The organism is Paenibacillus sp. IITD108, assembly GCF_036541265.1.
Classification (GTDB): domain Bacteria; phylum Bacillota; class Bacilli; order Paenibacillales; family Paenibacillaceae; genus Pristimantibacillus.
Genome location: NZ_JAZHCT010000031.1, coordinates 1 through 57671 on the forward strand (window position 1 = coordinate 1; position 57671 = coordinate 57671).

Genomic DNA, 57671 nt, shown 5'->3' on the forward strand with positions numbered 1-57671 from the left:
GGGATGAATAGGGCATTTCACTCGTTGTTCAGTTTTCAAAGAACAAATGGTACGCTTGGAACCAAGTAAAACTCGGTTGTTTCAGCGTGTGCACCGCGTTGTCTCAGCGGCGACTTTTATAATATATCACAGGCGCCTAATATAATGCAAGTGTTTTTTTAAAAAGATTTCTATACTATTTTTTCCTGCTTCTTTCTGCAGCTGTTTGATTCGAAACAATGCGCCCGTATGATTTATTTACCCCGTTCATTCGCCTCTGAAACAGCTGTCTCGCAATCCAGGCAAACAAAAAGCAAATACAAGCAATTATGAAGTCTTGTATCTGCTTTAATTGATGCACAGCATTATAATTCAACGGCTTGTCTAATCCCTTATGCTTCAGCTTAATATACTTTTGCCGCTTTATATTTACTGCTATCCTTTATCATCGAAGCCTTTTTGTTTACTTTCAACAAGCTAGCATCCACTGTAGTATCAATAATGACCCACTTCCCATTCAAATACACTTCATTCCAAGCATGATACACTTTCACATAGCTGCTCTCCCCCATTACAAGCTTCGTCGGAATCTGCTGACTGCGCAGCATCGCCGCAAATAACGAGGCATAACCATAGCAAATATCCTTTTTCAATTTAAGCGTACGGTCAATATCTGGAAGATAATCGTTGGACACATCAGCTGCAAGTTTGCTGTCATACTTAATTGTTTTATATACGAAATTATAGATAGCCCTAACCTTCTCCTCATTTGTATTCATATTTTTAGTTAATTCCTTAGCTTTAATGACTGCAGCACTCTCGCTTGTCCAATAAATATTTTGAATAGAATTTAAAAAGACAGCATTGCTGGATTTTAGTTTCAATGTTACTTCCTTATTGGCAACTCTTTTATAACTGTTGCCCGACACATGCTCAAGCACATAAACAATATACTTTCCATTACCCATCTGCAGTGGAAAGCTTTCCTTTTTTTTGCTGCCAGACAACGTATAAGTGTACCGGTCATTCCCTTTAACAATCATCAGCTTCGTTTTTATATTTTTCTGTACGGGATAAGAAATAAAAATGATACCTTGAGACAACTGCGAGCTATCCAGCCACTTCGATACCTGCGCCTCTACCCCTGCACCTCCAATTAATACGGCCAGCAAGCTCATCGTTACAAGCAGCATTACCCACTTGATCATCCGCATGAACAAACTCTCCTTTCGTTAGCTAGGCTGCCATCTATGGAAATAGTGAAGGCCCTTTAGCTTTGCGTCCCAATCTTTCGACTGGTTTGCCATTATTGGTCAAGCCTGGTACTACATCTTATTAAAAAAAGCTTGTTTTGCTATAAGCTCATCCCAATTCCAATGGATGCCTAAACCTATTTTCATACTTAATAAAACAAAAATAAACGGCTCCGCCGTCCTTTGGACAGGCGCGTTTACCGATGAATGATAAGAACAAGTTTATAGAAAAAACTTATAAGTTCTTATAACTCAAAAAAGAGCCTGGCAATATGCCAAGCTCGAGCTTGTTAAAAAGTATAAAATGAAGAAAAGACAAGTACTCATAGGAGCTAACTAAGTACATTTTGTCAGACTGTTGAAAAAGCTATACAGCGGCTTAATAGTCTACAAAACGGACCTAGAGCGGAACTCGAGATGCTTTCATTTTTTAACGAAGCCTGAATACGTTATTCCGCATATAATGCCCCTTTTGAAATTCTAATGCATAACAGAGACGCTATCTGTGAACAAATGGTCATTTTGGCAGCGTTTTATACGCAATAAGCACGCTACGATTCGTTACATTTTCAAAACAAGCTTTTTCGGTGTAATAACGCTACTAGGGGGACAGTCGATTAATTGTAGATAAGCAATCGAAAGGGGTGCCACTGCGATCAAGATTGGATTCCGACCGCTGTTGTAGTCCAATTTTTTTGATGAAATAACCCCTGTAAAGGATAAAATTGGCCTACAAAGGCGGACGCTACCGCTTCTCCATTCCCATTCTTGCTCTCCGTTTCCCCTTTCTTTTTGCTTGTCAATTTCAACAGTAAGGAGCTTGGCAATAAGCCAAGCTCCTTCTCTGTCGATGCATATAGTTGCATTTCTTCCTTTATTCTGCTCCGCGGTTATCTCTCATATGAGGGAATAACAACACATCGCGGATAGACGGCGCATCCGTCAGCAGCATGACCAGTCGATCGACTCCAATGCCTAAACCACCTGTTGGCGGCATGCCATACTCAAGCGCTTGAATGAAATCATCATCCATATCATGCGCTTCATCGTTACCGTGCTCACGCTCAAGCAATTGAGCTTCAAAGCGTTGACGCTGATCAATAGGATCGTTCAACTCCGTAAATGCATTAGCATGCTCGCGTGCAACAATAAATAACTCAAAACGGTCTGTAAAACGAGGATCCTCTGCATTTTTCTTCGCAAGCGGCGAAATTTCTACAGGATGACCTGTTACAAACGTCGGCTGAATTAAAGTATGCTCTGCATGGGTTTCAAAGAAAGCGTTCAGAATATGGCCAAATGTCATATGCGGCTCAACTGGAACCTTGTGATCCCTTGCCAGCTGATGTGCTTCTTCGTCGCTCATATGCACACTAAAGTCTACGCCTGTCACTTCCTTAACCAGGTCTACCATAGATACTCGTCTCCACTGAGGAGTGAGATCAATCTCCTGTCCTTGGTATTGAATTTTCATCGTACCATGAACCTCTTGTGCAATATGAGCAATTAAATTCTCCGTCAGGTTCATAATATCCTTGTAATCAGCGTAAGCTTCGTACAGCTCAATCATCGTGAACTCTGGATTATGGCGGGTAGAAATCCCTTCATTCCGGTATACCCGACCGATTTCATACACCTTTTCTAATCCGCCTACGATTAGACGCTTCAGATGAAGCTCGATCGCGATACGCATGAACAGCTGCATATCGAGCGCATTATGATGCGTTATAAATGGACGTGCCGCAGCACCGCCTGCTATAGCATGCAGCGTCGGAGTTTCTACTTCCAAGTAGCCGAGTGAATCCAAATAACGTCTCATTGATTGAATAATACGAGAACGGGTAATAAATGTTTTTTGAACATCCGGATTTACAATCAAATCAACGTAGCGCTGACGATAGCGCAGCTCTACATCCTTTAACCCGTGATGCTTGTCCGGCAATGGAAGAAGCGACTTCGTCAATACGTCGAGGTCTAGTGCTTTGACTGATACCTCGCCGGTATTTGTTTTGAAAACAACGCCGTGCACGCCGACTATGTCTCCGATATCAAGCATGTCGAACGCATCGAATTTATTTTCCGCTACTGTATCCTTGCGCACATAGATTTGAATGCGTCCGCTCAAATCCTGAATATGAGCAAAGCTCGCCTTACCCATGCCGCGCTTTTGCATAATCCGGCCTGCAATACTTACTTTAACAGCTTGCTCTGCCAGTTCCTCTTTGCCTACTGACTCGTATTCCCGCACGATTTGCTCCGCATTATGAGTTCGCTCAAATCGGCCGCCGAACGGATCAACACCTAACGCTCTAAGCTCGTCCAGTTTGTCTCTGCGAATCTGAAGCAGCTCGCTTAGCTCTTGTTCATTGTTATCATGTTCCACTACATTCATCTCCTTGACACTTCCGGCATCGCCATTGAAGCACGATCACTCGTTCTTTTTGGGGAGATGCCGTTTCTTCGAAATTATAAGAGCTTTGTAAACTTTCTACCCAACGCTCTTATAATTGTAGCACAAACGGCTTATGCCGCCTTGTAGGGCGGCAGGAGCTCGCTCAGCGGTTATATGCTCGCCAGGATTTCTGTCAGCTCACATTGTCAAAAAGCTTCCTTGTAAGGAAGCTTTTTATAATCGCCATTAGCATACCTTATTTTTTAATATCAATAATCTTATACTGAATAATACCAGCAGGCACATTCACTTCAACTATGGTATCCTTCTTCTTGCCCAGGATTGCCTTGCCAACCGGACTTTCATTGGAAATTCTGTTTTTCAGCGGATCGGACTCAGCTGTTCCGACTATAGCATATTCCATCGTATCGCCAAATTCCAAATCCTCTACGGTAACGATAGAGCCAATGCTCACTGTATCAATATCAATCTCGTCATTGTTAATAATGCGAGCATTGCGGAGCATCTTCTCTAGTGTAATAATACGGCCTTCGATGAAAGCCTGCTCGTTCTTAGCGTCCTCATACTCTGAGTTTTCACTGATGTCGCCATAACCAATTGCTATTTTGATACGCTCGGCCACTTCACGACGTTTGACCGATTTTAAATTTTCCAACTCTTCTTCCAGTTTTTTTAATCCGTCCTGAGTCAGAATGATTTGCTTATCGTTCATCTTTCCGATTCTCCTGTCGTGTGAACTTTTTTCATACTTTGTATGAATTCACTATTACTTAATATATTGCCTTTAAATTGGCATCATACCTGCGAGCAGTAAATCTGCTCTCATGTTGTTTGTTGATTATATTGCACGATTATATGGCAAGTGCCCCCCATATGTCAATCTAAGCCAACACAACTATTGAAACCGTTTCATTCAGGTGTGACAAATCGAACACACTTGAAAGCGGCTATTGTCGACGGGTGTCGAATAACCGCTTTTTTTGACTTTTTATTTATGTTGAAGGCGATTTTGTATAAGCGCTCAGGCTGCTATTTTAAAATACAGGAAACGTCAAAGCCATTCTCCTTAATTAACTGCAGCTGCACTTTGCTCCTCGGCCTCTTCCAAAGAACGAATATAGTCTTCCAAAATTGCTACCAAGCGATCGCGGCCAGTCTCCTCCATAATGACATCCTTTACACGAGCGCCGCCAGACAACCCTTTCAAATACCATGCCAAATGCTTGCGCATCTCACGTACCGCAATATGTTCATTACGAAGTGCAATCAAACGGTCCAAATGGAGAATGGCAACCTTCATCTTCTCGCGCGGTGTTGGATCGTCAAGCAATTCGCCAGTGCCTAAATACTGAATGGTACGATACAGCATCCACGGATTGCCAAGCGCTCCGCGGCCAATCATTACACCATCACAGCCTGTATGCTCGAGCAGGCGCTTCGCATCCTCAGGTGAGAATACATCGCCGTTGCCAATCACCGGGATAGAAACTGCTTCCTTGACGTCTCTAATAATATCCCAGTTTGCTTTGCCTGTATAAAGCTGCTCTCTGGTCCGGCCATGCACGCTGACAGCCTTGCCACCGGCACGCTCAACAGCCTGGGCATTCTGAACAGCATAAATATGCTGATCATCCCAGCCGATGCGCATTTTAACGGTAACTGGCTTTTCAACAGCATCCACTACAGCGGATACCATCTCATAAATTTTGTTCGGATCAAGCAGCCATCTCGCACCTGCATCGCATTTAGTCACCTTAGGAACGGGGCAGCCCATATTGATATCAATAATGTCTGCATTCGTTTGCTTGTCTACGACTTTTGCAGCCTCAACAAGCGATTCGCGGTCTCCGCCGAATATTTGCAAGCTAAGCGGCTTCTCGCGCTCGTCTACATACAGCATTTCCATCGTGCGCTTGTTTCCATGCAAGATAGCCTTGTCACTTACCATCTCGGCACATACAAGACCCGTTCCGAATTCTTTTGCAATTAAACGAAAAGCTGGGTTGCACACGCCGGCCATCGGCGCAAGCACTACTCTATTCTTCATTTCGATGTCACCGATTTTCAGCATGTCGCTCCTACTCCTCCTTAATCGACATTAATTCTTCGTAACTAATTCCTAATGTTTTGGCAATATGATTAAGCAGCTTTGGATCGTTTTTACGCGTTCCGCGCTCTAGCGAGCCTAGAACGGCTACTGAGACACCAAGCTCCTTTGCTAATTCCAATTGGGTATAGCCTTTTAGCTTGCGAAATGCCCGGACTCGCTGTGCCAATTGATGGTTTTCCATAAAGTGATGCCTTCCTTTCCTGACTGAAGCGCCGCTTGAGACAAAGATGCAACCTGCTCTTGCAGCAGATGCGAATCTGCGATCACATCATGCAGCGGTACAAGAACAAACGGCCTATCCATCATACGAGGATGCGGCAGCATCAATTCTTCTTGGTCCATTATGACATTATCATACAGGAGCAAGTCGAGGTCAATGGTTCTTGGTCCCCAGCGCTGCTTCCTTATTCTTCCCAGCTGCAGCTCCAGCTTTAACAAGCTTCTAAGCAGCAAGATGGGAGACAGGCAGGTGGAAACTGAAATAACCATATTCAAAAAAGCCGGCTGATCCACATAACCGACCGGATCGGTTTCATACATATGAGACACTTTCAACACTTGTATACCTTCATGTGCATGAATCATTTCTATAGCCTGCTGGAGTAATCCAGCGCGATCACCGATATTGGAACCAAGGGCGATATACGCCTCTTGAATTGTTTGCTCAGCCGGGTAATCCATGTCAAGACTCATTGCCGCTCCGCCTTCTGCTTCTATTAAGTTCAATTGTGACTCCGTCAAAAAACACCTCAAAAGGCGGATTTGGTTTTGTCACTCGAACGGTTACTTCATGTACCATAGTATAAACTTCAAGCACGCGGGATGCAACGCTGCTGGCCAGCGCCTCAATCAGTTTAAATGGAGGTCCCTCAACAACGGCTTTTATATGCTTGTACACCTCTGCATAGTTTACAGTAGCTTCCAGATCATCGCTTTGGCCCGCACGCTCCAAATCCAGCCTCATCTCTAAATCTATGATATAATGCTGGCCAAGCTTGTTTTCCTCCGGATAAACGCCATGATACCCATAAAAGCGCATACCCTTCATTTGCATGTTATCCATCATTTCTTCTCCCTTCTATCTGCGCAAACGAGGCGCTTCCGTTTCTCCAGTCCAATCATGATTTTTGACAGTCTGCCAGCTACGGCTTAACTGTGCCATACAGCATCGCATCTGTCATTGTAACGGCACGCTTTACCGCGCCAACATCATGAACCCTAACAAGCTGACAGCCTTGGGCCGCGCCAAGCACTACCGTCGCACAAGTGCCTTCAACAACCTCGCTGGCCGGCAGCGCTAACGTATTTTGAATAAATCTTTTACGGGAAGTGCCCAGCAGTACAGGGTAGCCCAGCTCGACTATCTTATAAAGATGGCGCATAACTTCCAAATTATCTTCATAGGTTTTTGCAAAGCCAATGCCAGGGTCCAGCCAGATGTTATTCTCTTCTATACCCGCTTGACGTGCCAAATCCACACTTTCTTGCAAATCGGCAAGCAGATCGGGCATTAAAGCGTTGTAATTCCGTTCTTTCCGGTTATGTGAAATGATAATCGGGCAATTGTATTGCGCTGCTGCCTTGGCCATGTCAGGGTCATGTTTTAAGCCCCAAATATCATTTATAATATGAGCGCCTGCCTTCAATGCCGCTCTTGCCGTTTCAGCCTTATAAGTATCTATAGATAACGGAATATGCGGCAGCTCCTCGCGCAAAGCAACAACCACCGGGATGATTCTGCTTATCTCTTCCTCGGCGCTGACAAATGCCGCTCCTGGACGCGTTGACTCACCGCCGATATCAAGCAAATCGGCGCCTGCCTGAACCATTTGACAGGCATGCTTAACCGCTTCCTCAACCGCTAAATATCGCCCGCCATCCGAGAAAGAATCCGGTGTCGCATTCAATATCCCCATAACTAGCGTCCGTTTGCCGATCTCAAGCCCAGCTCCCTTATCCCACTTATAGCTTCGATATATCGGCTTTGCGTTGCTTATAGAAAACATTAATACCATACCTCCTTATCCTGTGCCGCACAGTAATTTTCAGCTAGCACCGACACACATTTTGCGATTATCCAATAATGTTTTTCTTCGTATCAGCCTGATAGGCTTCTTGAAGCTGCTTTGTTATATAGCCTGTACAACCTTCACTTACTTTAAAGCTTTGCCCGGCTGTATCTGTCAGTAAAGTAACGGGAACTATTTCTTGAATCGAGTTCGTCATAAAAACCTCGTCAGCTTCAATAAGCTCTTGCCAAGAAAACATGCCTTCTGCGCAATTCAATCCAGCCTCGCCGGCCAGCTCAAGCACCCGCCCGCGCGTAATGCCAGGCAAAATGCCGGTTGCAATGGAAGGTGTGCAGAGCGCCCTATTCTTTACAAAAAACAGATTGCTGACAATTCCTTCAGCCAAATATCCCGCTTCCGTCAGCATAAGACCTTCTACTCCATTGACGTGTACCGGTTTGGGCGGAAGATGAGCATCTTGGCGCTTCAGCCCTTCAAGCTCACGCTTGGCTATTATATTATTCATGTAATGAAGGGATTTAAAACGAATGGAGCCTTCCGGCGTATTCCTTTTAGTCGCTAACAAACGCAGCTCGCGGCCTTCGGTATGAGCAGCACCGCTGCTTGTGCCAGGTAATGATTTAACTAGCAACAAAACAGTAGGCTGCTTATAATCATCAACAGGAAGGCCCAGCTCCCCTTCGCCGGCACTTACCGTAAGACGCACATAGCCGTCTTGCAGTTGATTGGCCATGAGCAATTGATGAACCCAGGCTTCCACTTCATGCCCTGACATCGTAAAAGGAATGCCGAGCTGCTGGCATCCGCTGTTCATCCTTCGCAAATGACAGTTTAACAAGTAAGGCTTGCCGCCGTAGGTTCGAAAGGTCTCAAATAAGCCTATACCGTACAAAAAGCCGTGATCATAAACCGAGATCACAGCTTCACGCGCATCAACGACCGTTCCATTAAGGCCAACCTTCATCGAACAGCTTCCTTCTGGGCAATAAAATTGCGAAGCAGAGTCAGTCCATTTTCCGAAATGATTGACTCCGGATGGAATTGGACACCCTCTATTCTATATTCCTTATGTCGAAGCCCCATTATTTCCCCTTCAGTCGTCTCCGCGCTTATTTCCAAACAATCAGGAAGCGTTTCTCTGCGAACGATCAAGGAGTGATAGCGAGTTGCTGTAAATGGAGAAGGGATAGAATCAAATATACTTTTTCCGTCATGCAGAATTGGAGATGTTTTACCATGCATCAAGCGCTCTGCCCGTACAACCTCAGCTCCAAACGCTTGGCCGATCGACTGATGTCCCAGGCAAACGCCAAATATCGGAATAATGCCTTTAAACCTCTCAATCAATGCCAAGCTGATGCCCGCCTCATTAGGCGAACAAGGTCCCGGCGATATAAGGATATGATCAGGAGCCAGCTGCTCAATGCCTGCCAAGTCAATTTCATCATTGCGCTTTACGATAATATCCTCGCCCAGCTCTCCCAAATATTGCACCAAATTGTACGTAAAAGAATCATAATTATCAATTACAAGTATCATTGTAATTTCTCCCTTCGACTATTCTGCCTGCGGCAGCTGCGCTATACTCTACTCTGCTACACTGTTATGCAATTTCTTGAACTGCTCGCTATATTGAATAGCTTTCCATAATGCTTTTGCTTTGCTTAAAGATTCATAGTATTCGCGCTCCGGATCGGAATCAATTACGATCCCGGCACCAGCTTGTATATGGGCATTGCTGCCCTGCAGCACCATTGTGCGAATAATAATATTAAATTCCATATCGCCGTTGTAGTCAATCCAGCCCATAGAGCCAGTATAAGGACCGCGCCGTACAGGCTCCAGCTCTTCTATAATTTCCATCGTTCTTATTTTGGGAGCGCCTGTAATAGTTCCTCCTGGAAATTTGGCTGCGATGACATCAAAGGCATCCTTCCCTTCGGCAAGCCTTCCTTCAACCTGAGAAACCAGATGCATTACATGCGAATAACGCTCTATAACCATCAGTTCTTTAACGTGGACACTGCCATAAGCCGATATTCGCCCCAGGTCATTACGCTCCAGATCAACCAGCATAACATGCTCGGCATTTTCCTTTTCATTGCCTGCGAGCTCCTCAGCAAGCCGTGCATCCTCTTCCTCACTCCGTCCTCTGCGGCGAGTGCCAGCAATGGGGCGGGCAGCTAATCGGCCGTCTACAAGCTCAACAAGCAGCTCTGGCGAGCCGGATACAAGCTGGAACTCCGGACAACGCAAAAAACCCATATAAGGAGAGGGATTCACTAAACGCAGCCATTCATAAAGCTCCTCAGGCGATACCTTTATTGGTTTGCTTTGACGCAAGGACAAATTAACCTGGAACACATCGCCTTGACCAATATAGCGTTGAATTGCCCGTACCGCATCTTCATAGCTTGCTTTTGCAAAAGGCGTGCTCATGCCTGTCAATTGATCATGCTCCTCATGCATCGATTGCTCATCGATAAGAGCCATACGCTGCTGACGGCGTTCCTGGGCCAGAGACTGTTCAGCATGGAACTGTTCGACCCAATATTGCGCCATATTTTCTACAGTATGGAACGCCTTATCATAGATGCTGTGCAATTCCTGTTCATCCGCATCGTCATCAACATAGCTTTGATAAATGCAGTATACCTTTTGCTGTTCATGATCAATTGCCCATATCTGGTTCATGCGCATAAACAAATAATCCGGCACAGCCAAATCATCCTGCGCGATGACCGGCAGCTTCTCAATCGTGCGAGCTACATCATAGCCCCAAAAGCCCATACAGCCCCCGGACCACTTCGGGCCGCCGGGCAGCCTTGGTGAACGATAAGGCCTTAACCAGGCTCTAACAACATCGAGCGGCTTTCCCTCCCAGCGTTTTTCATCCTTTTTATGGCTGTTCAGCTCTAATGAAGTTGCAGATAATCCTTTGCCTTGAATAACGCTTGAAGGCTGAAGGCCTAGATACGTATAGCGTCCTGTTTTGCCGCTCTCCAGAACAAATGCATATGGCGAGGCATCGCGCCAAATTTCCTCCCATGAGGATACATTTCGCGCGCCGTCCAGCTCCAACGGTATTTCCTTGCATAGCGGAAACATCGTATACTTTTTCTCTGTACTTTCATTCCGCCACTCTTTCCACTGCTCTAAGCTCGTCAACATGACTTGATATCCCCCGATCAACAGCACTATTTCGCCTAGTATACAAAATAAATGCATCACCGTAAATGAATCCATGTTTAAACCGTTCATTGTAATTGACTCTGCCATTATACCGCGCGCCAGCCAATATGAAAATGCCCTCCATTCTCACGAATGGAAGGCTGGCAATCCTATACTTATACTTTTTATTATTTTAATAACAGCTGCTGCAATTAGTTTTCAAAGTTAAACAAAGGCGTGCTCAGGTAGCGTTCCCCGTTGCTCGGAACAATAGCAACTACACGTTTGCCTTTGCCCAGCTTCTTAGCTACCTGTAATGCAGCATAAATAGCTGCGCCCGAAGAAATTCCGCATAGAATGCCTTCTTCTTTCGCTGCACGGCGTGCATATTCAAATGCGTCTTCGTTATCGATCGTAATAACTTCATCGTAAATATCACGATTCAATATTTCAGGAATAAAGTTTGCACCGATTCCTTGAATTTTATGCGGGCCAGGCGATCCGCCAGACAATATTGGTGAAGCAGCAGGCTCAACTGCAATTATTTTGATATCAGGGAAGTGTTTCTTAAGAACCTCTCCAGTACCAGAAATTGTCCCTCCAGTACCGATGCCTGCCACAAAAGCGTCAAGCTTGCCATCGTGGGCTTGAATTGCTTCCACGATTTCAGGTCCTGTCGTTTCACGGTGAACTTTAACATTCGCTTGGTTTTTAAATTGCTGCGGCAAGAAGTAGGACGGATTTTCCTTTACCAGCTCCTCAGCCTTGCGAACCGCACCATTCATCCCTTCGGATCCAGGGGTAAGGACAAGCTCAGCACCATAAGCGCGCAGCAAATTGCGGCGTTCAATACTCATAGTCTCAGGCATAACGAGAATCGCTCTATAGCCCTTGGCAGCTGCAACCAGCGCAAGCCCGATCCCTGTATTTCCGCTAGTAGGCTCAATAATAGTATCTCCCGGCTTGATCAGCCCTTCCTGTTCAGCAACTTCAATCATACTAATTGCAATACGATCCTTTACGCTCGCTCCAGGATTTTGATATTCAAGCTTAACATAAATTTCAGCGCTGTCTTCCGGTACTAAACGATTAAGGCGTACCAATGGTGTATCTCCGATAAGATCAGTAACACTCTGCACAAGTCTAGCCATAATAGTGATTTCCTCCTTATTCCCACTTGAATAGTCGGTTTTGGTTAATACCATATTATCAATGTCACAGTTCTGTTGTCAATAGCTTATTGCGCTTAAACTTCCCAATTTTTCCAATGCTTTAAGCTTTATTTAACAACCAGAGCATCGTATTTTTGCAAAAGCTCATCTTCTATTTTATTTTGCGGCTTAGATCGCTGCAGCGCAAGCTGTCTGCGTGCCTCCGCCTGCTGCTTGGACCTTGGCATTTCATCTGTAACGGTACGCCCCAGCAGCTGTACAATAACATAACCGTCATCTGTTTCCAATGGACCTACTATTTCGGAAGGATTAAGCTTGCTAGCCTCTTGCAGCATCTTTTTATTATAAAATGGGTCCGTTGCATCGATCAGCCCCAGATCCCCGCCATATTCAGCTGTAAAATGATCGTTGGAATATTGCACAGCGAGCTCGGCAAATGATTCTCCACTCTCCAGCATGCTCATCAGATCATTTGATTTCTCCAATGTCTCAGTTACTATCCAGCGCAAATGCAGCTGCTGAGTAGGCTGAAACAGCTCCGGATGGTCATCAATATATTTAGTGACCTCGGCGCTGCTTACATCTACCATAGCTATCGTAATTTTCTCGAGAAGAAGCCTATATTTGGCATCGTTGAACAGATGCTGCCTGGACATGCCAAGCTGCTCCTTCATGACAGAATAAAATTGCTGCTCATTATCATATCCTGCCATCCATCTCGCAATTTCTTCCTCAACTTCTGCTGCAGTAACCTCAATTCCGAGCGAGACAGCTTCCATATCCAGCGCTTTACGAACCATAAGCGTCCGCAAGGCAGCATCCCCATACTGTTCATATAAATCATCAATTAGTTGCTCATATAAAATATTCTCGCCGCCAACGGACGCGATAATCTTCTGCTTCTCTTCTCCAGTATCTTCTATCTTGTCCTGAGGTACAGGTTCTATTTGCTCTCCTGAATCGGTCGGCTGAACAGGCCACAGCTTGACAATTACAAATCCTGTGAGTGCGATCATACAAATAGCTTGTACGATCACTACAACTTTCAGCAACTCGAATTTCTTCATTACACCTGCGCCTCCGGTTATTGTATCGGCTTCGGTTTGGCCTGATCGAGCAAATTCTCAAGCTGATTTCGATCTAATTTGTAAGCCGTATTGCAGAACTGGCAAACGACCTCCGCTTTTCCGTCCTCTTCAATAATTTGCTGCATTTCGCTTTCGCCTAGGCTGATTAATGTTTGCTCCACTCTTTCTAAGGAGCACAAGCACTTAAAGGTAATATCCATCGTGTCATGAATAACCAGATCATCACCCACAATCCAGCGCAGCAAGCTTTCCGGCGTCTCTCCCTGATCTAGTAAAGCCGTTACTGGAGGCAGTGTGCCGATTGCATTTTCGAGACGGGTTATTTCCTCATCGGTCAAGCCGGGAAGCAGCTGCACGATAAAGCCTCCTGAATGGATGACAGAGTTGTCTGTATCAACTAATACACCGAGCCCTACAGCTGACGGCGTTTGCTCAGACACTGCAAAATAATAAGTAAAATCCTCGCCCAGCTCGCCTGAAATAATCGGAATGCTTCCTTTGTATGGCTCCTTCATGCCCAAATCTTTAATGACATGTATATGTCCCGTGCGGCCTACAGCTCCAGCGACATCAAGCTTCCCTTTGTCATTACTGGCCAGCTGCACATGAGGATGCGATACATATCCGCGCACTTCGCCATCAGCGTTGGCATCAACCACGATTTGACCGATAGGACCGTCGCCCTTAACTTGAATAGTCAGCTTCTCTTGTCCTTTAAGCATAGCGCCCATAATGGCGCCTGCCGTCAAAGTGCGTCCGAACGCTGCGGTAGCTGTAGGATAAGTATCATGCTGCTGACGCAAAAGCTCAACCAGCTTCGTCGTACGTGCCGCAAACACGCGGATTTTGCCATCCCATGCCGTGCCGCGCACAAGAATATCATTCAACTGCTCTGTCATTCCTATCCCTCCCGATTGCGTTCATATATGATACGAAGACCTTCCAACGTCAAAAGAGGGTCTACTAGCGAAATTGTTTCTGATTCTCCGGCAATAAGCTCAGCCATGCCGCCTGTAGCAACAACGCGCGGAGTTACTTTAAATTCTGCTTTTATGCGATTAACTATACCATCAACCTGCCCTGCATAGCCATATATAATACCTGCTTGCATCGATGTGACTGGATTGCGGCCTATTACACTCTTCGGCTTGACAAGCTCGATACGGGGAAGCTTAGCAGCGCGCTGGTATAGCGCCTCTGTAGATATGCCGATGCCCGGAACAATAGCTCCGCCCAAATAATCTCCACTTGCATCGATGAAATCGAATGTTGTTGCTGTTCCGAAATCTATAACGATAAGAGGCGCCCCATACTTCACAATGCCTGCTACCGAAGTTACAATACGGTCTGCTCCGACCTCGCGCGGGTTTTCATATCGGATGTTTAGACCCGTCTTTACGCCTGGACCGACAATCATCGGCGGCATGCCCAAATATTTGTGGCATAGGCGCTCAAGAGTCGGCATTAATGGCGGCACAACTGAGGAAATAATAACACCCTCCAGCTGTTTCAAATCAACGCCGGCATACTGAAATAAATTATGAATGGTCATGCCGTATTCATCTACAGTTGCTGAACGATTCGTGCTGAGCCGCCAGTGCTGCAATAATTCTTTACCATTGTATATTCCTACAACGATATTCGTATTGCCTACATCAAGAACCAGAATCATCTAGCGGCTCCACCTTTCTTCTCGTTTAGATCCAAGCTAATATCAAGCGATTGGAAAGAATACGTTAAATTTCCTACCGATATAACATCGACGCCGCTTTGTGCAATAGCATAAATCGTCGACAGCGTTACGCCGCCCGATGCTTCTACGATAATATGAGGCGCCTTTTGTTTAATATAAGCAACTGCTTCCTTCATATTCTCAGGGCTCATATTGTCCAGCATAATAATGTCAGCGCCGCATGCTGCCGCTTCTTCTACTTGCTCCATGGACTCCGCTTCCACTTCAATCTTCATCGTATGCGGAATTTGCCGGCGGGCAGCTTGAACAGCAGCTGTAATGCCGCCTGCTCCTTTAATATGATTATCCTTAATCATAACCGCATCATACAGTCCAAAGCGATGGTTAGCGCCGCCGCCTACTCGGACAGCATATTTCTCCAAGCTGCGATGGCCCGGCGTCGTTTTTCTAGTATCCACCAGCCTTACAGGGAGGCCTTGCAGCTCATTCACATAAGCTCTTGTTTTGGTTGCAATGCCGGACAGTCTCTGCATAAGGTTCAAGGCAAGCCGCTCGCCTGTCAGCAGGCTGTGTGTGCTGCCTTCCACTTCTGCGATAATAGTCCCCTTGGCAACCTCCATACCATCCTGAACGAACGGTTGGAATTTCAAGCTGTCATCAACCATTTCAAAAACGAGCTGGGCGATTGAAACGCCTGCTATAATGCCGGCTTCCTTGGCATGGATGACAGCCTTGGATTGCGAGCCTGCCGGGATTGTTGATTGCGTCGTAATATCTCCGCTGCCAACATCTTCCGCCAGCCAGCAGCGAATTTGATTGCGAAGCTCCGTATTATAACCATTAGTCAGTGTATTAAACATATTCAATTCGCTCCTCGGTCATCCCATGCTCGCGATGCAGCACCGAATGTTTTCTCCAGCGCACATCATCCCGATTCGGAAAATCCTCTCGATAATGGGCGCCTCTGCTTTCCTCTCTATGCAATGCCGATTGGGCAGTTAGCAGCGCGCAGGTCAACAGATTAGCAAACTCATATTCCTCACGTTCCGATAACAAGGAATAAAAAATAGGCAGCTGACGCTTCAGCTCTTCGATTCCTTTTTCCAGCCCTTGCTTGCTGCGCATTAATCCAACATATCTGACCATCACCTTCTGCAGCTTTAGTCTACGTTCTACCACCGGTTGCATGGACGGACTTGTTCGATTTAAGGAAATCGTGCTGCGCGACGCTGAAGTGAGAGCAGGAAGCTCATTTATGCGCTTTACAATTCTTCTGCCAAACACAATCGCTTCTGATAACGAATTGCTGGCAAGCCGGTTGGCGCCATGAACACCGGTCGATGATACTTCCCCGCAAGCAAATAGTCGCTTAATATTAGTTTCGCCATTAAGATCGGTTTTCACCCCGCCCATCATATAATGCATGGCAGGTGCTACAGGTATCCAATCCGACGTTAAATCCAAGCCGTACTTTAAGCAATACTCATAAATAGTTGGAAAACGGTGCTTGATCATCGCTTCCGATTCATGTGTAATATCCAAATAAACAAATGTCGATTTGGTAAGCTCCATTTCGGTTACGATCGCCCTCGCCACAATATCACGCGGCGCAAGCTCCAATAGCTCATGGTAGCGTTCCATAAACCGCTCGCCTTTTATATTGCGCAGAATAGCGCCTTCCCCGCGAACAGCTTCTGAAATAAGAAAGCGAGGAGCTCCAGGATAGCAAAGCGCCGTCGGATGAAATTGAATAAACTCTGCATCCTGTATATACGCGCCAGCTCTATAAGCCATGGCAACGCCATCGCCAGTAGCCACCTCTGGATTTGTTGTGTAACGATATAATTGTCCTGCCCCGCCGGAGCATAATATGGTCGCTTTGCCGCGCACAAACAGCCTGCTGCCATCTTCCTTTTGCACAATCGCCCCGCAGCACTCATTATCTTCAGTTACAAGATCGATCACAAAATGATCATCCCATACTTCAATGTTTGAGTTGGCCATTGCCGTCTGCGAAAGCGCACGCACAATCTCGAAGCCGGTTGCATCCCCGTTAGCGTGTAAAATCCGGCGCTGGCTATGCGCGCCTTCCTTCGTCAAAGCAAATTCGCCATTTTCCAAATCAAACTGGGTTCCCATATTGACAAGGCTGCGAACACCTTTCGGTCCTTCATGCACCAATACATCAACGGCTTCTTCAGAACATAGTCCTGCGCCTGCAATGAGCGTATCCTGCAAATGGTACTCCGGGGAATCCTCAGCCGAAATAACAGCGGCAATTCCGCCTTGGGCATAGCGTGTGTTGCTGTCCATTAATGATTTTTTAGTAATCATGAGTACGGAATGCTGCTCGCTCGCTCTTATAGCGGTAAAAAGACCGGCAATGCCGGCCCCTATTACAATTACATCCTTATCCACAACTGGCAGCTTTTCCAGTTCGGTGTCTGTTAAATATCTAGGAATCATATTTATTCCTCCAGGTACGAATGGGAATGGCTGCTATTTGACTAGCAGCATGCGCTCCAAGGATTGTCTTGCTTGGTCCGCAATGTGAGGCGGCACATAAATTTGAGGCTGCATTGTCTCTAAGCATTTTACAAGCTTTTTGAGATTATTGACCTTCATATTCGGACATACCAAATATTTTGAAGCAAAGTGGAATGTCTTGTCAGGGCTGTCAAGGCGCAGCTGATAGCCTGTTCCATCCTCCGTACCTACAATAAACTCCTTAGCATCCGATTCCTTGCAATATTTCAGAATAGCTGTTGTACTGCCCACAAAATCACCGAGTGCTACAACTTCCGGACGGCATTCTGGATGCACGACGAACTGTGCATTTGGATATTTCACTTTCATCTCTTCTACATCTTTAACGGTAAGCATATCGTGAGTGTTGCAATAGCCTTCCCAAATAATCATTTTTTTGTCCGTATTTTGCTGGACATAATGACCAAGGTTTTTATCAGGCACCCAAATGATTTCATCGCTTTCAACAGAGTTCACTACTTTAACTGCATTGGCAGATGTGCAGCAAATGTCTGTTTCGGCCTTAATTTCTGCAGATGAATTAATATACGTGACGACCTTGGCATTTGGATGCTGAGCCTTAAGCTTACGCAGGCCATCGACGTTAACCATATCCGCCATAGGGCAGCCCGCTCGCTCATCTGGAATAATAACCGTCTTATTAGGAGCAAGAATCTTGGCGCTCTCCCCCATGAAATGCACACCACAAAATACGATAACATCCGCATCCGTTTCTGCAGCTTTTTGAGCTAGCAAAAAGGAATCACCACGAAAATCAGCTACTGCTTGAATTTCATCACGTTGGTAATAGTGAGCAAGAATAATGGCATTCCGCTCTTTTTTCAGCTGAAGCAAACGCTCCGTTAATTCACGATTTTGTTCTGCTTTTCGCTCCATTGCCAATGCTTCCACAATAGACCCTCTCCTCTGTATGAAGGACGAGACTTTATCCCGTTCCGTTATTCAAGCAGCGACCTTGTGAAAAGTTGCACAAAGTCACCAAGCCGCTGACCTGTAATCATTTACTCATGTGAAGTTTTCAAAATAATTGGATTAAAACTTAATGTACACTTGCCTGCGTAGTCTGTCAATGGATGTGAGGTCATTTTTTCGACACAATTAATATTTCTTTTCCACAGTGCCTAAGAGAGGGGCCGAATTCGCTTTCGATTCCCAAATATTACATAAAAAAGAAGACCCCCGTATATCGGAGGCCTTCTTAATCCTATTATTGTTTGTCAGGATCATCAGAAGGATCACGTTGTCCATCTTGACTCGGAGGCGCTGGCTGATCTTCCCCATCACGAGGCTGGATACGAACCTTAACATCTCCAATCTCATCGATAATCGGTTCAGCAGTTGATACTGCCGGACTTTCACTGGAAGCACCTTCAGTTGCCTCACTAGTAAGTGTACCGTTCTCGATAAGTGATTTAATTTGATCCATCTCAAGTGTTTCTTCAGAAAGCAATGTATTTGCAATGAGATGCATTTCTTTGCTTTTCTCTTGAAGAAGCTTTCTCGCACGATCATAACATTCGTTAATAATCGTTTGCATTTCTTGGTCAATTTCGTATGCAATTTGATCGGAATAATTCTGCTCATGGCCGATATCGCGTCCAAGGAATACTTGGCCTTGTGAGCTTCCGAATTGCATAGGGCCAAGCTTGTCGCTCATACCATATTCCATAATCATGCTGCGAACGATGCCTGTAGCTTGCTTGAAGTCGCTGTATGCTCCTGTGCCAATTTCACCGATAAATATTTCCTCAGCTACCCGGCCAGCCAGCAAGCCAGTAACCTTATCAAGCAGCTCCTGCTTCGTTACAAGCATGCGATCTTCCTTCGGTAGCATGATTACGTATCCGCCTGCGCGTCCACGCGGGATAATAGTAACTTTATGAACCATATCCGCATGCTCCAAGAAAAATCCTGCAATCGTATGACCCGCCTCATGATACGCAACGATACGCTTCTCGCGGTCGCTGATGACACGGCTCTTCTTTTCTGTACCTACAATAATGCGGTCAATCGCATCGTCAACCTCAACCATTGCGATATCCTTCTTGTTGCGTCTTGCAGCTAGAAGCGCTGCTTCATTCAGCAGATTTTCGAGGTCTGCGCCGCTAAAGCCTGTTGTACGCTTAGCAATTACATCGAGCTTCACGTCACCATCAAGCGGTTTGTTGCGGGCATGTACCTTCAATACCGCTTCGCGGCCCTTCACGTCAGGACGGTCAACCGTAATTTGACGGTCAAAGCGGCCTGGACGCAGCAATGCCGGGTCCAAAATGTCCGGACGGTTTGTTGCCGCTACGATAATAATACCTTCGTTCGCGCCGAAACCATCCATCTCGACAAGCAATTGGTTAAGCGTCTGCTCGCGCTCATCATGGCCGCCGCCAAGACCTGCGCCGCGCTGACGGCCTACAGCATCAATCTCATCGATAAATATAATACATGGCGCATTCTTCTTGGCATTCTCGAACAAGTCGCGAACACGAGAAGCACCGACACCAACAAACATTTCAACAAAATCAGAACCGGAGATGCTGAAGAACGGCACCCCTGCCTCGCCTGCAACTGCGCGCGCCAGCAATGTTTTACCTGTACCAGGAGGACCTACAAGCAGTACCCCTTTAGGTATGCGAGCGCCAACTAAATTGAATTTGCGCGGGTCTTTAAGGAAGTCAACTACTTCTACAAGCTCTTGCTTCTCTTCATCCGCTCCTGCTACATCCTCAAATGTAACACGTTTCTTCTCTTCGTTATACAAGCGCGCACGGCTCTTGCCAAAGTTCATCACCTTGCCGCCGCCGCCCTGTGCTTGATTCATCAGGAAGAAGAATAAAACAAAAATCAAAATAAACGGAATGATAGAGGTTAGGAACGTTAGCCAGAAGCTTGGGCGGTCCATTTCCTTATAGTTGACCTGGAACTGGTACTGATCTTCCCATTCCATAATTTTCTCGCCAGCTTCAACCCCAACTCTAGACGTAAACTTCTCGCTGTCCACCCCTGATGGCTTCTGTTTATATTTACCCTCAACATAATAAGTCTGATTCTCAAATTTCACCGTTAGTTCTGCGACATTGCCTGATTCAACAGCATTTTTCAGCTCATCATATCGCAACGGAGCAGAAGAATCACCCTGTCCGCTTAGAACTTGAAATATTCCTACGGTAACCAAAAAGATGATCAAATAAAAACCAGTATTTCGGATGATCCGATTCATCCCCTACCTCCTCTCAGACGCCTTTAAATATTCTACCATAGCATGACTTTCCATAACAATAGAGGCTGTTTCGGATGAACATGTACGGTAATGCATCGATTATTTTTCGTAAACTTCCGGCTTTAATATACCGATGTATGGAAGGTTACGGTATTTCTCTGCAAAGTCTAAGCCGTAGCCGACTACAAACTCATCTGGCAAAGTAAAGCCTTTGTAATCAGGCTCCAGATCCACCGTACGGCGGGCAGGCTTGTCAAACAGAGCGGCTACAGTTACCGATCTGGCATTGCGACGCTCTAGCACATCAATTAAATAGCTAAGCGTTAGGCCGCTGTCAATGATATCTTCGACAATAATGACATCTCGTCCTTCTACAGACACATCCAAATCCTTAATAATTTTTACTACGCCGGATGATTTTGTAGATTGACCGTAGCTTGATACCGCCATAAAATCAATTTCAAGCGGCACAGAAATAGATTTAACAAGATCAGACATAAAAATAAAGGCACCTTTGAGAACACAAATAACGAGCGGATTACGCCCGTTGAAATCCTTGCTTAGCTGCTGCCCCATCTCTCGGACCTTAGCTTGAATTTGTTCCTCGCTGTACAGTACAGCTTTAATATCCTTTTGCAACGTTTAAATCCCCCTACACTTGCTTAAAGTTAAATAATTCTGCCTACTCCTGCTTAGCTCGCATGATGATGATTTCCCTCGTATCCGGATTTGTCAAAGCAATATTCGATCGCCGTATACCAGGTATCCACAGCAAGCGCCCTCCGCTTTCACAAAGAAGCGGATAAGTCATTCGCTTAAGCGGTGCAATTTTTGCATCAACGAACATATCTTGCACTTTTTTTGATCCCTTTAATCCTAAAACCTGCATTCTGTCTCCCGGCCTGCGATTGCGCAGCTCCAGCGGAAATATTAGCTGCTCTGCATCGAAGCACGCCTCGTACCGGGAACTCGGCATAACCGCCAAATGGGCTGAAATTACCTCCAGTTCCATTGTCCAGCCTCCTGGAAGAGAATAAACACTCCCAGCTGCCTCGGAAATCGTAATGGAATAGGAACGCTCTTCTTGCTCCACTAGAGATTGGGGGCTATAAAGCCAGCGAAGATAATCGTACTCTCGTCTAACTTGAATATGTAGTCCCGCATCCAAACGATTTGTGCTTGGTCCATCAGATGCAGCAAGCATTCTCATTGAATCGATGCGTTCAAACGAAAAGCTGTCTGACTCTTTTGAAAGATAACTTAATATTAGTTTAATCAATCTCCTTTGTAAAGCGACATGAAGCTTGGCGAGTTCATCAACGCGTATAATGCACTGATCCTGCTTCACTTCGACCAGCTGCTCGAATGCTTTTTGCGTCTGCTGCTGCATCCAATCATCCTCCTCACCGGCAACCTCGGCAATACGCTGCAAGGAGGAGGACAGCTGCGGATTGTACTGCATCAAATAAGGAAGCACATCCAGCCTAACTTGATTGCGAAAATAATGCTTTTGCAAATTACTGCTATCTATGTAATAGGGTACCTGGTGCTGCTGGCAATAATCAATGATGTCCGTTTTATTCATACGCAGCAATGGACGAATCAATGACACTGTTTTATCATTTCTTTTGCTTGGAATGCCAGCAAGTCCCGTAAGCCCCGCTCCTCTTATCAATCGCATCATTACAGTCTCAGCTTGATCATCAGCATGATGAGCAAGCGCGATGCTGTTTGCGCAGTAGCGATCTGCTATTATATGCAAAAATTCGTATCTTTTCTCGCGTGCTGCTGCCTGGGAGTTTAAATTGTTTTCTTCTATATAAGAGGGCATTGATAATTGTACAGCTTCAAAAGGCAGCTTCAGCTGTTCAGAATATTGTGCTACGGCAGCTTGCTCGATAGCCGATTCTTCTGGACGATAGCCATGGTTAACATGAGCGACAACAAGCTGCAGCTGCTGCTGCTCGGCTACCGAATACAGCATATGAAGCAGCGCCATTGAATCTGGACCGCCTGAAACAGCTGCAACAATAGTATGACCAGCCTGCCACATTTGCTTCTCTGCCGCAAATTGCAGCATTTCATGTTGTAGGTTCAATTATCTCGCCCCTGTCATCCTGCTTAAATTTAGTGGGATATTTAAATTTAACTGCTAAGCCACCAAATAAATGAAATGGCCAGCATCACACCGGATATAGCTGCCAGCCCCTTCAGCCAGCCAGGCACGGCAGCAGAGCGTTTCGTCTCCTTCTGTCGAAGCAGCCCTCTCCACAAAGCGGCTGCCGCCTCTGTATTGGCAAAGCTCCCTGCAAACGCCTGGCTCAGCCAAGCAGAAACCGGCTTTAGAGTTTGGCTTTCGTTGACAAGCTGCATAAGATCGGCTGCCGAACGGTTTTGCGGAAGCAGCTGCTTGGATAGCTGCATCAGCTTCCTGGGCTCTATCAGCTGGATGCACAGCACGCCAAACGAAAATAAATCATAGGCGCTGTCAGCCGACCTTGAGCCTGCATTCCAATACCCGCGATCATAAATTTCAGTGAATTGACGTATGCTCTTGCCCATTTCAGTAGCACCGCCAAAATCAACAAGCTCTACATGGCCATAATCCGACACCATTATATTTTCAGCCTTCAAATCGCCAAATATCCAGCCTGCTGCATGAAGCTTGCTTAATTTGTTAAGCAAGTTGAGCGCTACTAAAGGGAACCACTCTACGCCTTGCTGCAGCAAATAATCAGCTGCCGTTACACCGCGCACATAGCGCATAATGTAAAATGGATACTCTTTGCCGTCAGGGGCAAACAGGTCATCCACGTCAACCAGCTGAGTCCCGAGTCCTGATTGCTTATCGGCCAGCGACTTGAGCACATTGATCTCTGACTGCAGATCGATAGAATCAAAGCCCAGCTTCAGAGCAAACCAATCGCGATCGCGCTGAACTAAATAAACTTTACCATTAGCGCCCTCGCCAAGCAATCTGTCGACACGATACCTCGCTTGTTTCCATTTGCCGATTATTGTAGTGCCGCGGCGCAGCTCCAAATTAAACGACGTAGTCACCCATCATCCCATCCGTTTCATGTCCGCTTTTACGCCTTGCGTCATTTTGCTCATAAAACTGAATGACCTGTATAATGGCAGGTCCAGTCGGCGTTGTTCCACTGAGCGGCAATTTAGGAAATATTGAACGCACACCATTCAAATGCTCGGTGAAATCCATATCCATCACACAATCGGCACCATATTTGGAGCTTGGGAAATGAAACACAGCAATTTCGCTTTTTCCCTGGCGCGCCTGCAGGCTGAGCATAAGATCATGTATAGCTTCCTCTACAGCTGCCAGCTTTGGCTTCATACTAGCGCTTGCATCTATTAGAAGGGCTACCTGCAGCTTGGAGGTTTCGCCAAGCTCGTCGATAACGCGCACAACCTCACTGCGCTTTTCTGGAGGCAGCGCTTCGATGGAGCTGTTCCCCAGCACCTGCTGCAGCTCCTTCTGTACGGCCTGCTGAATGGTCTGGACTACCGTCTTTCGGGTCATCATCTGCACGGTTTGTGCTAATTGGCGGGTATGAACAAGTCTGCTAAGCCCTCCTCCCGCTCTAGCAATCTCTTCAATCTCGGCTGCTCCAAGCTCGCCGATATCCCCATCATCGAGCACGCCTACTACATTTACCGATATCCCTTCGGCATTGGCATGAGCAGCAGCGACTATTGGACTAATGCCTACATTTGAACATCCGTCTGTAATTAATAATATTTGCCTCATAATACTGCCTTCCTCCTCCTAGCCCTATAGCTTCCAGCAGCTATAGCATATTGAAAAGCTTTCTATCAGCTTTTCCTTTTGTAAGAGGAGTTAAACAGCTAGATTCGTTATTTATGTATGATATTGCACTTATTTAGTAAATCCTATCATATGTTCTATGAAAAATCTTTATATATAAATAATATCCTTTCTTCGGGAATGAAAAAAACACTCTCTTGAACAGCTTTGGTCCCTCCCACAACCAATTTCATTCAAAAGAGTGCTTTATATGAGTCAAAACTTATATTAATAAATGGTATATTTTTAACTGACTGTCCTAGGTCTTTCTACTCTGGCCATGCCAGGCCAGCGCAGCGATGTCCATTCCGGCAAATGCTTATCGATTCGAGTCACTAATACCGTCATATCATCCAAAATATCTCCTTCATGATGGCGCACGACTGTTTCCAGCAGCATATCTGCCATTTCCTGCGGATCATCCGTCTTCATTTCACTAATAATCCGTTTCATCCACATTTCTTTATTGACAGCATGGCCTGGTGCATCATATATGCCATCACTCATCATGACCAGCGTGTCGCCAGGAAGAAGCTGCATGGAAACAAAATCCACATCGATTTCCTGTAAAATGCCAATAGGCAGATTGCCGGCGGCAACCGGAATAACTTCTGTCCCCCTTTTTATAAAGCTCGGTGTCGAGCCGATTTTCATAAAAGTAGTTTGAGCTGTGTATAAGTCCATAATGGCCAAATCAACCGTAGCAAACACTTCATCGGAAGAGCGCAGCAATAAAACGGAATTTACAGATTTCACTGCGAGCTTCTCGTCCATGCCTGACTGCAATAGCTGCTGCAAAATAGACAGCGCTGCGCTGCTTTCTTGGCGGGCGCGTTCACCGTTGCCCATACCATCGCTAATGGCTACAGCAAATTTGCCATTGCTGAGCTCCACTAGGCTAAAGCTGTCGCCTGACAGCAAATCTCCTCCTTTGGCGGCGCCTGCTACGCCTGTCTCCACTTCATACTGCTTGGCTGAACCGAAGGTTACCAAGTGCGGATCGCCGCTCTTCTCGGGGAGCTGCTCATGCTTTACAGCAATATGCTCTCCCAAAATGTCGCTAAGCAGCGGCGCGATAATTTTTCTGCATTCATCAAACCCCTTCCCAAAAGTATGGTAAACCTCAATATCTACATTTCCCTCCTCAAGATTGACAATATTAATGCCTTGAATGGACAAGCCTAATCCTTCCACCGCCTCTCTAATTTGTTCCTCTTGCAAATGAAGCGTCTGTCCCTCCCTTTTAATTTCTTTTGACAAATCCTCCATAATGAGCGAAACACCTAGCAGCTGATCCGTTACTAATTGACGAGAATCATATAATTGTTTTTTCCAGCGCATATGATGCTGATAAAGCTCGTACTGATGGCGCATAACCGTAGCCACCTGCCCTGCCTTTAGACAATGGCTTGTCCAGCTGCGCGGCATATCTCCTCCCGTAGACAATTTGCCTGCTTGAACGGCTTCTATCATTTCTGTAACCATTTTGTGCGTATGAAAATATTTTTTGTTCCAGCACGCCTGCTGGCGATGGCAGCTAGCACAGCTTTGCGCAGCAACCGCATTCATAAAATGCTCCAATTCATCCTCCTTTGTCGGCTTAGTTGCTTCGCTGCCGCTAAACTGGCCGAAGCTGCGCGATAATTGACGAAACACTTCTGAAAACTGAGAGACTCGATTGGCAGTAACATCCCGTACACGCTTGGCATATTCATGCTGGGATTTCACATGCTCATTCGTTCCCGGGACATAACGGGAGATGGTTCGAATAATGCTTCTTGGGGTAAGCAATAACAAAACTGCAGCTGCAACAGATTCCCACGTTGAGTTCATCACATCCGCTTGTGAACCGATATAAACGGTTAAAATAGAAGTGCCGAGCAGCATTCCGAATGCCGTGGCCATTTTGCCGCCTTCACGCAGCAAGCCAGCCAGCAGGCCTGCGAATGCAAGCATGCTCATCTGCACAACAGCGCCAAAATTTGCAAGGCTTAATATTAATCCTGCAACCACACCGACTGAAGCACCGAGCGGAGCACCGCCCGCCATTGCGAACAATAGAAGCATATAACGGGACATCACATGCTCTGCTGACATGCCATACAGCGTCCAGCCAACCGCCCCTGTCATTACTGAAGCCAGCAAAATCATGACGCATATAATTTCCTCATGCCGCAGCGTAGCTGTTTTCTTGCTCATGGTCAGCACCGGTAAAGCATGAATAAATACTAAAGTAAGCACAAACGCTAACGCCGCTTCAACAAGCACCATGGTAAAGGCATACCAGCTAAGTGATTCATGAATTAATGCGCTGAACAGCTGCACAAGCAGCGTCGCTGCAAAAACAAGGATAGGCGCAGTAGACAGCTCCGCCTTCTCGTAAGCCTCCAGTCCACGCAGCATAAGAAAAAGCACGATAATTTCCATCGCAATCCATAACGGCGAAGGCTCTACTGCCAAAAAGCTGCCTGCTACCAATGCTACTGCAATCCAGCCATAAATATCCTTGCGCAAAAAATAGATAACGGCAAAGTAGGCGATTGCAAAAGGCATTAACGAATCCAGTATAACGGCCCTGCCCAGCAATAAAGCTATACCAATAAGCAGAAACGTCCATTTTCTGGACCAGATAGCGTTAGAGCTGCGTGTAATGGCAAGGCGGGCTGCTTTGCTTTGCATCCGTATCCAGTCTCTGCCCTTTAGATTCGGAAAAACTAAAACATTTCCTTTCTTCACTTCCAGACACCACCATTTCCGAATAGATTGTGTCCTTCATTATAGAGGCCTGTCCTTATAAAGTTTGTCAAACAAACAGAGCAGCAGCAAAAAAATTTCCGACAAATGCCACCGGCTCAAAACAGCTTGTCGTAACCTACAAAAAGCCAGTGTTTGCAAGGGATTAATCCTTGCCAGAGCAAGTCTTTGCCGGGCTTCATTCAACAAAATTAGTGTGTAGCGCTTACAATAGTATAGTGAAAACACGTAGGAAGCTGTCGTTAATGGCAGAGGTTTAGTGGAATTTTTTTGGAATATTTTTTATTGTCGGCAAATACGACAATCAAAAATACAGATAAAATAAAAAAAAGCAGGAACCGGTTAAGGTCCTGCTGTTAGTATCCTTGTAATAATGCTTACATGCGTTTAGCTCCGCGCCCGCCGCGCTTGCCTTCTGTGTTCTTCTTAAGCGAAGAAATTCTTTCTTCACTGTCTTTTAAAAAGCGAGACATTTTATCCTCGAATGACGGTTTGCCGAATGACGGTCTGCCAGACGACTGCTTGTTGAAGGGACGTCCACCACGATCCTGGCCTCCGCGGTTAAATCTTTCTCCACCGCCAGCTCCAGCTCCAACACCGCCAGTTCGCTCTCGCGCTGGTGACGGCTGCTGTCCTTCAGGCCGGTCAACGGCTTGCTTAATGGATAATCCGATCTTTCCGTCCTTATCAACGTTGATCACCTTAACTTTAACAACGTCATCAATCTTGAGGTGATCCTTAACGTCTTTAACGTAGTTATCGGCAATCTCCGAAATGTGAACTAGACCTGTGACACCTCCCGACAAGTCGACAAATGCCCCAAAATGCGTAATACCAGTCACTTTTCCTTCTAACTTGGCGCCCACTTCAATTGCCATAAAATAAAATGTTCCTCTCCAAAAAATTTTTTACTTCTATCGTGATTATAACCGAATCTCTGAAACAGAGCAACAGACGTTCACCCTAACCTGCCAGTATTAATCACTAAAAATTTGCTGTTCGCCTTCTTTTACCATTCCTTGCTCTTTCGTTGCCAATTGTGCTATATATTCCGGATCATTTAATCGCTCGACATGTTTTTGCAATGCTTCACTTTCAGCAATTGCCGCTTCCACTTGCTTCTGCAAGGCCAAAAGCTTATTACTGGTCTCTACCTGCTGCTGGTATTGGCCGAATAACGTATAGCCCGCCCAACCCATAAATAGGACGATAAACATGAACCATATTTTAAAACGGCGTTTTGTAGCTTTGTTCACGGATACTTTCTTTTCTGCTACTGCGGGTACCATTAACGTTATTTCCTCCTCAACCAGTTATTCAGCCGGGATTTCCAAGATAGAACCAGACTGACAAGCTTGCTTGATGCGCAGGCTTGTTTCCATGTTTGCCACTTCGGTACGATTGCGCGCACGATTGGTCGCCAAATAGGCTTTAGCAGCCACGCAAGCAATTTACCAAAGGGTCGCAACAATTGTAACACAAGTTTAAACAGGAAAATAGTGATTGCAGACCCAATTCCTATTACGAATTTTAATACATTATACAAAAATAGGGTAGGTTTTACAATAATTAACTCAAGTGTTCGAATACCGATCCGAATAAGCGTTCGAACCGCACGAATAAGCCAACGAACAACTGCAACAACAACACGATTAAACAGCCAATAATAAATGAGCACGCCTAAAGCTAGTCCAAGAAATACGTACGCCCGCACCTCGCCGTTGTTGCTAGCGTACAGCATTCGAAAGACAACAAGCGCCGCTGCAATCCAATACATGATGTCTAGAAACGGCAGCCACCAGCGCGGGAACTTAAGCTCATTGGACACTACGCGATAGCCGTCAAATACAGCTCCCATTCCAAGGCCCGCGGTCAGCATTGCGGCTATGGTAAGCCACTGGATCGTAAGCGTCACTTAAATATTTTACCCAGCAGCCCTTTGGACTTGCTTGCTCCTGCAGAGTCTTTATAGGCGAGTGAATGAACATAGCCTTCGATAATAACAATGCCCTGCTCAAGGCTCAAATGCTTCATATGCAAGTTTTGCCCTTGTATGGACAGGTAACCCAAATTTGTCTCCAACAAAAATTGCTCGCTGTCAAAGCTCTCCACATTCATTACGCCTGTAAGCTCAAGCACCTTGCGATTGATCATTTTCACTTCCTGCTGCTTTAGCCCTTTATTGGATTCCGCCATAGACTCGTCCCCCGCTTAATTCATATTACTTCATCCTATGGACAGGAGGGCGATCTTAGAACTAAAAACAGAAACAATTGCAGGATTAGGCCATGTGTGCCGCTCGTCTTATTAAAATTATTAAAAAAAAATCTGCCCGCTGTGTGGACAGATTGTTAGCTTAGTTATTCCAGTCGAACTCCGGCTCACGTTGCCTCTGTTCTTCCTTGATAACTGTATAAAGTTCTCCTGCTTCATCCTTACGAGTCGTTTCGGCCAAACGCTCAATACGTACCGTTACCATCTTCTGTCCGTACTGAATCTCAAGCTCATCGCCTACCTTAACCGTAGAGCTTGGTTTAGCCTCTTTGCCATTGATCCAAATACGGCCCTGCTCAGAAACTTCCTTCGCAACAGTACGTCGTTTGATCAGCCTGGAGACTTTAAGGAATTTGTCGAGACGCATAAATTACTTGATCGCTTCTTTCAGCTTGTTGCCAGCCTTGAATGCAGGAACCTTGGACTCAGGAATTTCGATTTCTTTGCCTGTTTGCGGGTTGCGGCCGATACGACCAGCGCGAGTGCGAGTTTCAAAAGTACCGAAGCCGATTAGCTGTACTTTATCTCCGCCAGCAAGTGCATCTGTTACTTCACCTAGAAAACCGTTAAGTACTGCTTCAACATCACGTTTTGTCAAACCGCTTTTCTCAGCAATATTGTTAATCAAATCTGTTTTGTTCATCATTCATATCCTCCTATATTTGCGTACAATGATTGATGGCTGGCTTGAGAGCCTAGCCAAGCTATGAGTTTTTTATTCTTTCTGAAGAATACATATTCTGCTCGCAACTTTAAATTCCTGCTAGTCTACTAATTTTTTTTGTTGATTGTGTAGGATTAAAGCGAATTATGACATTTCATAGTCAATTATCTTGATTTTGCCTCCTCCCACAAGCGATCCATCTCTAGTAAATCAGTTTGGTCAAAAGTTTTTCCTTTTATACCAAGCTGCTCTTCTATATATTGAAATCTATCAATAAATTTGCGGTTTGTGCGAGTGAGCGCCTCCTCTGGATCGGCCTTGATGAAGCGCGAAGCGTTTACTACGGCAAATAACAGGTCGCCAAGCTCACCGGCCTGCTCCTCAGGGTCCTTGCTGGCAATAGCTTCCCGAAGCTCTGACAGCTCTTCCTCTATTTTGGCCAGAACAGAATCAATTTCACTCCAGTCAAAGCCAACCTTTGCCGCTTTTTTCTGCAGCTTGTATGCCTTCATCAAAGCAGGCAGATCCGGCGGAATTCCATCCAGCTGAGATTGCCGCTTTGTCCCTTTGCGCTTATGCTCCTCTTTTTTCATTTCCTCCCAGTTGCCAAGCGCTTCTTCGGCATTGCCTGCTTGCTGCTCGCCAAAAACATGCGGATGACGGAATACAAGCTTTTCGCTCAAAGCCTCGACAACGTCATAGATGGTAAAGGTGCCCTGCTCCTCTTCCATCTGGCTATGAAGCATAAGCTGCAGCAGAACATCGCCAAACTCTTCAACCATGCTGTCCGGATCATCATTATCCAACGCTTCAAGCGCTTCGTACAGCTCTTCAATAAAGTTTTTGCGAATAGATTGATGGGTTTGCTCCTGGTCCCAAGGACAGCCGTCTGGGCTGCGCAATATAGCAACAATCTCATGCAGCCGTTCAAGCGTGCGGTTGCGTAAATCAGGATTGTCTGAACGGGGAACATATACAAGCGACAGATTGCCGTATCCGTCAAGCCGGTCAATTTCAAAAAGCGGTGCTCGTACAATTTGTTCATCTCCAGCTACGCCAAGCGCGTGGCAAACATAGACCTCAAAATCATCGGGATAGCGTTCCATTAAGGCTAGCTTAACATCGGATGCTGTGTATGCATCGTAGACCTGTCCGATAATCGTATGCAGCTGCGGCTGCAGCAGTGCGATTGGAAGCTCTGAGGCGTCCAGCAAAGCAAAGCCTTCGATAGGATCTATGCCAAGTCTGACAAATGCTTGGTCAAGGAAGCTTTCGCCGCCCATAATGTTAAGTTCAATCGATTGATTGTGGCATCGCTCGCGCAGCAGCTGCACCGTTCGCTCTGCCACCATAGGGTGGCCAGGCACAGCATAGACTATATTTGCCGCAGCATTATTATTGCTCGCTGCAGCTATTAGCTGGCCGGCTATCGCTTCATACACATCAGGAAAAGATTCATGCTGCTCGTAGATATCGTCAAAAGAACGATAAGCCACCCCTTCAGCATCGAGCAAGGTCATAACGGGATGATCCTTGGTTCTTATGTATAGCTCAGTAGCTGATTGCAGCTTCCTCCAAATACCGAGCGTTAACTGATCAGGATGGCCTGACCCAAGACCAACTACTGTAATTTGTGCTGTAGACATATCTATGCCTCCTTCGGCATCAGTTCTTTTTATTGTAGCGATTAACGCTTTGATTGCCAACGCTTTATCCTGCTCAGCAGCTTGCCGCTAATGCCGAGAAGCTTCCATTCAGCTTGTCCAATAAAAGACGTTTTTAATATCGCCGCCAAAAATATAATACCGCCAGCAGCCACGCCTGTAATCGACACTATGGCCGCTAACAGCCGCGCAGACACTACCGAGCCTATCATGCTGCTTATAAGCCATTGCATGCCTGTTACTGCTCCCCCCATTATTACAAGCCCCATAACCGCAGCTGCAGCCGAGGAAGTGAAAAAAGAACGGCGCTTATTATTGGTTTTGTTTCCGCCATAAGTTGCCCTGTTAAGCTTCATGCAGGCCATAACCAATCCGATAGCCGCAGCTGCCGATAGAGCGGCCAGTCCGGCAAATGCAGCCCCTACAATGCCAAAGCGTGATGTAAAAATAAGATTGAGCGCACCCTTCGTGCAAGCTGCTGTAAGCAGCAGCAGTGCAGGCGCCTGAATCGCTCCCAGCACCTGCAATAAGGGTGAGACAGCGGCTAATATGCAGCTCGCAAACGCGGTGCATCCTATAATCGCAAATACGTCTGTACCGCTGCTGTTGGCATAAAGCATTATATTGATTGGTTTTGCAAGCAGCAGCAAGCCTACTGCAGCTGCCGCCCCAATCAGCGAAGAGATGCGAATAATTATATGCACGCTGTGGTGAAGCGTTTTTTTATCAGCCAGCAATACGAGCCGCGGCACCAAAGCGCCGGCAGCTGCACCGGCTATCATAACAACGAGCTGCACCAAAGGCAGCGCCCGGCTGTAAATGCCGAATTGCGCCATAGCTGCATCTTCCGCAGCTCCGCCGGCCTGCAGCATTCTGGGAATGGTAAAAGCATCGACTACACCCATTGCCGGGACAACCGCCGCACCAAGCACTGCGGGCAGAGCAACAGCGAACAGCTTTTTTGCTGCCAAGGCTGCATCTCGCAGTCCAAATATGGAGCTGCGCTCGGCAGTTTCCGTGTGCTTTGTGCGAGCAAAGACTGCCAGAAGCAGCAATGCCGCAACCGCACCGGCTGCAGAACCATTCATGACAGCCGCTGTCAACGATGCTGCCTCCCAGCTTGCGGACAAGCTCCAAAATAAGACCGCAACCATAACCGCAACGCGTATCAGTTGTTCTATCACCTGCGAAGCTGCCGATAAGGCCATTCGATCCATAGCCTGTATATATCCCCGCAAAGCAGCTACAAGAGGTACAACAGCGAGCGCCGCTGACAAGCTGCGCAGCGAGCTTGCTGCAGCGCGATCCCCCATCCAGTATGCAATAGGATCAGCTAGCAGCCATAAGCAAAGCGCTGCAGCGGCTCCCATTACGCCTAGCGTTACAAGCGCAGTATACAGAGTTCCTCTAATCTGATTGCTGGCAGCGCCTTCTTGAAGCTGCTGCGCAATTACAATGGATATAGCAGCCGGCAAGCCTGCAGTCGCCAGCACAGTCAACAGCTGATATAAAGGGTAAACCGCATTATAGATGCCGAAAACACGATCCCCTGCCAAGTTTTGCAAAGGTATCTTTTGCAGCACGCCGATTAATTTCGTAAGCAGGGCAGCGCCCGCCAGCACAGCAGCCCCGCGCAGACCGATAGCTTGCAAATGCCCATCCTTATGCCGCCCAGCCATCTCCTCACCTCAGCTCTACTAGCTAGCGCATATCTTGAGGCTGTCGATTCATTGTGGAAAGGCATCGACACACTCATCTGATTCGACACTTGTCTGCTGTCTATTATACATTATCTTGTATGCCCGGTGACAAGTCAGAACAAGCCTGACAATGCTTCCTTTTTATTGACCTAAAATCCAAAAACAGCTCTTTGTCCGACATATGCTGTCGCTCAAAGAGCTGTATCCAATGCAATTTTATTGTTCCATTTGTTTGGCTAGGAAGCCTGCGGCGGTTTCCGCAATTTTAATTTCCAGCTGCCCCATTTGAACGCCTTCTTCCTTGCTGAGCATTACGACTGTGCCGATTGGATCTCCGCCAGCGATAATAGGAGCAACAATAAATGAAGTATAGTTATCGTGGCCATCCTTAATAATTTCAGATGTTCCAGCTGTGCTTTCAGATACTGTGCGACGGTTTTCCATACAAGCCTCAAGCGTAGAGCCGATCTGCTTATCCAGCAATTCCTTTTTCGATGCGCCAGCTACTGTAATAATACTGTCCCTGTCGCTGATCAACGTTATATGTCCAGTGCTTTCAAATAAAGATTCTGCGTATTCCTTCGCAAAATCGCCAAGCTCGCCAATTGGAGAATACTTTTTTAAAATAACTTCTCCATCACGGTCTACAAATATTTCCAGGGGATCTCCCTCACGTATGCGCAGTGTTCGACGAATTTCCTTCGGGATAACTACTCGTCCAAGATCATCGATGCGGCGTACGATACCAGTTGCTTTCATAGTCTTGTTGCCCCGCTTTCACCAAAAAATTTTAATTAATGTTATGGAATACACATAGTGGTAATAATGTGTCACCGATGAGTCAATTTCATACTAGTGCTGCTTATTAATTGTTACCCATTGAAATTGCCTCAGATACAACATTTTTGAAACTAGCCATAGTATTCTTCGATTCCCAATTTCTTATGCATGCCGCTTCCAGCTTAATCAGCAACAAAAAACGAGCCCAGGAAAGCTTTCCCAGGCTCAAATCATTAAGATTCTTTATCGTGCTGCTGCTGTTTTTTTAATCGTCCAGCCTTGCTTAATGCTTCTCGCAGCAAATATTCAATATGACCGTTTACGCTGCGAAATTCATCCGCAGCCCATTGCTCCAATGCCCGATGAAGGTCCGGATCAAGACGGAGTGGAAATGCTTTTTTTTGTTTGCTCATCACAAATCCTCTAGCCGTAGAGCGATCCTGTATTAATTACCGGCGTCGCTGCCCGATCCGAAACAATTGACACCATCAAATTGTTAATCATTGCCGCTTTACGTTCAGCATCCAGTTCTACTCCGTTTGCCTCCAGCTGCTTAAGAGCAGCATCCACCATGCCTACAGCACCTTCAACGATTTTCTGACGGGCAGATACGATCGCGATCGCCTGCTGCCGCTGCAGCATTGCACTTGCAATTTCAGGCGCATAGGCCAAATGCGTCAGTCTTGTTTCAAGCATTTGTACACCTGCAACGTCTAGACGCTTCTGCAGCTCCAGCAGCAGCTCTGCGGCAACTTCATCGGCATTGCCGCGCAAGGAAATTTTGGATTCATCCGTAAAGGTGTCATAAGGATACTGCGCTGCGATATGACGCAGTGCCGTTTCACTTTGAATACCTACAAACTTTTCATATTGGTCCACGTCAAAAGTAGCTTTAGCCGTATCTGTAACCTTATAAACAACTACTGCGCCTATTTCAATAGGGTTGCCTTCTGCATCATTCACCTTCAAGGTTTGGCTATTAAAGTTACGCACCTTCAACGATACATTTGTCTTATTGGTAAACGGCAGTACCATCCATAATCCGCTTTCGCTAATTGTCCCTGTATAAGTTCCGAAGAAAGTAATGACTTTAGCCTGATTAGGCTGCACTATGACTATCGAAGTAAAACAAACTATAGATAACAATACGAGTACGATACCTATTGGAACGAAGGACACCGGCAAGGCTTCTGTGATCGCGGTATACAACGTTAGAAACACTCCGCCCAGCAGCGCTACAAGCGCAACTAACAGGGCAAGATATCCGCTTACGTACCATGCTTTTTTCTCTCTCATCATCGCCATCACTCCATATCTTTTTGATATATTTATGATATCACTTTTTACAAATATAAGCAATTGTTTTTTCACAATCGTTTGTAAAGAACAAACGATGCGGCGCTATTGGCGGTGCGGTCATCCATGACCGTTAGAATCAAAAAGCAGTCTTTTTGTTGCATAAGCAGATACTTATGATCATATTAGAGGATAATGGTAAAACGCCCCCTATAATCAACTGCCATAATTGCCTAACGGTTGCCACAGAGGCTATTTCGATTATTTTAGCTCATTCGAAAATGTAATGGTTGTCATGAACGCTATTGTACCTTTCTCGAGCAAAATCAGTGCTTTTTGGGAAATTAAGCACAATGACAACCGTTAGAAAATTTAAACCACCGTTTTTGCACGAATAGCGTTTATGGCAACCCTTAGAAGTTCATCACTGCTCAGAATACTCTGCGACGAAGTAAGTGAACCGGGCTTCAGTAATGGATCGCCGGTTTCACCAGTTACTTCAAGGCTTACCTGCTAAACTTCACAACCTAGGCTTAGTCGCACTTTCCTAGATTTTAAAAAAAGCCCTCAGGAAAATTTATCCTAAGGGCTCTTTCACAATATTTCTCCTGCAAAAGGAGCGGTCTCTTACTTAGCAGGTGTTTCGGAAGCTTCCGGGCTAGCTTTTGGGCTAGCCTCTGGACTTGTCTCCGGGCTTGCCTCTGGACTTGTCTCTGGGCTTTCACCTGGGCTTTCACCTGGGCTAGGCTCAGGCTGCGGCAATGTAATCTTGATATTGAGCTTTTCCATTTCTTCATCGAGGAATTTCTCCAGATGAGCATAAGCCGCTGAATCCTTAACTTGTGCCTTCTGAGACTCGCTTAGCTTATCAAGCGCCGTTACATCACGCTTCTCCACTTTAATAATATGGTAGCCGTACTCTGTTTTCACAGGCTCGCCAATTACACCGATCTCCTGTTTAAAAGCAGCTTGCTTGAACGGCTCAACCCAGCCGCTTGCATCTGTATCTGCATACAATCCGCCTTTTTCCTTGGAGCCGCCATCATCAGAGTATTCTTTTGCAAGCTTGTCCCAATCCTCATTGGCCAGCAATTTTTCTTTTGCTTCATTCACGCGCTTTAGCGCTTCCTCATCCGTGCGAACTTCCTTCTGCTCGCCCGTTTGCTGGTTTATTTCGACTGTATTAACTAAAATATGGCGTACTGTCGAAATTGCAAAGTTAGGCTGTAAAGTTTCGTAAGCCTTTTGCATATCCTCATCGGTTACCAAAGAATTCATATGTGTAACAAGCACGGCAGTAAGCATCAAAAACGTAGCCATATCGTCATCCGACACTTTTTTATCTTTTACCAGCTTGTTAAAATCTTTATTCTCTTTTTTAAGATCTTTAAATTGCTTAAGCTGATCCGTTACAAGCTCTTTAGCTTTTGTCATCGTGTCAGCTGTCGCTTTTGTTCCAATCACTTTATAAGAAACATATTGCTCCAAAATCATTTCCTGAAACTGCGGAATTTGAAAAATTGCTTCTGACTCGGGCTGCGCTAAACCAAGCAAAGCAAGATACTTATCAAATTCAGTTTGTGTTACTTGTCCGCCCTCATAGGTAGCGACAACTTCGCCTTTGTCTACCCCTTTAAACTGCAAAGAATAATCTCCCTTTTTGTTATTACCGCAGCCCGCCACAATCGTCATGACAAGCATTGCTGCAATAACGAGCAGCGCGCTTTTGCGCCATCCCGATTTGCGTGTTTTCAGCAACATGTATAGTCCCCTTTCAAAATATAAACTTGGTTTCATTGTAACAGAAACCTATCTCTAAATGCGAATTTCTCTATGGGGTAGCCTTTTGCAAGGAAGGCTTTACCACAATCAGCTCTGCGTACTCGGTCAAAAATTTCTCGCAATAATGGAGCTTTTGCTCCATATTAAGCCCCTTGCCCCGCAGCAGCAATGTACGCGGCTCTTCTGTTTCCGCACTTTGCTTGAAACGATTTTCATACTTCAAGCAAAGCTTATCCACTTTTTTGCGATCAATCCTATAATTCGTTTTCTCCGCAAATTTAATGCTCAAATCATCAGCACGCTGACTGATTTGCTCTATGCCAAGCTGTGCACCAAACACCTTTAGTCTGGCAACCGACATTAAATTCAATACAGCCTGCGGCAAATCTCCAAAGCGGTCGATTAGCTCGTCAACCATATCATCGGCTTCCTGGAACGTGCTGATAACGGATACTTTCTTGTAGATTTCTATTTTTTGAATGCTGTCGTAAATATACTCGGAAGGCAGATAAGCATCTACGCTTAAATCAACTAAAGTAACAGTCGGCTTTTCTTCCACGACTTGCTCGCCGCCCATCTCAGCCTTGCGTTTTGCGATTTCTTCCGCCAGCATTTGGGAATACATTTCAAAGCCGACTGATGCGATAAAACCGTGCTGCTCAGCACCAAGCAAATTGCCGGCGCCTCTAATGGACAAATCCCGCATTGCGATTTTAAAGCCTGAACCCAGCTCTGTAAACTCCTTAATTGACTGCAGCCTCTTTTCCGCTACCTCCGTTAACACCTTGTCACGCTGGTAGGTGAAATAGGCATATGCAATCCGATTGGAACGGCCTACCCTGCCGCGCAGCTGATAAAGCTGGGACAAGCCCATTTTATCCGCATCATGAACGATCAGTGTATTGACGTTAGGGATATCTACCCCTGTCTCGATTATGCTTGTGCTTACGAGCACATCGGATTCGCCGTCAAGGAAATCCAAAATGGTTTTCTCCAGCTCCTGCTCAGACATCTGGCCATGGCCTACTGCAACCTTGGCGTCGGGAACAAGCGCATTAATATGCTCTGCCATTTGATAGATGCCCTGCACACGATTGTACAGGTAGTATACCTGCCCGCCTCTCGCCAGCTCGCGCTCAATCGCTTCACGAACGAGTGCAGGACTATGCTCAACGACATAGGTTTGAACAGGAAAGCGGTTCTCAGGAGGCGTCTCAATAACCGACAGATCTCGAACGCCAAGCATAGACATATGAAGCGTCCGCGGAATTGGCGTAGCTGTAAGCGTCAATACATCGACATTCGTTTTTAATTTTTTCAGCTTCTCCTTATGTGAAACGCCGAAACGCTGCTCCTCATCGACAATGAGCAAGCCGAGCGATTTAAATATAATATCTTGCGACAGCAGCCTATGCGTTCCGATGACTACGTCAACACTGCCGTTTTTCAAGCCTTTAATCGTTTCATTCTGCTCCTTGCGCGAACGGAAACGGCTTAATACCTGTACATTGATCGGATACCCTGCAAATCTTTCTCTAAAGGTCTCGTAATGCTGCTGAGCCAATATTGTCGTCGGCACCAGCACAGCGACCTGCTTGCTGTCCATCGTCGATTTAAAGGCAGCCCGAACGGCAACCTCTGTCTTGCCGTAGCCTACGTCCCCGCACAGCAATCGGTCCATCGGCTGGTTTTTTTCCATATCACGCTTAATTTCTTCAATCGCTCGCAGCTGGTCGCGCGTCTCATCATAGGGAAACATCGCCTCAAACTCCTGCTGGTACGAGGAATCCTTGCTAAACCCATAGCCGGGCGCAGACTGGCGCTCCGCATACAGCTTAATCAAATCATCAGCAATATCCTGTACGGAGGCGCGTGCCTTGGTCTTGGCTTTCGTCCACTCCGCACCGCCAAGCTTGCTGATCTTCGGTTCCCGCTCCTCAGAGCCAACATATTTTTGTATTAAATCTACTTGATCTATCGGTACTGAAAGCTTATCCCCGCCAGCATATACGATATGCAAATAATCGCGATGAATGCCAGCAATCTCAAGAGTGCCGATCCCGACATATTTGCCGATGCCATGATTCTGATGGACGACATAATCGCCCACCTTAAGCTCCGTATAGCTTTTGATTCTCTCTGCATTGTCCAATCTCTTGTCTATGCGTCTAGCTTTTCTCTGCTTCTGAGAGAACATCTCGCCTTCTGTAATAACAACAAGCTGAGAGGAGGGCAGCTCAAAGCCTTGCTGAAGATTTCCTTCCAGCAATATAGGAGCCTCAATATCATAATCATCAAGTACACGGCGCATCCGTTCCATGCGCTCAGCATTGCCTGCCAGCATCATAATGCTTGAACCGACCTTTTTCCAGCGCTCCATCTCCGTCTTGAGCAAGTTCATTTGCCCGTGGAAATTTTGCATGGAACGGCTAGTCATATTCAATATATTTTGCGGCTGCGTATGCGGAATTTGCCTTAAGAAAAGCGACAGGAACAACGTAGGGAATGGACGATGATACAATACCTCATCCGAGCTGCGCGCAATTGTAAACGTTGGCAGAGATTTGCCGGTGGACAGCAAGTGGGTTGCCCATTCCGCTTCATCTCTCTCAAGCTGCTTGGCTGTCTCTAGCAGACGCGTAGGCTCTTCAAGCACTAGCAATGTATCCTGTGCCATATAATCCATAATGGTCTGGCGCTCCGGATATAATAAAGTTATATATTTATAAATTTCAGAGAAATAGGTGTGCTCTCTCAGCTTCTCCAGCTCTCCGCCGATTTCTGCCCGCAATCTTTCCTTGGCTGTGCGATCGGTCATTTTGTCCAATTGACGATCCAGCATATGCTGTGCTTGGCTAGCCGCCGCTTCCATTCTCGCTTCATCCGCTACTATTTCCTGACATGGGGTAATAGCCAGCTCCTCCAATTGAGCAAGCGAGCGCTGGTCTGCTGGATCAAAGCTGCGGATAGAATCAATTTCATCACCAAACCACTCAACCCGATAAGCCTGACTTGCCGTCAGCGGATAGAAATCGACAATACCGCCCCGCACGCTAAGCTCTCCCTTAGCTTCTACGCGATCCGATCGCGTATATCCCAAGGAAGTCATGCGGCGCAGGAAAGCCTCTATAGCAAGGTCGTCTTTTACACGTATCGAAAACTGAGCATCAGTAAAGGCGCTGCGAATAGGCAAATAACGCTGAACCCCCGCATAAGGGGCTACAACGATCCCTCTAAAGCCTTGAGACAGCTTAGTCAAAGCTTCTATTCGCTGTGCCAGCGTTTCAGGGCTGGAAATAGCCGATTCAGCTGCGAGCAGTTCATTGGCAGGATAGAGCAGCACCTCGTCAGGCGAGAGGCATTCTTGCAAATCCTCAGCAATTTTTTGTGCAGAAAACATATTATGTGTAATGACTAATATAGGTCGATCAATTTCTCTTTTGAGTGCTGCAATAAGCACTTGGCGGGAAGAGCCTGCCAGGCCGGACACCATCTGTTCTCGCATTCCTTTTTGAATCCCGGTCAATAAGCTTTGAACATCTGCGTCCGCAACAAAAGCATTCATTAGCGCTTTCAATGCAAGCGTCACCTCTTTTCTTTTGAAAACCAAAATATGGCTGAATTGCATTCAGCCGGCATACACACTATTGTTTTATCTTCCAATTTCAAAACTATGTAACAGAAAGGTTCATACGAAACGAGCTATTGCCGTCGAAGGACTGCGTAGCTCGTCTCCTACAATTTTATGCGTTCAAACAGGCTTACTGCAGAGGGTTGCTTACAAGCAATAAGTCTGGATTAGCATGAATCGCTTCTGCGCAATAATCGCAAACAAGCTTAACTGTTACATCACCGCTTGAGTTATACGCTATTATATCGTTGCGCTCCTCGGGGGTCAAGAAATGGAATCCCAGCTGCTGCTCGGACACTTCTGATTCATGAATAACGCCCATTGCTGTTTTGCAATGCCTGCAAATATAGTTTACAGCCATATTATGCCTCCTGAAAGGATGTTATACCTTTCATTATGCCCGGTTTGCAAACATTTTATCTTCGTGCAAATCATTTTCGCATGGCTGCATCACTTTATCCGTTAAATTTGGCCATTGTTTCTTCAAATGGCGCCTTCAGACTGTATTCAGCCGCATCGCAAGCCTGTTCAATCATAGCGGCGAGCGCTTCCTTCTCTGACTTTGGAAATTTGGAAAGCACGTAATCCGCGATATCCATTCCCGGCTGCGGTCTGGAAATCCCCATTCTAATTCTATTAAATTGCTGGGTATTTAAGTGCTGAATTAGTGATTTAATGCCATTATGGCCGCCAGCGCTGCCTTTATAGCGCAATCTGAGCCTGCCCGTTTCTGTATCCAGATCATCGTATATGATAACGCCATCTTCCGGATCTGCTTTATAGTAGTCCAAATAGGCCCTTACAGCCTCACCCGACAAATTCATATAAGTCATTGGCTTGATGAGCACAACCTTAGTGCCATTGACATTGCCTTCGCCGACTAACGCCTTGCATTTGCTCGTAGTCACTTTAATATCCCAGCGCTTGGCCAGCTCGTCAATAACCATAAAGCCGACATTATGGCGCGTATCCTGATAGGCTGTGCCTGGATTGCCTAGACCTACAAACCATTTCATCGTTTCATACACTCCTTTACGAATCAATGTAGCACAATATGAGGCAGGCGTAAACAACGGCAAAAACCGCCTTACCTGCAAGGCGGTTTTTTGTCTATAAAAAGCGACAGGCGCCAAAAATACAAAATTTCAAGAATGCATGCTTGTCTCAAAATAATTTATGAAGTTGCTGTGCTTTCCTCTGTCTCAGCTGTTACAGGGGCATCCTCTTCCTCTGTCTCCGCTTCCTTCTGTGGAGCCAGTATCGTTACAACGACTGCGTCAGCCTCAGTCTTGGCCTCAACGCCCTCCGGCAAATACAAATCGCTGACATGAAGGCTTTCCCCTACAGCAAGATTAGTAATATCTGCCGGAATAAATTCAGGTATATCACTAGGCAAGCACTGAATTTCAAGCTCGTGCAAGATCGACTGTTGAATGCCGCCCTCTCTCACGCCGAAGCTTTCTCCTGTCACTTCAATGCGGACTTGCGTCCTGACCTTTTCATTCATATTAATTTGATGGAAATCAATATGCAGCACTTGTCCATTTAAAACAGCTTTCTGCACGTCTGTAATCATGACAGACTGCTTGCCCGTGCCGGGAATTTCCAATGTAAATACAGCGTTGGGATGCGTGCGCAGCAAGCTTGCCACCTGCTTCTCGCTAACGCTGATTGCTTGGGGATTCTGAAGCTGCTTGCCATATACAACAGCTGGAATTTGCCCTACTGAACGCAGCCTGCGCAGATCGCCTTTGGTTGTAAGATTTCTTTGATCAGCCTGAATTGTAATAGCCATATGGAACCTCCTATATAATTTCGATTTCCATATCACTTTACCCATTAGAACGAAAGATTAATCACAATCGCGGCTAGAAAACTTAATTCTTAGGCGAGCTGTTATTTTTTTTAGCTTTCGCTTTTGATTTGATTTTCTCGGCATAGCCTGCCTTATTCACCTGGCGCTCGCGGGCGATTGCCATATCGCCGGCAGGAACATCCTTCGTCACCGTAGAGCCGGCAACCACGTAAGCTCCATCGCCAATCTTTATAGGTGCTACAAGATTAACATTGCTGCCAACGAAAGCATGATCGCCAATTTCAGTAAGCGCCTTATTAAAGCCATCATAGTTAACAGTTACCACACCGCAGCCAATATTAACTTCTTTGCCTACGCGCGCATCGCCAACATAGCTCAAATGAGATACTTTGCTGCCATCATCCAGCACGGCATTTTTCAGTTCTACAAAATCTCCGATTTTGCAGTGGCGTCCTAGGACTGATCCGGGACGAAGATTGGCATACGGGCCAACAGTGCTTTCCTCGCCAATGACCGATTCATTCACTGTCGAATATTTGACGGTTGCCCTGTCGCCTATTGTGGAATTAGCTATGTCAGCCTGCGGACCAATTATACAAGCTTCGCCAATTATTGTACCGCGGCGAATAATCGATCCCGGGTAAATAATTGTATCTGACCCTATTTGCACATTATTTTCAATATACGTATTTGCAGGATCAATAATGCTTACGCCAGCAAGCAAATGCTCATGGTTAATGCGATTGCGCATCAAGCGCTCTGCCTCAGCAAGTGCAACACGATCGTTTACCCCGATCGCTTCAGCCAAGTCTGTCGTGCAGTAGCCCTGTACCACATCGCCGCTCTGTTTGAAGATCCCAATTATATCTGTCAAATAATATTCTCCCTGCGCATTATCATTCGTTACCTGCTCCAGCGCAGCAAACAGCTTGCGATTGTCAAAGCAATACGTGCCCGTATTTATTTCGCGAACTGCCGCCTGCTCAGGCGTACAGTCCTTGTCCTCCACGATACATTGCACCGTGCCGTCTTCCGCTCTTATAACGCGTCCGTATCCGGCAGGCTGATCAAAAGACGCCGTCAGCACCGTCGCAGCAGCGCCGCTGCTCTTATGCAGCTCCAGCATTGCAGTAATCGTCTCTGGCTTGACGAGCGGTGTATCACCGCATACAACTACAGTAACGCCATCCTCTTGCCCAAGCAGCTCTCTAGCCTGCATAACAGCGTGCCCTGTGCCAAGCTGCTGCTCCTGCATAACATACTCTACCTTGCCGCCTAAATGCGTCTGTACGGCTTCAGCGCCATGTCCGACAATAACAACTGTTCGATCGCAAGCTGCCGCTTGAACAGCTTCTACTACATGCTCTACCATCGGTTTTCCGCATACAGCATGCATGACTTTATATAATTTTGATTTCATTCGCTTGCCTTGACCTGCCGCAAGCACAATGGCCATTTGTTTCATATTCAGCTCAACTCCCTTGGTCAAACAAATTCTCAAATAATATAACTTAAAAACAAAAAAAAGAAAAGAGAGCATTAAGCTCTCTTCTCAGATCAAACGGTTACATCCATTATTTCCTTGTTAAGCTCCTTCTTCAATTGCAACTTCATCGGCAGCACGCTCATATTCAGCCAAAACTGCAGCTTGAATCTTCTCCCGTGTAGTAGAAGAGATGGGATGAGCGATATCTCTAAATTCGCCATCAGGAGTGCGCTTGCTTGGCATTGCTACAAACATACCATTGTTGCCATCGATTACACGGATATCGTGAACGACGAATTCATTATCAATGGTAATGGAAGCGATTGCCTTCATTCGACCTTCCGAATTTACTCGGCGGAGTCTGACATCAGTAATTTGCATTTGTGTTCACCACCTTTGTCCATCTGAGACTTGGTGTAATATTCCACGTATTTTTGCAAATTCCTTCTAGTAATTTGGTAATTTGATACTCATTTTAAAATTTTTTTTTGTTTTTGCATTTTTTTCGTACTCATTCGACATTTGTCGATGCGATGACTTCAATTTCGACAAAAACATCTTTCGGCAGCCTTGCCACCTCAACGGTTGATCTTGATGGCTTATGCTCTAAAAAATAGCTTGCGTAAATTTCATTTACGGTCGCAAATTGATTCATATCTTTTAAAAATACAGTTACTTTAACAGCCTGCTGCAACGAAGAACCCGCTTCAGCCAGCACCGCTTTTAAATTTGCAAATACTTGATGAGTTTGCGCTTCAATGCCGCCCTCCACCAATTGACCATCTGGCCGCAGCGGAATTTGGCCAGAAGTAAAAACCAGATTACCAAAAACGACCGCTTGCGAATATGGGCCTATAGCTGCTGGTGCCTGCTCAGTGGATACAATCTTTAAATCCTGTGCCATGACATTCATCCCCTACTCATTAAAATAATTTCCCGGTACTACTTTCATTTGCTTCGTCTTCATATCCATAGCTGTAAGCTTAGCCAAGGATACATAGTCCTCCAGTAAACGTTCTTCCAAATCGATTTCACCAGACTCAACAAATACACCGACACCGGCAACTGCAGCATTAAACTCAAACAACAGATCCATCATTCCTTGGATCGTCCCGCCTGCCTTCATGAAGTCATCTATAATTAAAACACGGGACTGCTCCTTCAATGCTCTTCTAGCCAGAGACATCGTTTGAATTCGTTTCGTAGAACCGGATACGTAATTTATGCTGACTGCTGAACCTTCAGTAACCTTATTGTCACGCCTTACAATGACGACGGGAATATTCAGGCACGCAGCAGTTGCGTAGGCCAGCGGAATACCTTTCGTCTCTACGGTCATAATAACATCGATATTTCGGCCGGCAAAGGCTGATGCGAACATTCTTCCTACATCCGCCAGCAAGCTCGGCTGTCCAAGCATATCCGTCATATACAAGTAGCCGCCTGGCAGCACTCGGTCAGGCTGCTCGAGCTGATGGCAAATTTGCTGAATAATGGACAGAGCATTTTCTTTATGTATGGAGGGAACGTACATCACTCCGCCAGCCGCCCCGGCAAGCGTATGCAGCTGTCCAATTCCTTCTTCTTCGAAAACCTCTTTTATAATAGCCAAATCTTCGCTGATCGATGATTTAGCTGATTGATACCGCTCTGCAAATGTAGTCAAGGAAATCAACGTATGGGGTCGATATAATAAATATTGCGTCATTTCCACTAATCTTGAGCTGCGTTTAACCTTCCTCAAGCCGATCTCCCCCGTCCTAAATCCGAATATTATATAGACAATATATCATTTATATACGGATTCAATCAAGGATAAACGCCTTCTCTGCCCTTCGCTTAAACGAAGGAGGCGCGTTTACCGATAAAATATAGGAACAGGTATAAGATGAATACTTATACTTCCCTATATATCAAGGATAAACGGCTTCGCCATTCTTTTGGGAGGTCCGTTTACCAACGAATACAAATAACTAATAAAATCTTATATTTCAAATAAAATATCACTTAGAGGTGAGCATGCGAACGACGTATACTTCTTTGCAAAAACCTCTTAGTCCGTTATATATTCTTGGCAGCTTCGCCTCTTTGGATACAAGTCCAAATACGGTCGGCCCGCTGCCTGACATAAGCACGCCGTCTGCTCCAAGCTTTATCATGCTTTCCTTAAGCTGAAGTACCTCAGGGTACATATTAAGCGTTACCGACTCCAGAACATTGCCTAGCTGCGCGCACATCTGCGCAAAAGATCCACTGGCAAGAGCCGCATTCATTGCCGCTATTGAAGGGTGCTGCTTAATATGCTCAACTCTGAATTTCCCATATACATCCGCTGTCGATACATTGATCGGCGGTTTAGCCAGAACGACCCAGCATTGCGGCGGCTGATGAATCGGTTCAAGCTGCTCTCCACGCCCTCTAGCGATAGCAGTGCCGCCTGTTACACAAAATGGCACATCGGAGCCCAGCTCCGCTCCGAGCTGGCATAGCTCCTGCTCAGGGATGTTCAGCCCCCACAATCGGTTTAATCCGCGCAGTGTGGCAGCCGCGTCGCTGCTTCCTCCTGCAAGTCCAGCTGCAACTGGTATTTTTTTATCCAAATGTATATATACACCTTGTCGCACATTGTATCGTTCTTTAATAAGTCTAGCAGCCTGGAACGCCAAGTTCTTCTCATCCAAAGGGATATAACCTACCTGGCTGGAAATAATGATCGTATCTCTAGATAGCGGCTCCATCTCAAGCCGATCTGCCAAATCTACCATTGTCATGATCATTTCTACTTCATGGTAGCCATCTTCTCTTTTACGTAAAACATCTAGTAATAAATTAATTTTGGCAGGCGCTTTTTCATAAATTTTCATCTAATAGATTCACCCGTTCGTCATAAGCTTAAGGTACATTATAACAAACGATTACAATAAAAGCGAAGCGCTGAATGTAGCTTTTTTAATTCAGCGCTCCGCTCTTTTTGAACTTCCTTTTGAGCCTAAGCCCTAGGGCTTGTACGATTTGGCCGCTGCTTCCTCAGCCAGTTGAATAGCGCGTTTTACCATATTGCCGGCATCCTTAGCCCGTATGCTGCCCCAGCCTTCCTGCTGCACCGTATCGTAAAAACCCAGATCCTTGGCAAGCTCATATTTCAGCTCCTCAGACATTACACTGCGTCTTCTGCGCCCCATAACCCATCTTCCTTTCATGTAAGAAGTAATATGGCACAACATTAGTATGCATCAAGCACTGCGTCCGCATTCACTCCAATAATTGCCCACGTAAATCATTAATCAGTTAGAATTCGAAGAACAAAATCACCTATCGGTGACCTAACTTGCCATCATCGTGTGCAAAGAACAAACGATGCGATGTTATTTGCGGTGCGGACATCCATGACCGTTAGAACCAAAAAAGCAGTCTTTTTGTTGTGTATGCGGACACTTATGACCATTAGAAGAACATTCCGCCGAATTTTCTAGCTTTTTTCCCGCTAACGGACTTTTCTGTCCGCTAGAAAGTGGAAGTTGGCGAAATATGAGCGCTAATGGACATCAGTGTCCGCATTATTAGGATCAATTCGAGCTCGACATACTTATCCACAATTTTAACTGATGCATAATTTCCTAAACAAAAAAAAAGCGCAGACCAAGGTCTGCGCCAGTAAGCCAACTTAAGGCTATTATTCATCTAAAATTACTTTATGGTTGAAGATAAGCAATACGTACCTGTCCCTCATCATTACATACGGTTACTTCCACCGATTCGGTAAGAATATCCGCGTAACTGTAGGAGACACGTTTAAATGCATTTTGCTCCTCATCTAGCTTAACAATAAAAACAGATGGGTAGGTCTCTTCCAATGTACCGGTACGCTCAACTGTTTTGCGACGACCACCATTTGCTCTGAGACGGATTTTGGAGCCCACATGAGCTTCCAAACTGCGTTTAATATCCAATAGCACGTTTTTAGCCATTGACCACTACCACCTCTTTCTTTGATTATTATAACCAAAAAAAGCGGGCTTGTCAAATTTAACAAAATATTATAACAGTGGTTCATTTCTCTTGTCAACGGTCAAATTAGTAAAAATCCATTAAAAAAATTTTTTAAACAAGGATAACCAATTATTTCCTTAATTTTGGACAAGCGTAATACAAGAAGAAACGCTGCGCGTCCTTGGCTAAGGATGTGCCGTTTCTCGGTGAAATATAGGAATAGGTATAAGGTGAAAAACTTATACTTTCCTATATTTAAAAAAACGAATACAATGCTTACATTGTATTCGTTCTAGGAAGCCCTACACGATATTTTCCCAAAGTTTCAATTCCACCCACACCGTCTATTCCGCTTATAGTTCCTTCAATAACTTCCTTCAAATTAATCGAATCGCGTATAGAGGTGAGGCTGGCTTTAATAGCAATGTAAACAGGGTCTAATGCATGTATTAATATTCGACCTGGAGAGCTGGCAAAATTCGAGCCTATGTGCATTAGCGCTTCAAAATGCGATTGGCATGCCCCAGCTATAACGACAAGACCATCGCGATTTTTCTCATACTGCCTCGCTACTCGAACAGCATTTACAAAATTCTGAGAATTTTTGTAGCTGGAAAGGCTGTAATGGTCCGTTCCTGATCTATGTTTGATCAAACCGTCATGCCCAGTTATTACAACAATATCAGGCTTTACTTCCGGCAGCACGCGAAATAAAATATCAGCCATTTGAGCTTCCTGGGCGTGAATGCCATATGCCGGTACGTTCATGGTTTTATATAGCTCCATGCTTTTTTTGAGATAGTTTCCGTCTCCGTCAAGATGGAGCACCTTGCCCGGCACCTCAAAATAGGGAGAGCTCTGTGCTGGCTGTGTCAGCCGCGCAAAATGTTCTAAGCCAGGTGTATGCTTTTTGCGGTAGGTATGAATTTTTTTAATGGATTCGTTCACTTTTATACGAACTTCTTGCGTTGCCTTCATGGAATTAGGATCATCTACAATCGTTAGATCCTCGATAGGGGAGTCTGCCACTAGACGATAGTCGGTGCCCTTCAGCAAAGCTTGATCAGCTTTTGGTCGGATGGCTTCCACACGAAATAATACGTCACCGCCATACGATTTGCGGACGACTAAGTCTCCTTGCCTCATAGGTAAATCACCTCTTCGTCTATCCTATGGAAGGACATGTCAATTGGTGATACGAAATTTTTACCAGCCTCGTTCTAAAAAACTGCGGCTTATGCGCGCAAATTCTTCAAGCGATAGCGTCTCGCCGCGGCGAGTCGGATCGATCTCAAGCTCTGCAAGCAGTGTAAGCAGCTCCTCGCGCTTCTCCTTGCCTACAAATGCTGTAAGGTTGTTGGCCAATGTTTTGCGTCTCTGCGCAAAGCAAGCTTGAACAACTTTAAAATAATGCTCTTCGTTCGGAACATCAACTGCAGGCTTATCACGCAGTGTAAGCTTTATGACAGCTGAGTCTACATTGGGTTGCGGAATAAATACGGAATGCGGAACGATACATACAAGCTCCGGCTTGCAGTAATACTGTACCGCCACGCTCAAGCTTCCATACTCCTTCCCGCCCGGACTTGCAGCCATACGGTCAGCTACTTCCTTCTGGATCATAACCACGATATGCTCCAGGGGTAAGCGCTCTTCAAGCAGCTTCATCAAAATAGGTGTTGTCACATAATAGGGCAGATTAGCCACGACGCTAACTTTCTGATCAGGTGAAAATTTCTCTTTGAACAGATTCTGCAGGTCAAGCTTCAATACATCGCCATGTACGATCGAGACATGATCATTATCCGCAAAAATATCATTCAATATCGGAATTAAGCGGTTATCAATCTCTACGGCCGTTACAGTGGCTGCTGAAGCCGCCAGACGCTGTGTCAGGGCTCCTATCCCCGGGCCAATCTCTAGAGCTGCTTTGCTTGCGTCAAGCTGTGCTGCCGCCACAATTTTATTAAGAATATTTTGATCAATTAAAAAATTTTGTCCCAGGCTCTTTTTGAATGAAAATCCGTATTTTGCAATAATTTCTTTCGTACGCTTAGGAGTAGCCACATCTCCTGCATGCGATGGCTGATTCCCTTTATATGCTTGCTCACTCAATTGCTACTCCTCCAATTTTTGTTCCATAATACGAAGTGCATTTTCAAATTCTGCTTTTGTAATTTGAAAGCTTGTGCAGCGTTTATAAAACTGCTTGCCGTTAGCATAACCGATGCCAAGCAGCTTGCCCATTTCCAGGCGGCGTGCAGAAGCATTGGCATCAACAATGAGCCTGGCTTCCATGAGATCGTCCCAGGTCACTTCCCCTTGTGTCTGCTCAGACTCCGTACGCAGCTCTGACAGCGCCTGACGGATCGATTCCGGGCTGGCATTCTCAATGCCTATATCTCCCTTATGAGTGGTAAGCTCCTGCGGCAGAAACGCATGCTTGCATCCTGGCGCGTGCTGCGCAACAATTTTGCGGATGCGCTCTCCCGCATGATCAGGGTCTGTAAAGATTATAATTCCGCGCCTCTCATTGGCAAGCTTGATTCTCCTTAATACGTCCTCGCCGATTGCAGAGCCGTTTGTTTCAATTGTATCTGCTTCAACAGCCCGCTTAATAGCCGCTGTATCGTCTTTTCCCTCTACTACAATGATCTCCTTAATCACTAAGATCATTCCTTCCCTTTCGACTCGCATGCCTTTATTGTATTCCTTAAACTTCAATATAATTAAAAAAAGAAGAGGCAGCGCCCCTTCCTATGATGACATATGAAATTAATGATGGCAATATTTCATTGTTCATTCAGAGATTAGCTGGAAGCAGGCTTCTTCGGTCCAATAACATAAACCGTGTAGCCTTTCTTTCGGCCAAATTTATTGACAGCTTTGCTGCTCTCGAAATAAACGTCAATTTTGTTGCCTTTAATCGCTCCGCCTTTGTCTTCAGCACGGCGGAACCCGATTCCTTCGATATAAACCCACCAGCCCATAGGTATCACGCTAGGATCGACTGCAATCGTTCTTCCTTCGGTCACCTTTGTGCCTGAAGCGGTAAGCCCATACTGCGGATGGCTTTCATCCTTGCCTGTTGACTCGACGCCGGCATGATAGGCAGTCAGCGTAACATTCTTCAACACTTTTTTAGCGTTGAAGGTAGCGCCGCCTTTTGTCACAGACGTTACACTTGGGCTGGAATTGCTCAGAACCGTCACCTTAGGCTCCGGCTTCTTTGTTCCAACCGCTACAACATGGTCAACGGCTTTCTGTTCAACTACCTCGCTAACCATTTTGTTAGAAATTAAAACGCCATCCTCATACTTCTCTTCGATCTTTTCCACGATGACGCCTTCCTTGCCGGTTTGGACAACTTTCTCCTTGCCAATCTCAAGATTAGGGTCTTCTTTCTTCACGATAGAGAATGGAACGGCTCGTTCCTCTGAAGTCAGCTTTGTATCGACACGTACAATAGTCACTGCTGTTTTGTTATCAATAGCAGAATCCAATGCTGGAGTTATTTTATCATCATCACGAACGGATAGATTTAGTTCCTTAATCGCACCTTGTACAGTCTTCTCTGTCGTGTGCACTGTTAATGTCTTGCCATCAGCTTTTACTACAACCGGTATCGCATGAGTCACCTCAATACGATCTCCGTCCTTGATTGATGAATTTAAAGGAACGGATACCTTGTCATAAGGCCCAATTGCAATAGCTTGTTCATCCAGTAGGCGTTGCAGGACCCATTGTTTTGTTTGCACAATAGTCTCTTGTCCATTAACTACTACGGATACGCTTTTGACAGCCGTACCGTACAACAACACCAAAAACATGAAAGTCATAGCGATTGAGATCGCAGCGCTCAAAATAATCAAACGCAAGTTTCCATGCTTCCATCGCATTGCGAAAGACATTCTGGATGATCGTTTCCCATGGGTGTCATCTAGTTGGATTGATCCCACTTCATCGGTCCTCCTTCATAGTCCCGCCGCCAAGTTTTACGCATGTTACAACTGACGCGACTATAATATATTGGCGTGCATGCTGCACGCTGTCCAATAACGCTGTTCTCTCCTTAGACATTTGCTCAGATTTGATCATTCTCTGCTCAAGCTGTCTAGTCCATTAACTTTGTCCCGGGTGGACGGCCTTCCCGACCTCTTCTATGTGATCACGATAAACTGATAAATCAGAGAAGGATTTAGAGAGTAAACCAAGCTCGCGATATTGGAAATCCAATACAAAATGTAAAGCTCTGAAATGAATCATAACCTCACTCGAGCATAATTGTAAAGACGAGATAAAAGACGATTTTCATTAAAAAACAGATTATTTGAGGAAAAATTAATTGATTTCCCCTACAAAAATTAGTTTTTACGTGGATAATCTCTTTAAATCTCTCGTTTACGCTTGTTTTTATTCTATGCCGAAACATTTTTTACCGTTTTCCATCGTAATTGCCCCTATTTCCTCCACTGTTAAACCCTTAATTTCGGCTGCTGACTGTGCGACCAGTGATACATATCCGGACTCATTTCTTTTACCACGAAATGGATGTGGAGTAAGATATGGGGAGTCGGTTTCGATCAAAATTTTATCCAGCGGAGTATTAAAAAGCACCTCTTTCGGCACCCTTGCATTTTTAAAAGTAATCGGTCCGCCGAATGAAATGTAAAAGTTCATATCCAGACATTTTTTGGCGGTTTCCCAACTGCCTGAGAAGCAGTGCATAACGCCTCCGACCTCATCCGCCTTTTCTTCTTTAAGAATTCGCACAATGTCTTCATGAGCATCTCTGTTGTGAATGACAATCGGCTTGCCCAATTTTTTGGCCAGTCGAATCTGTTCTCTAAATACACGCTGCTGAACATCCTTAGGCGACGTATCCCAATGATAATCCAGACCAATTTCGCCAATTGCCACTACTTTGGGATGCTTGGTCAACTCTTCAATCCATTCCAAATCGCCTTCTTGCATAAATATGCTATCTACCGGATGCCAGCCAATCGCTGCAAAAATTTGTTTATACTGATCTGCCAAAGCCAGAGTGGTTGGGATTGTTTCGCGATTAAACCCAATATTAACAAATAATTCCACGCCCGCTTCAATCGCTCTATTTATCATTTCATGACGATCCTCGTCATATTGAGGTGCATCCATATGTGTGTGTGTGTCAAATAATGATGGCATTTAAAAACTTCTCCTTTACAAATAACTGCTGTTATATTTTAAACCAATCCTTAAGTTTCGGGGACATTTCATGCATACGGTCACGCAGCGCCTCAATTGGATAATAGAGGTGGTGCTGCCCTTGCCGCAGTCCCGTGATCGAACGAACAATGTCAGATTTAACAGAAATTTCACTAATTTGCTCCTGATCATCCAACAGCAAAATTGGTGTTTTTTCTTTCTTTTTCCCGTTTGTTCCATCCGGGCGATAAACATCATAAGGCTTGTCATATGGAAAATCAATTTCCATATGATAGTTTGGATGCATCCCTAATGAAATCATTTCTTCTATTATAGATGCATGTTCGTTTTCATTAAATTGTTCGATCGCAATATACTTGTACAGCTTGCGGTCCATAAAGCGCCGGCATAGATCGCGGAGCAGCTCATCCTTCTCCTCCGCCCACTGAACAAATGCGGTCTGCGCGAGCGCTTCATCCAGCTTTAAATAATGGGAAAGCGTTAATGTATTGCTAATCAAATGCTCTAATGAAGGAATCATCCAATTAAAAACGTAGCCTTGCTGATATAACTCCTGCGCTCTGCGAAATATTTGTCTTAAAATAATTTCCGAGCTGCGCGTTACAGGATGGAAATAAACCTGCCAGTACATTTGGTAGCGAGACATCAAATAATGCTCTACTGCATGCATACCACTTTCCTTCACTACAATTTTCCCTTTATAAGGGCGCAATACTCGCAATATGCGCTCTAAATCAAAATTCCCATAATTGACCCCTGTAAAATAAGCATCACGCAGCAAATAATCCATTCGGTCGGCATCCATTTGACTGGAAATCAAGCTGACTACAATCGGCTCTTTATACGTCTTGCGGATAACAGCAGCGACATCATGCGGGAAGCTATCAGATACTTGCCGCAAAACTTTATTTATCTCCGTATCACCAAGCAAAATCTCACAAGTCCATTCCTCGTGGTCTGTATCGAATACTTCCTCAAGCGAATGGGAAAAAGGCCCATGACCGACATCGTGCAGCAGTGCCGCGCATAATGAAACAAGCCTTTCCTCCTTCGGCCAATCTGCATACTCATTTCTTTCAAATCTAGAAATAATTTTGCGTGTTATTTCATAGACTCCTAGTGAATGCGAGAACCTGCTATGCTCAGCGCCATGGAATGTTAAATATGAGGTGCCCAACTGCCGAATACGGCGCAAGCGTTGGAATTCCTTTGTATTAATTAAATTCCAAATGGTTTCATCCTGGACATAAATATAATTATGTACCGGGTCTTTAAAAACTTTTTCTTCCGACAGCTGTGCTTGCATATTTCCCATCTCCTTCACGTTCATATATTCGACACAAACCGATTGTATTTTGTCGAAAAGTGTCGTAAAATAGTTTCCATATCGGATAATTTATTGTATCCTATATCTTGTGTTTATAGTTCCTATTTCTGTCTAAACACCTATGTTTATGGGTTTTCCTCCAATGAATTAGGTTGACTGTTTTGGGAAGAGTTGGTATTATATACTTAAAACATTGTTTAACAATGTCGAATTGTGCCGTTTTTCATTTAAAGAGAGGACTGATACATTTATGATGAAATCTACTGGTATCGTACGTAAAGTAGATGAGCTTGGCCGTGTAGTTATTCCAATTGAATTGCGCCGTACCCTAGGTATTGGCGAGAAGGATGCTCTTGAGATTTATGTAGATGGCGAACGTATTATGTTGAAAAAATACGAGCCTGCATGTATCTTCTGCGGCAATGCTGAGAACGTATCTTACTTTAAAGGAAAAATAGTTTGTCATATTTGTTTAGAGGAAATGCCTTCTCCTGTGACAAAATAAAAGAAATAGGTTATAATCAAAATATCAACTATATTAATTCTAACCTTTTTATACTCCTTGATGCCTTCCTGCGCTAGAACCCGGCCAGGAAGGTCCTTTTTTTTGTAGAAATACAACATTCTCAAATAACTTACGAACGTATTACTTCATTATATACATCTCGTTTTGGGACACCACGATCAAGCGCAGTCTGTTTGATTGCCTCCTTGCGGCTCATCGTCTTTTCGTAATGAGCAACATGCGATTCGATATCCAACTCTTTCCACCATTGCTCCGCTTGCTGCAGCTCCTTTGCCTCTTGCTCAGATGCGCCTTCAATAACAAGACAATATTCCCCAAGCGGATCATTTGCCTCAAACCATTCCATACTTTCAAGCAGCGTGCCGCGCAGCACCTCTTCATGCCGCTTAGTCAGCTCCCTTACAATTGCAATTTGCCTATTTCCCAAGCTGTCCAGCATCGCTTGGCAGGTCTTTTTTATACGATGCGGCGATTCGTACATAATTAATGTCGCTTTAACCCCTCTCAGCTCCTCCAGCCAGCTATTTCTGGCTTTACGGTCACGCGGCGGAAAACCTGCGAACATAAATTGCTCGGTAGACAAGCCGGAAACAATTAATGCAGACAAAGCAGCATTAGCTCCTGGAATGGGTACGACGGCAATTTGCTGCTCTACCGCCTCTTTAACCAAATCAGCGCCCGGATCGGAAATAGCAGGCAAGCCTGCGTCGCTGACCAGAGCTATCGATTGGCCTTCTTGCAATAATTTTATAAGCTCTGGACCGCTGTCGAGTTTATTATGCTCGTGATAGCTTACCAGACGAGTGTGTATGTCAAAATGAGCAAGCAGCTTGCGAGTCTGTCTCGTATCCTCAGCAGCTATCAGCTCTACTTCCTTTAATATCCTTATGGCGCGCATCGTCATGTCTTCCAGGTTGCCAATAGGCGTACCTACAAGATACAGAATGCCTTTTGTGTCAGTGCCTGCAGTATGGATAAAGCTTTTTTGTCTATTCATACAATTTGTACTCCTTTATCATCGTAAACCATTATTGGCGGCAACAGCTTAATATCAGGCTTCCCATCACGCATCGCTTCAATAAGCACCATATTGGCTTCTGTACTTCTATTTGGATGCACAAACTGAATGCGCTTAGGCTCCAGCCTCCATCGTCTCAATGCTTCTATTATATCAAGCAGCCGAGATGGCCTATGCACCATCGATACTTTACCCCCAGGCCTTACTATACGAGAGCAAGCCTGCGCAACATCATCAATCGTACAAAAAATCTCATGCCTGGCGATTGCGTAATGCTCGTTAGTATTAGCCTCGCCAGAAGCCAGTGTCATATAAGGCGGATTAACAGTAACCGCATCATATACGCCATTGCCGGCTGTTTTGGGGAATGTGCGCAGATCATGCTCAATAACGTTGATTTGGCCAGCCAAATTATTCATTGCAACGCTTCGTTTTGCCATATCGGCCAGCCTTGGCTGAATTTCCACCGCATCAATCGCGGCCTTTGTGCGATCAGATAATAATATAGGTATAACCCCATTGCCCGTGCATAAATCAGCGATACGCCCTTTAGGCGGAATCGAGGCAAAACGGGATAATAATACAGCATCTAATGAAAAGCTAAATACGTCTCTGCTTTGAATGATTTTCAGCTCAGACGGTGTCATTAAGTCATCTATTCGTTCGTTTTCCTGCAATAATACATGTTCAGTCAAGCATTAGCCTCTCCTTTATATTCATTCCTGCTTATATTGTAAAACAAAACAATGCCGTCCTCTGCATAAAGGACGGCTTGTCTACTTTGATTCCACTATTTATTTAGGAAGGAAAGGCAGAACAGGCAATCTCCTTCTGTTCGCAAATGTCCATAATATACATTGCATATATGGAACCCTTCGTGATACAAGCGCGTCAAATTATCATAGCCCTCGCCAACCGCAGAAGTTGGCATATCATGATGCTGACTTGCTTGCCCGCTAGCCTGCAGCTGCTCAGCTGGAGTCTGCTCAGTTACATCCTGCTGTAAGGCAGGAGCATGGCGCTCTCGCTTCAGCACTTGACGCAGCTGATTATTCTCAATACTAAGCCGCTTGTTCTCTTCAAGCAGCTCTTTTACTTTACGCTTAAGCGTACCAAGCTCTGCATGAAAAGTACCTAACCGATTTTGCATTTCATCCATTTGTGAAAAAACATCATTCTTCTCCAAGTTCCCACCCCAGAGTTTCTAATGCGGAGATATCTCCGCAAGTCAGTCATACTATTGTCTACTTGAGTACAAC

The 57671-nt window shown here is 45.4% G+C and carries 59 protein-coding genes and 1 riboswitch (1 of these 60 running past the window's edge); of the genes, 1 reads left to right on the forward strand and 58 read right to left on the reverse strand.

The window, feature by feature from the left end:
* Positions 1 to 383 precede the first annotated feature (383 nt).
* From V1L65_RS21925 to V1L65_RS22190, 54 genes are all read right to left on the reverse strand, one after another.
* A complete protein-coding gene (locus V1L65_RS21925; RefSeq protein WP_331701393.1) occupies positions 384 to 1193 on the reverse strand; it encodes a transglutaminase-like domain-containing protein in 810 nt (269 codons plus the stop codon).
* Between the two features lie 14 nt (positions 1194 to 1207).
* Positions 1208 to 1294: riboswitch (cyclic di-GMP riboswitch) on the reverse strand.
* A 594-nt stretch (positions 1295 to 1888) separates the two neighbouring features.
* Positions 1889 to 2098: a hypothetical protein gene (locus tag V1L65_RS21930; protein WP_331701394.1), complete on the reverse strand. Its 210-nt coding sequence runs from the start codon at positions 2096 to 2098 to the stop codon at positions 1889 to 1891.
* 8 nt (positions 2099 to 2106) lie between these two features.
* Positions 2107 to 3615 (reverse strand): lysine--tRNA ligase, encoded by a 1509-nt coding sequence (gene lysS / locus V1L65_RS21935; RefSeq protein ID WP_432505803.1) that lies wholly within the window; start codon positions 3613 to 3615, stop codon positions 2107 to 2109.
* Positions 3616 to 3880: 265 nt separating this feature from the next.
* Entirely contained in the window at positions 3881 to 4357 is a 477-nt protein-coding gene (gene greA / locus V1L65_RS21940; protein WP_331701396.1) for a transcription elongation factor GreA, read from the reverse strand.
* A gap of 354 nt (positions 4358 to 4711) precedes the next feature.
* Complete coding sequence (gene dusB, locus V1L65_RS21945) at positions 4712 to 5716, reverse strand: tRNA dihydrouridine synthase DusB (RefSeq protein ID WP_331701397.1); 1005 nt, start codon at positions 5714 to 5716, stop codon at positions 4712 to 4714.
* A gap of 7 nt (positions 5717 to 5723) precedes the next feature.
* Positions 5724 to 5936, reverse strand: a complete 213-nt coding sequence (locus V1L65_RS21950) for a helix-turn-helix domain-containing protein (protein WP_331701398.1) — start codon at positions 5934 to 5936, stop codon at positions 5724 to 5726.
* On the reverse strand, positions 5888 to 6448 hold the full coding sequence (gene folK / locus V1L65_RS21955) for a 2-amino-4-hydroxy-6-hydroxymethyldihydropteridine diphosphokinase (RefSeq protein WP_331701399.1): 561 nt from the start codon (positions 6446 to 6448) through the stop codon (positions 5888 to 5890). Before folK ends, V1L65_RS21950 begins: the two co-directional genes overlap by 49 nt.
* Entirely contained in the window at positions 6438 to 6818 is a 381-nt protein-coding gene (folB, locus tag V1L65_RS21960) for a dihydroneopterin aldolase (protein ID WP_331701453.1), read from the reverse strand. The genes folK and folB overlap by 11 nt, the downstream gene beginning before the upstream one ends.
* A gap of 79 nt (positions 6819 to 6897) precedes the next feature.
* Positions 6898 to 7761, reverse strand: coding sequence for a dihydropteroate synthase (gene folP, locus V1L65_RS21965; RefSeq protein ID WP_331701400.1), 864 nt, complete (start codon positions 7759 to 7761; stop codon positions 6898 to 6900).
* Positions 7762 to 7828: 67 nt separating this feature from the next.
* A complete protein-coding gene (pabC, locus tag V1L65_RS21970; protein ID WP_331701401.1) occupies positions 7829 to 8749 on the reverse strand; it encodes an aminodeoxychorismate lyase in 921 nt (306 codons plus the stop codon).
* Positions 8746 to 9324 (reverse strand): aminodeoxychorismate/anthranilate synthase component II, encoded by a 579-nt coding sequence (pabA, locus tag V1L65_RS21975; RefSeq protein WP_331701402.1) that lies wholly within the window; start codon positions 9322 to 9324, stop codon positions 8746 to 8748. The genes pabC and pabA overlap by 4 nt, the downstream gene beginning before the upstream one ends.
* Positions 9325 to 9372: 48 nt before the next feature.
* Positions 9373 to 10956 carry an anthranilate synthase component I family protein gene (locus V1L65_RS21980; protein WP_331701454.1) on the reverse strand — a complete coding sequence of 528 codons (1584 nt, stop codon included), beginning with the start codon at positions 10954 to 10956 and terminating at the stop codon, positions 9373 to 9375.
* 212 nt (positions 10957 to 11168) lie between these two features.
* The gene (cysK, locus tag V1L65_RS21985; protein WP_331701403.1) at positions 11169 to 12107 is read right to left on the reverse strand and encodes a cysteine synthase A; all 939 of its coding nucleotides are present in this window, start codon (positions 12105 to 12107) and stop codon (positions 11169 to 11171) included.
* 128 nt (positions 12108 to 12235) lie between these two features.
* The gene (locus V1L65_RS21990) at positions 12236 to 13195 is read right to left on the reverse strand and encodes a peptidylprolyl isomerase (RefSeq protein WP_331701404.1); all 960 of its coding nucleotides are present in this window, start codon (positions 13193 to 13195) and stop codon (positions 12236 to 12238) included.
* A 17-nt stretch (positions 13196 to 13212) separates the two neighbouring features.
* Positions 13213 to 14115: an Hsp33 family molecular chaperone HslO gene (gene hslO / locus V1L65_RS21995; RefSeq protein WP_331701405.1), complete on the reverse strand. Its 903-nt coding sequence runs from the start codon at positions 14113 to 14115 to the stop codon at positions 13213 to 13215.
* A gap of 2 nt (positions 14116 to 14117) precedes the next feature.
* Positions 14118 to 14888: a type III pantothenate kinase gene (locus V1L65_RS22000; RefSeq protein ID WP_331701406.1), complete on the reverse strand. Its 771-nt coding sequence runs from the start codon at positions 14886 to 14888 to the stop codon at positions 14118 to 14120.
* Positions 14885 to 15769, reverse strand: a complete 885-nt coding sequence (nadC, locus tag V1L65_RS22005) for a carboxylating nicotinate-nucleotide diphosphorylase (protein WP_331701407.1) — start codon at positions 15767 to 15769, stop codon at positions 14885 to 14887. The genes V1L65_RS22000 and nadC overlap by 4 nt, the downstream gene beginning before the upstream one ends.
* Positions 15762 to 17375 carry an L-aspartate oxidase gene (nadB, locus tag V1L65_RS22010; protein ID WP_331701408.1) on the reverse strand — a complete coding sequence of 538 codons (1614 nt, stop codon included), beginning with the start codon at positions 17373 to 17375 and terminating at the stop codon, positions 15762 to 15764. Before nadB ends, nadC begins: the two co-directional genes overlap by 8 nt.
* Before the next feature lie 33 nt (positions 17376 to 17408).
* The gene (gene nadA / locus V1L65_RS22015) at positions 17409 to 18347 is read right to left on the reverse strand and encodes a quinolinate synthase NadA (RefSeq protein WP_331701409.1); all 939 of its coding nucleotides are present in this window, start codon (positions 18345 to 18347) and stop codon (positions 17409 to 17411) included.
* A 316-nt stretch (positions 18348 to 18663) separates the two neighbouring features.
* Positions 18664 to 20670 (reverse strand): ATP-dependent zinc metalloprotease FtsH, encoded by a 2007-nt coding sequence (gene ftsH / locus V1L65_RS22020; protein WP_331701410.1) that lies wholly within the window; start codon positions 20668 to 20670, stop codon positions 18664 to 18666.
* Positions 20671 to 20769: 99 nt separating this feature from the next.
* Entirely contained in the window at positions 20770 to 21309 is a 540-nt protein-coding gene (gene hpt / locus V1L65_RS22025; RefSeq protein WP_331701411.1) for a hypoxanthine phosphoribosyltransferase, read from the reverse strand.
* Positions 21310 to 21352: 43 nt separating this feature from the next.
* The gene (gene tilS, locus V1L65_RS22030) at positions 21353 to 22768 is read right to left on the reverse strand and encodes a tRNA lysidine(34) synthetase TilS (protein ID WP_331701412.1); all 1416 of its coding nucleotides are present in this window, start codon (positions 22766 to 22768) and stop codon (positions 21353 to 21355) included.
* A gap of 47 nt (positions 22769 to 22815) precedes the next feature.
* Entirely contained in the window at positions 22816 to 23730 is a 915-nt protein-coding gene (locus tag V1L65_RS22035; protein ID WP_331701413.1) for a serine/threonine protein kinase, read from the reverse strand.
* The gene (locus V1L65_RS22040) at positions 23714 to 24439 is read right to left on the reverse strand and encodes a vWA domain-containing protein (protein ID WP_331701414.1); all 726 of its coding nucleotides are present in this window, start codon (positions 24437 to 24439) and stop codon (positions 23714 to 23716) included. Before V1L65_RS22040 ends, V1L65_RS22035 begins: the two co-directional genes overlap by 17 nt.
* A gap of 303 nt (positions 24440 to 24742) precedes the next feature.
* Entirely contained in the window at positions 24743 to 27175 is a 2433-nt protein-coding gene (spoIIE, locus tag V1L65_RS22045) for a stage II sporulation protein E (protein WP_331701456.1), read from the reverse strand.
* A gap of 452 nt (positions 27176 to 27627) precedes the next feature.
* The gene (locus tag V1L65_RS22050) at positions 27628 to 28128 is read right to left on the reverse strand and encodes a S1 domain-containing RNA-binding protein (protein WP_331701415.1); all 501 of its coding nucleotides are present in this window, start codon (positions 28126 to 28128) and stop codon (positions 27628 to 27630) included.
* Between the two features lie 99 nt (positions 28129 to 28227).
* A complete protein-coding gene (locus V1L65_RS22055; RefSeq protein ID WP_331701417.1) occupies positions 28228 to 28539 on the reverse strand; it encodes an FtsB family cell division protein in 312 nt (103 codons plus the stop codon).
* A 5-nt stretch (positions 28540 to 28544) separates the two neighbouring features.
* On the reverse strand, positions 28545 to 29165 hold the full coding sequence (gene yabQ, locus V1L65_RS22060; protein WP_331701418.1) for a spore cortex biosynthesis protein YabQ: 621 nt from the start codon (positions 29163 to 29165) through the stop codon (positions 28545 to 28547).
* Positions 29162 to 29446, reverse strand: a complete 285-nt coding sequence (gene yabP, locus V1L65_RS22065) for a sporulation protein YabP (RefSeq protein WP_331701419.1) — start codon at positions 29444 to 29446, stop codon at positions 29162 to 29164. The genes yabQ and yabP overlap by 4 nt, the downstream gene beginning before the upstream one ends.
* Before the next feature lie 160 nt (positions 29447 to 29606).
* Entirely contained in the window at positions 29607 to 29891 is a 285-nt protein-coding gene (locus V1L65_RS22070) for an RNA-binding S4 domain-containing protein (RefSeq protein WP_331701420.1), read from the reverse strand.
* 3 nt (positions 29892 to 29894) lie between these two features.
* A complete protein-coding gene (locus tag V1L65_RS22075; protein ID WP_331701457.1) occupies positions 29895 to 30167 on the reverse strand; it encodes an HU family DNA-binding protein in 273 nt (90 codons plus the stop codon).
* A 185-nt stretch (positions 30168 to 30352) separates the two neighbouring features.
* A complete protein-coding gene (gene mazG / locus V1L65_RS22080) occupies positions 30353 to 31834 on the reverse strand; it encodes a nucleoside triphosphate pyrophosphohydrolase (protein ID WP_331701421.1) in 1482 nt (493 codons plus the stop codon).
* Positions 31835 to 31875: 41 nt separating this feature from the next.
* Positions 31876 to 33531: an oligosaccharide flippase family protein gene (locus tag V1L65_RS22085; protein WP_331701422.1), complete on the reverse strand. Its 1656-nt coding sequence runs from the start codon at positions 33529 to 33531 to the stop codon at positions 31876 to 31878.
* Between the two features lie 237 nt (positions 33532 to 33768).
* Positions 33769 to 34311, reverse strand: coding sequence for a stage V sporulation protein T (spoVT, locus tag V1L65_RS22090; RefSeq protein ID WP_331701424.1), 543 nt, complete (start codon positions 34309 to 34311; stop codon positions 33769 to 33771).
* Positions 34312 to 34565: 254 nt separating this feature from the next.
* Positions 34566 to 34745, reverse strand: coding sequence for a toxin-antitoxin system HicB family antitoxin (locus V1L65_RS22095; RefSeq protein ID WP_331701425.1), 180 nt, complete (start codon positions 34743 to 34745; stop codon positions 34566 to 34568).
* A gap of 10 nt (positions 34746 to 34755) precedes the next feature.
* Positions 34756 to 35628, reverse strand: coding sequence for an SPFH domain-containing protein (locus V1L65_RS22100; RefSeq protein ID WP_331701458.1), 873 nt, complete (start codon positions 35626 to 35628; stop codon positions 34756 to 34758).
* A 627-nt stretch (positions 35629 to 36255) separates the two neighbouring features.
* A complete protein-coding gene (locus V1L65_RS22105) occupies positions 36256 to 37389 on the reverse strand; it encodes a peptidylprolyl isomerase (RefSeq protein ID WP_331701426.1) in 1134 nt (377 codons plus the stop codon).
* A gap of 70 nt (positions 37390 to 37459) precedes the next feature.
* Positions 37460 to 40975 (reverse strand): transcription-repair coupling factor, encoded by a 3516-nt coding sequence (gene mfd, locus V1L65_RS22110; RefSeq protein ID WP_331701459.1) that lies wholly within the window; start codon positions 40973 to 40975, stop codon positions 37460 to 37462.
* Positions 40976 to 41171: 196 nt separating this feature from the next.
* Entirely contained in the window at positions 41172 to 41402 is a 231-nt protein-coding gene (locus V1L65_RS22115) for an anti-sigma-F factor Fin family protein (protein WP_331701428.1), read from the reverse strand.
* Positions 41403 to 41496: 94 nt separating this feature from the next.
* Positions 41497 to 42057: an aminoacyl-tRNA hydrolase gene (pth, locus tag V1L65_RS22120; RefSeq protein WP_331701429.1), complete on the reverse strand. Its 561-nt coding sequence runs from the start codon at positions 42055 to 42057 to the stop codon at positions 41497 to 41499.
* A 158-nt stretch (positions 42058 to 42215) separates the two neighbouring features.
* Complete coding sequence (locus V1L65_RS22125; RefSeq protein WP_331701430.1) at positions 42216 to 42836, reverse strand: 50S ribosomal protein L25; 621 nt, start codon at positions 42834 to 42836, stop codon at positions 42216 to 42218.
* Between the two features lie 82 nt (positions 42837 to 42918).
* Positions 42919 to 44322, reverse strand: coding sequence for a bifunctional UDP-N-acetylglucosamine diphosphorylase/glucosamine-1-phosphate N-acetyltransferase GlmU (gene glmU / locus V1L65_RS22130; RefSeq protein ID WP_331701432.1), 1404 nt, complete (start codon positions 44320 to 44322; stop codon positions 42919 to 42921).
* Between the two features lie 120 nt (positions 44323 to 44442).
* A complete protein-coding gene (gene spoVG, locus V1L65_RS22135) occupies positions 44443 to 44724 on the reverse strand; it encodes a septation regulator SpoVG (protein ID WP_087571183.1) in 282 nt (93 codons plus the stop codon).
* A 130-nt stretch (positions 44725 to 44854) separates the two neighbouring features.
* The gene (locus V1L65_RS22140; protein WP_331701433.1) at positions 44855 to 45247 is read right to left on the reverse strand and encodes a RidA family protein; all 393 of its coding nucleotides are present in this window, start codon (positions 45245 to 45247) and stop codon (positions 44855 to 44857) included.
* 12 nt (positions 45248 to 45259) lie between these two features.
* Positions 45260 to 46087 carry a pur operon repressor gene (gene purR, locus V1L65_RS22145; protein ID WP_331701434.1) on the reverse strand — a complete coding sequence of 276 codons (828 nt, stop codon included), beginning with the start codon at positions 46085 to 46087 and terminating at the stop codon, positions 45260 to 45262.
* Positions 46088 to 46346: 259 nt separating this feature from the next.
* The gene (gene ispE, locus V1L65_RS22150; protein WP_331701435.1) at positions 46347 to 47207 is read right to left on the reverse strand and encodes a 4-(cytidine 5'-diphospho)-2-C-methyl-D-erythritol kinase; all 861 of its coding nucleotides are present in this window, start codon (positions 47205 to 47207) and stop codon (positions 46347 to 46349) included.
* A 132-nt stretch (positions 47208 to 47339) separates the two neighbouring features.
* Complete coding sequence (locus V1L65_RS22155; protein WP_331701460.1) at positions 47340 to 47525, reverse strand: small, acid-soluble spore protein, alpha/beta type; 186 nt, start codon at positions 47523 to 47525, stop codon at positions 47340 to 47342.
* 510 nt (positions 47526 to 48035) lie between these two features.
* Positions 48036 to 48311: a biofilm formation stimulator Veg gene (veg, locus tag V1L65_RS22160; protein ID WP_331701436.1), complete on the reverse strand. Its 276-nt coding sequence runs from the start codon at positions 48309 to 48311 to the stop codon at positions 48036 to 48038.
* Positions 48312 to 48609: 298 nt separating this feature from the next.
* Positions 48610 to 49479 (reverse strand): sporulation peptidase YabG, encoded by an 870-nt coding sequence (yabG, locus tag V1L65_RS22165; protein ID WP_331701437.1) that lies wholly within the window; start codon positions 49477 to 49479, stop codon positions 48610 to 48612.
* Between the two features lie 60 nt (positions 49480 to 49539).
* Positions 49540 to 50448: a 16S rRNA (adenine(1518)-N(6)/adenine(1519)-N(6))-dimethyltransferase RsmA gene (gene rsmA, locus V1L65_RS22170; RefSeq protein WP_331701438.1), complete on the reverse strand. Its 909-nt coding sequence runs from the start codon at positions 50446 to 50448 to the stop codon at positions 49540 to 49542.
* Between the two features lie 3 nt (positions 50449 to 50451).
* Positions 50452 to 51000: a ribonuclease M5 gene (gene rnmV, locus V1L65_RS22175; RefSeq protein ID WP_331701461.1), complete on the reverse strand. Its 549-nt coding sequence runs from the start codon at positions 50998 to 51000 to the stop codon at positions 50452 to 50454.
* A gap of 143 nt (positions 51001 to 51143) precedes the next feature.
* A complete protein-coding gene (locus V1L65_RS22180; RefSeq protein WP_331701439.1) occupies positions 51144 to 52292 on the reverse strand; it encodes a ubiquitin-like domain-containing protein in 1149 nt (382 codons plus the stop codon).
* A 454-nt stretch (positions 52293 to 52746) separates the two neighbouring features.
* Positions 52747 to 53520, reverse strand: coding sequence for a TatD family hydrolase (locus tag V1L65_RS22185; protein WP_331701440.1), 774 nt, complete (start codon positions 53518 to 53520; stop codon positions 52747 to 52749).
* Between the two features lie 31 nt (positions 53521 to 53551).
* On the reverse strand, positions 53552 to 54847 hold the full coding sequence (locus tag V1L65_RS22190) for an HD domain-containing protein (protein ID WP_331701441.1): 1296 nt from the start codon (positions 54845 to 54847) through the stop codon (positions 53552 to 53554).
* Between the two features lie 271 nt (positions 54848 to 55118).
* On the opposite strand from V1L65_RS22190, the gene V1L65_RS22195 reads away from it, so the two are divergent.
* A complete protein-coding gene (locus tag V1L65_RS22195; RefSeq protein ID WP_331701442.1) occupies positions 55119 to 55373 on the forward strand; it encodes an AbrB/MazE/SpoVT family DNA-binding domain-containing protein in 255 nt (84 codons plus the stop codon).
* A gap of 130 nt (positions 55374 to 55503) precedes the next feature.
* Here the strand turns inward: V1L65_RS22195 and rsmI are convergent, their stop codons facing one another.
* The 4 genes from rsmI to V1L65_RS22215 form a co-directional block, all read right to left on the reverse strand.
* On the reverse strand, positions 55504 to 56391 hold the full coding sequence (rsmI, locus tag V1L65_RS22200; RefSeq protein WP_331701443.1) for a 16S rRNA (cytidine(1402)-2'-O)-methyltransferase: 888 nt from the start codon (positions 56389 to 56391) through the stop codon (positions 55504 to 55506).
* Complete coding sequence (locus V1L65_RS22205) at positions 56388 to 57059, reverse strand: tRNA1(Val) (adenine(37)-N6)-methyltransferase (protein ID WP_331701462.1); 672 nt, start codon at positions 57057 to 57059, stop codon at positions 56388 to 56390. The genes rsmI and V1L65_RS22205 overlap by 4 nt, the downstream gene beginning before the upstream one ends.
* 143 nt (positions 57060 to 57202) lie before the next feature.
* Positions 57203 to 57571, reverse strand: a complete 369-nt coding sequence (locus tag V1L65_RS22210; protein ID WP_442955714.1) for an initiation-control protein YabA — start codon at positions 57569 to 57571, stop codon at positions 57203 to 57205.
* An 85-nt stretch (positions 57572 to 57656) separates the two neighbouring features.
* Positions 57657 to 57671: the 3' portion of a PSP1 domain-containing protein gene (locus tag V1L65_RS22215; protein WP_331701445.1), read on the reverse strand. 789 nt of this gene lie beyond the right edge of the window; 15 of the gene's 804 nt are visible here — the last part of the coding sequence; its start codon lies off the right edge, out of view; the stop codon is at positions 57657 to 57659.

Excerpts from the sequence above, each read along its gene's own strand:
- hslO (WP_331701405.1), bottom strand. The coding sequence starts at position 14,115 with ATGACAGAGCAGTTGAATGATATTCTTGTGCGCGGCACGGCATGGGAT.
- greA (WP_331701396.1), bottom strand. The coding sequence starts at position 4,357 with ATGAACGATAAGCAAATCATTCTGACTCAGGACGGATTAAAAAAACTG.
- pabC (WP_331701401.1), bottom strand. The coding sequence starts at position 8,749 with ATGAAGGTTGGCCTTAATGGAACGGTCGTTGATGCGCGTGAAGCTGTG.
- cysK (WP_331701403.1), bottom strand. The coding sequence starts at position 12,107 with ATGGCTAGACTTGTGCAGAGTGTTACTGATCTTATCGGAGATACACCA.
- V1L65_RS21980 (WP_331701454.1), bottom strand. The coding sequence starts at position 10,956 with ATGTTGACGAGCTTAGAGCAGTGGAAAGAGTGGCGGAATGAAAGTACA.
- V1L65_RS22105 (WP_331701426.1), bottom strand. The coding sequence starts at position 37,389 with ATGTTGCTGAAAACACGCAAATCGGGATGGCGCAAAAGCGCGCTGCTC.
- yabP (WP_331701419.1), bottom strand. The coding sequence starts at position 29,446 with ATGGCGGAATCCAATAAAGGGCTAAAGCAGCAGGAAGTGAAAATGATC.
- V1L65_RS22085 (WP_331701422.1), bottom strand. The coding sequence starts at position 33,531 with ATGGCTGGGCGGCATAAGGATGGGCATTTGCAAGCTATCGGTCTGCGC.
- folP (WP_331701400.1), bottom strand. The coding sequence starts at position 7,761 with ATGTTTTCTATAAGCAACGCAAAGCCGATATATCGAAGCTATAAGTGG.
- rsmI (WP_331701443.1), bottom strand. The coding sequence starts at position 56,391 with ATGAATAGACAAAAAAGCTTTATCCATACTGCAGGCACTGACACAAAA.
- V1L65_RS22000 (WP_331701406.1), bottom strand. The coding sequence starts at position 14,888 with ATGATTCTGGTTCTTGATGTAGGCAATACGAATATCGTTGTAGGAATA.
- V1L65_RS22050 (WP_331701415.1), bottom strand. The coding sequence starts at position 28,128 with ATGGCAATTGAAGTGGGCGCCAAGTTAGAAGGAAAAGTGACTGGTATT.
- V1L65_RS22210 (WP_442955714.1), bottom strand. The coding sequence starts at position 57,571 with ATGGATGAAATGCAAAATCGGTTAGGTACTTTTCATGCAGAGCTTGGT.
- yabG (WP_331701437.1), bottom strand. The coding sequence starts at position 49,479 with ATGAGGCAAGGAGACTTAGTCGTCCGCAAATCGTATGGCGGTGACGTA.
- spoVG (WP_087571183.1), bottom strand. The coding sequence starts at position 44,724 with ATGCAAATTACTGATGTCAGACTCCGCCGAGTAAATTCGGAAGGTCGA.
- ispE (WP_331701435.1), bottom strand. The coding sequence starts at position 47,207 with ATGAAAATTTATGAAAAAGCGCCTGCCAAAATTAATTTATTACTAGAT.
- V1L65_RS22070 (WP_331701420.1), bottom strand. The coding sequence starts at position 29,891 with ATGCGTCTCGACAAATTCCTTAAAGTCTCCAGGCTGATCAAACGACGT.
- veg (WP_331701436.1), bottom strand. The coding sequence starts at position 48,311 with ATGGCTAAAAACGTGCTATTGGATATTAAACGCAGTTTGGAAGCTCAT.
- mazG (WP_331701421.1), bottom strand. The coding sequence starts at position 31,834 with ATGTCTACAGCACAAATTACAGTAGTTGGTCTTGGGTCAGGCCATCCT.
- nadC (WP_331701407.1), bottom strand. The coding sequence starts at position 15,769 with ATGTTTAATACACTGACTAATGGTTATAATACGGAGCTTCGCAATCAA.
- V1L65_RS21990 (WP_331701404.1), bottom strand. The coding sequence starts at position 13,195 with ATGAAGAAATTCGAGTTGCTGAAAGTTGTAGTGATCGTACAAGCTATT.
- V1L65_RS22195 (WP_331701442.1), top strand. The coding sequence starts at position 55,119 with ATGATGAAATCTACTGGTATCGTACGTAAAGTAGATGAGCTTGGCCGT.
- V1L65_RS22075 (WP_331701457.1), bottom strand. The coding sequence starts at position 30,167 with ATGAACAAAACAGATTTGATTAACAATATTGCTGAGAAAAGCGGTTTG.
- V1L65_RS21925 (WP_331701393.1), bottom strand. The coding sequence starts at position 1,193 with ATGCGGATGATCAAGTGGGTAATGCTGCTTGTAACGATGAGCTTGCTG.
- V1L65_RS22115 (WP_331701428.1), bottom strand. The coding sequence starts at position 41,402 with ATGGCTGTAAACTATATTTGCAGGCATTGCAAAACAGCAATGGGCGTT.
- nadB (WP_331701408.1), bottom strand. The coding sequence starts at position 17,375 with ATGATTCCTAGATATTTAACAGACACCGAACTGGAAAAGCTGCCAGTT.
- V1L65_RS21930 (WP_331701394.1), bottom strand. The coding sequence starts at position 2,098 with ATGCAACTATATGCATCGACAGAGAAGGAGCTTGGCTTATTGCCAAGC.
- V1L65_RS22205 (WP_331701462.1), bottom strand. The coding sequence starts at position 57,059 with ATGACACCGTCTGAGCTGAAAATCATTCAAAGCAGAGACGTATTTAGC.
- folB (WP_331701453.1), bottom strand. The coding sequence starts at position 6,818 with ATGGATAACATGCAAATGAAGGGTATGCGCTTTTATGGGTATCATGGC.
- V1L65_RS22125 (WP_331701430.1), bottom strand. The coding sequence starts at position 42,836 with ATGGCTATTACAATTCAGGCTGATCAAAGAAATCTTACAACCAAAGGC.
- folK (WP_331701399.1), bottom strand. The coding sequence starts at position 6,448 with ATGAGTCTTGACATGGATTACCCGGCTGAGCAAACAATTCAAGAGGCG.
- V1L65_RS22190 (WP_331701441.1), bottom strand. The coding sequence starts at position 54,847 with ATGCAAGCACAGCTGTCGGAAGAAAAAGTTTTTAAAGACCCGGTACAT.
- V1L65_RS22095 (WP_331701425.1), bottom strand. The coding sequence starts at position 34,745 with ATGAGCAAACAAAAAAAAGCATTTCCACTCCGTCTTGATCCGGACCTT.
- spoIIE (WP_331701456.1), bottom strand. The coding sequence starts at position 27,175 with ATGCAAAGCAAAGCAGCCCGCCTTGCCATTACACGCAGCTCTAACGCT.
- glmU (WP_331701432.1), bottom strand. The coding sequence starts at position 44,322 with ATGAAACAAATGGCCATTGTGCTTGCGGCAGGTCAAGGCAAGCGAATG.
- V1L65_RS22040 (WP_331701414.1), bottom strand. The coding sequence starts at position 24,439 with ATGAGGCAAATATTATTAATTACAGACGGATGTTCAAATGTAGGCATT.
- V1L65_RS22185 (WP_331701440.1), bottom strand. The coding sequence starts at position 53,520 with ATGCCATCATTATTTGACACACACACACATATGGATGCACCTCAATAT.
- V1L65_RS22140 (WP_331701433.1), bottom strand. The coding sequence starts at position 45,247 with ATGGCACAGGATTTAAAGATTGTATCCACTGAGCAGGCACCAGCAGCT.
- pth (WP_331701429.1), bottom strand. The coding sequence starts at position 42,057 with ATGAAATGGTTTGTAGGTCTAGGCAATCCAGGCACAGCCTATCAGGAT.
- mfd (WP_331701459.1), bottom strand. The coding sequence starts at position 40,975 with ATGAATGCTTTTGTTGCGGACGCAGATGTTCAAAGCTTATTGACCGGG.
- V1L65_RS21950 (WP_331701398.1), bottom strand. The coding sequence starts at position 5,936 with ATGGAAAACCATCAATTGGCACAGCGAGTCCGGGCATTTCGCAAGCTA.
- V1L65_RS22155 (WP_331701460.1), bottom strand. The coding sequence starts at position 47,525 with ATGGGGCGCAGAAGACGCAGTGTAATGTCTGAGGAGCTGAAATATGAG.
- spoVT (WP_331701424.1), bottom strand. The coding sequence starts at position 34,311 with ATGAAAGCAACTGGTATCGTACGCCGCATCGATGATCTTGGACGAGTA.
- ftsH (WP_331701410.1), bottom strand. The coding sequence starts at position 20,670 with ATGAATCGGATCATCCGAAATACTGGTTTTTATTTGATCATCTTTTTG.
- V1L65_RS22100 (WP_331701458.1), bottom strand. The coding sequence starts at position 35,628 with ATGAGAGAGAAAAAAGCATGGTACGTAAGCGGATATCTTGCCCTGTTA.
- pabA (WP_331701402.1), bottom strand. The coding sequence starts at position 9,324 with ATGATACTTGTAATTGATAATTATGATTCTTTTACGTACAATTTGGTG.
- dusB (WP_331701397.1), bottom strand. The coding sequence starts at position 5,716 with ATGCTGAAAATCGGTGACATCGAAATGAAGAATAGAGTAGTGCTTGCG.
- V1L65_RS22055 (WP_331701417.1), bottom strand. The coding sequence starts at position 28,539 with ATGGTACCCGCAGTAGCAGAAAAGAAAGTATCCGTGAACAAAGCTACA.